The organism is Alteromonas sp. 38 (assembly GCF_902506055.1).
In the GTDB taxonomy this organism is placed as follows: domain Bacteria; phylum Pseudomonadota; class Gammaproteobacteria; order Enterobacterales; family Alteromonadaceae; genus Alteromonas; species Alteromonas lipotrueae.
In genome coordinates this window covers 57,672-115,342 of sequence record NZ_LR733300.1, presented here as the reverse complement: position 1 = coordinate 115,342, position 57,671 = coordinate 57,672, and the positions used below count along the sequence as shown (strand labels likewise).

The 57,671-nt window shown below is 45.6% G+C and carries 48 protein-coding genes and 1 riboswitch (2 of these 49 cut by a window edge); of the genes, 26 read left to right on the top strand and 22 right to left on the bottom strand.

Features of this window, described 5'->3' with window-relative positions; all coding sequences use genetic code 11:
• The 3 genes from spoT to gmk all read right to left on the bottom strand — a co-directional run.
• A protein-coding gene (spoT, locus tag FLAVO9R_RS00505; RefSeq protein ID WP_159527959.1) for a bifunctional GTP diphosphokinase/guanosine-3',5'-bis pyrophosphate 3'-pyrophosphohydrolase crosses the window boundary here: on the bottom strand, positions 1-156 show its start. The gene continues 1,953 nt to the left of window position 1, outside the view; only the first 156 of its 2,109 coding nucleotides appear in the window; the start codon lies at positions 154-156; its stop codon lies off the left edge, out of view.
• Between the two features lie 142 nt (positions 157-298).
• Positions 299-571 carry a DNA-directed RNA polymerase subunit omega gene (gene rpoZ, locus FLAVO9R_RS00500; RefSeq protein WP_159527958.1) on the bottom strand — a complete coding sequence of 91 codons (273 nt, stop codon included), beginning with the start codon at positions 569-571 and terminating at the stop codon, positions 299-301.
• A gap of 111 nt (positions 572-682) precedes the next feature.
• Entirely contained in the window at positions 683-1,324 is a 642-nt protein-coding gene (gmk, locus tag FLAVO9R_RS00495; protein WP_159527957.1) for a guanylate kinase, read from the bottom strand.
• Between the two features lie 195 nt (positions 1,325-1,519).
• On the opposite strand from gmk, the gene FLAVO9R_RS00490 reads away from it, so the two are divergent.
• Positions 1,520-2,191, top strand: a complete 672-nt coding sequence (locus FLAVO9R_RS00490) for an alpha/beta hydrolase (protein ID WP_159527956.1) — start codon at positions 1,520-1,522, stop codon at positions 2,189-2,191.
• 63 nt (positions 2,192-2,254) lie between these two features.
• Here FLAVO9R_RS00490 and FLAVO9R_RS00485 read toward each other — a convergent pair whose 3' ends face one another.
• On the bottom strand, positions 2,255-3,313 hold the full coding sequence (locus tag FLAVO9R_RS00485) for a GGDEF domain-containing protein (protein WP_159527955.1): 1,059 nt from the start codon (positions 3,311-3,313) through the stop codon (positions 2,255-2,257).
• Between the two features lie 197 nt (positions 3,314-3,510).
• Here FLAVO9R_RS00485 and hemC point away from each other — a divergent pair, with 197 nt between their 5' ends.
• Genes hemC through FLAVO9R_RS00465 form a run of 4 tightly spaced genes read left to right on the top strand, consistent with a single transcriptional unit; the run spans position 3,511 to position 7,576 of the window.
• Positions 3,511-4,446, top strand: coding sequence for a hydroxymethylbilane synthase (gene hemC / locus FLAVO9R_RS00480; RefSeq protein ID WP_159534319.1), 936 nt, complete (start codon positions 3,511-3,513; stop codon positions 4,444-4,446).
• A gap of 35 nt (positions 4,447-4,481) precedes the next feature.
• On the top strand, positions 4,482-5,213 hold the full coding sequence (locus tag FLAVO9R_RS00475; protein ID WP_159527954.1) for a uroporphyrinogen-III synthase: 732 nt from the start codon (positions 4,482-4,484) through the stop codon (positions 5,211-5,213).
• Complete coding sequence (locus FLAVO9R_RS00470) at positions 5,214-6,407, top strand: uroporphyrinogen-III C-methyltransferase (RefSeq protein ID WP_159527953.1); 1,194 nt, start codon at positions 5,214-5,216, stop codon at positions 6,405-6,407. It abuts the gene before it with no gap.
• Positions 6,404-7,576, top strand: coding sequence for a heme biosynthesis HemY N-terminal domain-containing protein (locus FLAVO9R_RS00465; protein ID WP_159527952.1), 1,173 nt, complete (start codon positions 6,404-6,406; stop codon positions 7,574-7,576). Before FLAVO9R_RS00470 ends, FLAVO9R_RS00465 begins: the two co-directional genes overlap by 4 nt.
• A gap of 96 nt (positions 7,577-7,672) precedes the next feature.
• Here FLAVO9R_RS00465 and hydA read toward each other — a convergent pair whose 3' ends face one another.
• The 5 genes from hydA to FLAVO9R_RS00440 form a co-directional block, all read right to left on the bottom strand.
• Entirely contained in the window at positions 7,673-9,124 is a 1,452-nt protein-coding gene (gene hydA, locus FLAVO9R_RS00460) for a dihydropyrimidinase (protein ID WP_159527951.1), read from the bottom strand.
• Between the two features lie 24 nt (positions 9,125-9,148).
• Positions 9,149-10,624 carry an NCS1 family nucleobase:cation symporter-1 gene (locus FLAVO9R_RS00455; protein ID WP_159527950.1) on the bottom strand — a complete coding sequence of 492 codons (1,476 nt, stop codon included), beginning with the start codon at positions 10,622-10,624 and terminating at the stop codon, positions 9,149-9,151.
• The gene (locus FLAVO9R_RS00450; RefSeq protein ID WP_159527949.1) at positions 10,621-11,895 is read right to left on the bottom strand and encodes a Zn-dependent hydrolase; all 1,275 of its coding nucleotides are present in this window, start codon (positions 11,893-11,895) and stop codon (positions 10,621-10,623) included. The genes FLAVO9R_RS00455 and FLAVO9R_RS00450 overlap by 4 nt, the downstream gene beginning before the upstream one ends.
• Positions 11,896-12,305: 410 nt before the next feature.
• On the bottom strand, positions 12,306-13,805 hold the full coding sequence (locus FLAVO9R_RS00445; RefSeq protein ID WP_159527948.1) for a CoA-acylating methylmalonate-semialdehyde dehydrogenase: 1,500 nt from the start codon (positions 13,803-13,805) through the stop codon (positions 12,306-12,308).
• A gap of 44 nt (positions 13,806-13,849) precedes the next feature.
• Positions 13,850-15,178: an aspartate aminotransferase family protein gene (locus FLAVO9R_RS00440; protein ID WP_013786080.1), complete on the bottom strand. Its 1,329-nt coding sequence runs from the start codon at positions 15,176-15,178 to the stop codon at positions 13,850-13,852.
• Between the two features lie 102 nt (positions 15,179-15,280).
• On the opposite strand from FLAVO9R_RS00440, the gene FLAVO9R_RS00435 reads away from it, so the two are divergent.
• From FLAVO9R_RS00435 to FLAVO9R_RS00355, 17 genes are all read left to right on the top strand, one after another.
• On the top strand, positions 15,281-16,210 hold the full coding sequence (locus tag FLAVO9R_RS00435; protein ID WP_159527947.1) for a LysR family transcriptional regulator: 930 nt from the start codon (positions 15,281-15,283) through the stop codon (positions 16,208-16,210).
• A gap of 135 nt (positions 16,211-16,345) precedes the next feature.
• Entirely contained in the window at positions 16,346-16,975 is a 630-nt protein-coding gene (locus tag FLAVO9R_RS00430; protein ID WP_126872678.1) for a TetR family transcriptional regulator C-terminal domain-containing protein, read from the top strand.
• A 329-nt stretch (positions 16,976-17,304) separates the two neighbouring features.
• Positions 17,305-18,462 (top strand): 7,8-didemethyl-8-hydroxy-5-deazariboflavin synthase CofG, encoded by a 1,158-nt coding sequence (cofG, locus tag FLAVO9R_RS00425; RefSeq protein WP_159527946.1) that lies wholly within the window; start codon positions 17,305-17,307, stop codon positions 18,460-18,462.
• The gene (gene cofH, locus FLAVO9R_RS00420; RefSeq protein ID WP_159527945.1) at positions 18,455-19,804 is read left to right on the top strand and encodes a 5-amino-6-(D-ribitylamino)uracil--L-tyrosine 4-hydroxyphenyl transferase CofH; all 1,350 of its coding nucleotides are present in this window, start codon (positions 18,455-18,457) and stop codon (positions 19,802-19,804) included. Before cofG ends, cofH begins: the two co-directional genes overlap by 8 nt.
• Positions 19,801-20,757, top strand: a complete 957-nt coding sequence (gene cofD, locus FLAVO9R_RS00415) for a 2-phospho-L-lactate transferase (RefSeq protein ID WP_159527944.1) — start codon at positions 19,801-19,803, stop codon at positions 20,755-20,757. Before cofH ends, cofD begins: the two co-directional genes overlap by 4 nt.
• A complete protein-coding gene (cofC, locus tag FLAVO9R_RS00410; protein ID WP_159527943.1) occupies positions 20,750-21,361 on the top strand; it encodes a 2-phospho-L-lactate guanylyltransferase in 612 nt (203 codons plus the stop codon). Before cofD ends, cofC begins: the two co-directional genes overlap by 8 nt.
• Before the next feature lie 10 nt (positions 21,362-21,371).
• The gene (gene cofE / locus FLAVO9R_RS00405) at positions 21,372-22,154 is read left to right on the top strand and encodes a coenzyme F420-0:L-glutamate ligase (protein WP_159527942.1); all 783 of its coding nucleotides are present in this window, start codon (positions 21,372-21,374) and stop codon (positions 22,152-22,154) included.
• Positions 22,151-22,831: an NADPH-dependent F420 reductase gene (gene npdG / locus FLAVO9R_RS00400; RefSeq protein ID WP_126872683.1), complete on the top strand. Its 681-nt coding sequence runs from the start codon at positions 22,151-22,153 to the stop codon at positions 22,829-22,831. Before cofE ends, npdG begins: the two co-directional genes overlap by 4 nt.
• A gap of 115 nt (positions 22,832-22,946) precedes the next feature.
• Entirely contained in the window at positions 22,947-23,948 is a 1,002-nt protein-coding gene (locus tag FLAVO9R_RS00395) for a TIGR03842 family LLM class F420-dependent oxidoreductase (RefSeq protein ID WP_013786089.1), read from the top strand.
• 400 nt (positions 23,949-24,348) lie between these two features.
• Entirely contained in the window at positions 24,349-26,664 is a 2,316-nt protein-coding gene (locus tag FLAVO9R_RS00390) for a TonB-dependent receptor (protein ID WP_159527941.1), read from the top strand.
• A gap of 364 nt (positions 26,665-27,028) precedes the next feature.
• Positions 27,029-27,142, top strand: a riboswitch (TPP riboswitch).
• A gap of 157 nt (positions 27,143-27,299) precedes the next feature.
• The gene (thiC, locus tag FLAVO9R_RS00385) at positions 27,300-29,237 is read left to right on the top strand and encodes a phosphomethylpyrimidine synthase ThiC (RefSeq protein WP_159527940.1); all 1,938 of its coding nucleotides are present in this window, start codon (positions 27,300-27,302) and stop codon (positions 29,235-29,237) included.
• Positions 29,234-30,859, top strand: a complete 1,626-nt coding sequence (thiE, locus tag FLAVO9R_RS00380; protein ID WP_159527939.1) for a thiamine phosphate synthase — start codon at positions 29,234-29,236, stop codon at positions 30,857-30,859. The genes thiC and thiE overlap by 4 nt, the downstream gene beginning before the upstream one ends.
• Entirely contained in the window at positions 30,852-31,613 is a 762-nt protein-coding gene (locus FLAVO9R_RS00375) for a HesA/MoeB/ThiF family protein (RefSeq protein ID WP_159527938.1), read from the top strand. Before thiE ends, FLAVO9R_RS00375 begins: the two co-directional genes overlap by 8 nt.
• Positions 31,604-31,813, top strand: a complete 210-nt coding sequence (gene thiS, locus FLAVO9R_RS00370) for a sulfur carrier protein ThiS (protein WP_159527937.1) — start codon at positions 31,604-31,606, stop codon at positions 31,811-31,813. Before FLAVO9R_RS00375 ends, thiS begins: the two co-directional genes overlap by 10 nt.
• Complete coding sequence (locus FLAVO9R_RS00365; RefSeq protein WP_159527936.1) at positions 31,814-32,581, top strand: thiazole synthase; 768 nt, start codon at positions 31,814-31,816, stop codon at positions 32,579-32,581.
• Between the two features lie 7 nt (positions 32,582-32,588).
• Positions 32,589-33,713, top strand: a complete 1,125-nt coding sequence (thiH, locus tag FLAVO9R_RS00360) for a 2-iminoacetate synthase ThiH (RefSeq protein WP_159527935.1) — start codon at positions 32,589-32,591, stop codon at positions 33,711-33,713.
• A 376-nt stretch (positions 33,714-34,089) separates the two neighbouring features.
• Complete coding sequence (locus tag FLAVO9R_RS00355) at positions 34,090-35,316, top strand: threonine/serine ThrE exporter family protein (RefSeq protein ID WP_159527934.1); 1,227 nt, start codon at positions 34,090-34,092, stop codon at positions 35,314-35,316.
• Between the two features lie 104 nt (positions 35,317-35,420).
• Here FLAVO9R_RS00355 and FLAVO9R_RS00350 read toward each other — a convergent pair whose 3' ends face one another.
• Both FLAVO9R_RS00350 and FLAVO9R_RS00345 read right to left on the bottom strand, forming a co-directional pair.
• The gene (locus FLAVO9R_RS00350) at positions 35,421-36,395 is read right to left on the bottom strand and encodes a DUF697 domain-containing protein (RefSeq protein WP_159527933.1); all 975 of its coding nucleotides are present in this window, start codon (positions 36,393-36,395) and stop codon (positions 35,421-35,423) included.
• Positions 36,388-37,782 (bottom strand): YcjX family protein, encoded by a 1,395-nt coding sequence (locus FLAVO9R_RS00345; RefSeq protein WP_159527932.1) that lies wholly within the window; start codon positions 37,780-37,782, stop codon positions 36,388-36,390. Before FLAVO9R_RS00345 ends, FLAVO9R_RS00350 begins: the two co-directional genes overlap by 8 nt.
• Positions 37,783-38,009: 227 nt before the next feature.
• On the opposite strand from FLAVO9R_RS00345, the gene FLAVO9R_RS00340 reads away from it, so the two are divergent.
• A complete protein-coding gene (locus FLAVO9R_RS00340; RefSeq protein WP_159527931.1) occupies positions 38,010-38,354 on the top strand; it encodes a carboxymuconolactone decarboxylase family protein in 345 nt (114 codons plus the stop codon).
• Positions 38,355-38,442: 88 nt separating this feature from the next.
• Here the strand turns inward: FLAVO9R_RS00340 and FLAVO9R_RS00335 are convergent, their stop codons facing one another.
• Complete coding sequence (locus tag FLAVO9R_RS00335) at positions 38,443-39,204, bottom strand: MBL fold metallo-hydrolase (RefSeq protein WP_159527930.1); 762 nt, start codon at positions 39,202-39,204, stop codon at positions 38,443-38,445.
• 132 nt (positions 39,205-39,336) lie between these two features.
• Positions 39,337-40,242: a LysR family transcriptional regulator gene (locus tag FLAVO9R_RS00330; RefSeq protein ID WP_126872693.1), complete on the bottom strand. Its 906-nt coding sequence runs from the start codon at positions 40,240-40,242 to the stop codon at positions 39,337-39,339.
• A gap of 235 nt (positions 40,243-40,477) precedes the next feature.
• Between FLAVO9R_RS00330 and FLAVO9R_RS00325 the strand changes: the two genes are divergently transcribed.
• Positions 40,478-41,698, top strand: a complete 1,221-nt coding sequence (locus tag FLAVO9R_RS00325) for an acyl-CoA dehydrogenase family protein (protein WP_013786107.1) — start codon at positions 40,478-40,480, stop codon at positions 41,696-41,698.
• Between the two features lie 195 nt (positions 41,699-41,893).
• Here FLAVO9R_RS00325 and FLAVO9R_RS00320 read toward each other — a convergent pair whose 3' ends face one another.
• From FLAVO9R_RS00320 to FLAVO9R_RS00295, 6 genes are all read right to left on the bottom strand, one after another.
• A complete protein-coding gene (locus FLAVO9R_RS00320; protein WP_159534317.1) occupies positions 41,894-42,424 on the bottom strand; it encodes a hypothetical protein in 531 nt (176 codons plus the stop codon).
• 125 nt (positions 42,425-42,549) lie between these two features.
• Complete coding sequence (locus FLAVO9R_RS00315) at positions 42,550-43,671, bottom strand: ABC transporter permease (RefSeq protein WP_159527929.1); 1,122 nt, start codon at positions 43,669-43,671, stop codon at positions 42,550-42,552.
• A gap of 3 nt (positions 43,672-43,674) precedes the next feature.
• The gene (gene rbbA / locus FLAVO9R_RS00310) at positions 43,675-46,455 is read right to left on the bottom strand and encodes a ribosome-associated ATPase/putative transporter RbbA (RefSeq protein ID WP_159527928.1); all 2,781 of its coding nucleotides are present in this window, start codon (positions 46,453-46,455) and stop codon (positions 43,675-43,677) included.
• Positions 46,452-47,516: an HlyD family secretion protein gene (locus FLAVO9R_RS00305; RefSeq protein ID WP_159527927.1), complete on the bottom strand. Its 1,065-nt coding sequence runs from the start codon at positions 47,514-47,516 to the stop codon at positions 46,452-46,454. The genes rbbA and FLAVO9R_RS00305 overlap by 4 nt, the downstream gene beginning before the upstream one ends.
• 274 nt (positions 47,517-47,790) lie before the next feature.
• On the bottom strand, positions 47,791-48,672 hold the full coding sequence (gene mmsB / locus FLAVO9R_RS00300) for a 3-hydroxyisobutyrate dehydrogenase (protein ID WP_159527926.1): 882 nt from the start codon (positions 48,670-48,672) through the stop codon (positions 47,791-47,793).
• Positions 48,673-48,705: 33 nt separating this feature from the next.
• On the bottom strand, positions 48,706-50,205 hold the full coding sequence (locus tag FLAVO9R_RS00295; RefSeq protein WP_159527925.1) for a CoA-acylating methylmalonate-semialdehyde dehydrogenase: 1,500 nt from the start codon (positions 50,203-50,205) through the stop codon (positions 48,706-48,708).
• Between the two features lie 129 nt (positions 50,206-50,334).
• On the opposite strand from FLAVO9R_RS00295, the gene FLAVO9R_RS00290 reads away from it, so the two are divergent.
• Complete coding sequence (locus tag FLAVO9R_RS00290; RefSeq protein ID WP_159527924.1) at positions 50,335-51,216, top strand: LysR family transcriptional regulator; 882 nt, start codon at positions 50,335-50,337, stop codon at positions 51,214-51,216.
• Between the two features lie 96 nt (positions 51,217-51,312).
• On the opposite strand, the gene FLAVO9R_RS00285 is transcribed toward FLAVO9R_RS00290, so the two are convergent.
• The 3 genes from FLAVO9R_RS00285 to FLAVO9R_RS20400 form a co-directional block, all read right to left on the bottom strand.
• On the bottom strand, positions 51,313-53,406 hold the full coding sequence (locus FLAVO9R_RS00285; RefSeq protein ID WP_159527923.1) for a TonB-dependent siderophore receptor: 2,094 nt from the start codon (positions 53,404-53,406) through the stop codon (positions 51,313-51,315).
• Positions 53,407-53,624: 218 nt separating this feature from the next.
• Positions 53,625-56,210, bottom strand: coding sequence for a hybrid sensor histidine kinase/response regulator (locus tag FLAVO9R_RS00280; RefSeq protein ID WP_159527922.1), 2,586 nt, complete (start codon positions 56,208-56,210; stop codon positions 53,625-53,627).
• Positions 56,211-56,311: 101 nt separating this feature from the next.
• Complete coding sequence (locus FLAVO9R_RS20400) at positions 56,312-56,530, bottom strand: hypothetical protein (RefSeq protein ID WP_201510819.1); 219 nt, start codon at positions 56,528-56,530, stop codon at positions 56,312-56,314.
• Positions 56,531-56,876: 346 nt separating this feature from the next.
• On the opposite strand from FLAVO9R_RS20400, the gene FLAVO9R_RS00275 reads away from it, so the two are divergent.
• Positions 56,877-57,671, top strand: partial view of an L-lactate permease gene (locus FLAVO9R_RS00275; protein ID WP_159527921.1) — the 5' portion only. The gene runs 852 nt beyond the window's last position; only the first 795 of its 1,647 coding nucleotides appear in the window; the start codon lies at positions 56,877-56,879; the stop codon falls past the right edge of the window.

The window sequence follows — 57,671 nt, the reverse complement described above, 5'->3', positions numbered from 1 at the left end:
AACAGCAACAGGGTGCGTAATATAGGGGTCGCCACTTGAGCGCATTTGTCCATCGTGGGCTTCTTGAGCCAACACAAATGCCTCTTGTACCAGCTGAACTCGGTCAGCAGGCAAGTACTTTATTACTTTCTGTTTTAAGCCTTCAAACAAATACACGGACTAGTGCGACTCCTGATTAACGTTACAACCTTAAGAATACGTAGAATTGAGCCTTTAGCCAATACCCAAAAAGCAAAGCGCCAGTGCTTTTTTCAAAGCACTGGCGCTTAAACATACAATAGTTACCTTTGCGGTGAAACTATTGATCAGAAAGAATATTAGCTACTGAAGAAAATTCAGCATGTTCTTGTTGTTCCTGATCGCGCAAATCATCTTGTTCAAGTGTACTAGCAGTTACTAAACCTTCTTCGATTTCACGAAGTGCCGTTACGGTAGGCTTGTCATTTTGCACATCAACCATTGGCTCTTTACCTTCGGTGGCAATTTGACGTGCACGACGGGCCGCTACTAAAACCAAATCAAAGCGGTTACCAATTTTATCTACGGCATCTTCAACTGTTACGCGGGCCATGTATTTCTCCGAAAATTAGGTTGATAAAGTAATTCAAAAAACGGCCGCGTAGTATACACTCTTGTACTGCGCGATCCTAGCGGTTTGTTTGAAATTAAAACAATATAAATATTAAGCAGATCCGAGCAATTCGTCTAATAAAGGCTGATAACGCATTTGCTGTTTTATTGTTCTTAAACGCTGTGAAATCACAATCGCTTCTAAATCGTTAAGCGCTGTAGCGAAGTCGTCATTTATTATTACGTGGCTGAACTCATTAAAATGCGACATTTCAGCCACCGCTTCTTTCATGCGGCCGGCAATCACTTCATCGCTGTCTTGCCCACGGCTGTTTAAACGTTGCTCTAGCACCTCGATTGAAGGCGGTAATATAAAAATGCCACAGGTGTCAGGCATACGCTTTTGTACCTGACGTGCACCTTGCCAATCGATATCTAGAAACACATCGATACCTCGGTGCAAAGTTTGCTCAATCGTCACCCGTGATGTGCCGTAGTAATTACCGAATACTTCAGCCCACTCAAAAAAAACGCCTTGCTCTATGAGCGCTTCAAATTGCTCACGGCTTACAAAGTGGTAATGCTGCCCATCAACTTCACCCGGCCTAGGTTTACGAGTAGTATGGGACACTGACACTTCCATTGCATTATTGCTATTAGACGCGTACTTTTCCATTAACGCCTTTATAAGGCTGGATTTTCCTGCGCCGGAAGGCGCTGCAAGTATAAATAAGTTACCGAGTAATGATGCCATGAAAGTATTAAATATTTTTTAAAATATGGTGATTTCGTGGAGCAATGATAGCATATTGAACCATTAAGCCGTAGTAGCAATCGTTTAAACATACTCTCGATGCCTGCGCCAACACTTCAAACAGTGTGATGAGTTTACAGCGCGTTTAATACCCGTGCTGTTTTAGGAAAATACAAGAAGTAGGAACACACAAACATGGCGCAAGAACTTTTGCCGTACGTTGAACAGAACCCCAGCTCTACGCCAAATGCGTGCGTAATTTGGCTTCATGGTTTAGGCGATTCTGGTCATGGCTTCGCGCCTATTGTACCTGAGCTAAAGCTACCTGATAGCATGTCAGTGAAATTTGTTTTCCCCCACGCGCCAGAGCGTCCCGTTACCATTAACGGTGGCATGCGTATGCGAGCGTGGTACGACATCAAATCACTCGATTTCAATAGCCGCGCTGATTTAGATGGTGTACTTGAGTCGGCAAGTCAAGTGGAAGCCCTGATCCAAGAACAAGTAGATAATGGCATTCCTACAAACCGCATTGTGTTAGCAGGATTCTCGCAAGGTGGCGTAATAGCACTTCATGTGGCGCCTCGTTTCAAACACAAACTAGCTGGTGTGTTAGCATTATCGACGTATATGTGTGAGCCAAAATTATTGGCACAAGACGCTACCGATACGAATCGTGACATACCCATAATGATGGCCCATGGCGAGCAGGATGAAGTAGTACCAATTTTTATGGGCAATGCGGCATATAAGACGTTAACCGAGAATGGTTTTAATGCCACTTGGCAAACCTATACCATGCAACACAATGTATGCATGCAAGAGCTAAGTGATATATCTACTTGGCTACAAAAATTGCTTGCTTAGTGTGCTTGTACGCTTGTCATACAGCACGCTTAGAGGCTGCTTGATTAACTATACAAATTAACGCTACATCACACGGTTTCTTCCAGCACCTTTCGCTTCGTAAAGGTGCTCGTCAGCCAACTTTACCGTGTCATTGATATTCGCGTCAGTCAGCGCTGTCGCCACCCCAAAACTGGCGGTGATCGAATGGAAAATATCGCCTTCTATAAACGGGGAGTTTTCAATTTCCACTCGAATTTTTTCAGCCAGCTTTACTGCCATACTCAAGGTTGTTTTGGGGTAAATAATTAAAAATTCCTCGCCCCCTGTACGTGACACAACATCGGTCGCCCTAATGGCGTTTTTCATTAGTGTAGCAACCTGAACTAATACTCTGTCGCCTACGTCATGCCCGTAGTTATCGTTTATTTTTTTAAAGTAATCGATATCCACCACAACAATACTTAACGGGAAATAATCTGCGGGGTTTTTCATTGCACGCTCAAAATAGACTGACTCTAGAAAACGCCGGTTTGGTACCTTCGTTAACGGGTCAGAATTGGCTTGGCGCAATCTTTCTAAGTTATCTGTCATCATCTCTTTTCTGCTTTTGTGCCAGAAGTATTCAGAAATAAACGCAACCGCAATAAAACTGCAAAGGGATATAAGGAACCTTGATACATCTTCACCACGATAGTTCGCAGGAATGGACTCTTGGTAGTAAACGATAAAGGCGACCACGCCTACTGTACCCGTGACGTAAAAAATGGCCGCTCTAAAACGCACGATAATAATTTGTATCAAAATGATCGGGTACACGAAGTGCAGCCCAGTATTATTGTAGCCACCGGTAATGGTGAGCACCGCCACCATAACCGCAACAATAAACCCCGCTATATAGTAAAAAATATTGCTGTTTTTAAAGATATGCGACAACGCTGCATTAGCGAAAACTGAAAACGAAAAAAAACCTAACCAAAACGCGAGATAGTGATCATCCCGCGCTAAATTTTTAGCGGCAAGCACGGCCATAATAATACCGCCAATATATGAGATGAAATACAAGGTCAAACGGCGGCGTTTCACTTCAGCGCCATTTAAATGTGTCTTTTCGAGAAATTTGTGTAACGAAGAAGTATCCATGAAAGCGGGAGCTTATACCTATTGCTAGCGTGCAATAAGCATAGTCACACTATGTACAATTTCCCAACCGTAAACCTGTGCGCAAGTTAAAGATTTAAGTACAATGTACTTATAAGTCGAACGAAAGCCTTTAGCAATAGTCGATTGATTGCTTTAGGTTCTATGCCTTAAACAAGGCTCTAGACAGGATATTAATGATGCAAGCAGCCCCTAAAAGAACGATTCGTATTGCCACACGAAAAAGCGCACTGGCGCTATGGCAAGCAGAGTACGTGAAAGCGAAACTGTTAGAACACCATGATTCAATAGTGGTTGAACTGGTTCCAATGAGCACTCAAGGCGATAGAATCCTTGATACTCCTTTAGCAAAAATTGGTGGTAAAGGCTTGTTTATAAAAGAACTTGAAATAGCCATGCTAGAAGGCAGAGCCGATATTGCCGTGCACTCAATGAAGGATGTGCCGGTTGAATTTCCCGAAGATTTTGGCCTTCACGCCATTTGCGAACGTGAAAACCCGTTCGATGCCTTTGTCTCAAACCACTTTGATAATTTAGATGCATTGCCAGAAGGTGCTGTGGTGGGTACTTCTAGTCTTCGCCGCCAATGCCAAATTCGTAAACATCGTTCGGACCTGAAAATTAAAGATTTACGCGGCAATGTGAATACCCGCCTAGCCAAACTAGATGCTGGCGAATACGATGCCATCATTCTTGCCTCTGCTGGCCTTATACGTTTAGGCATGGAAGAGCGCATTAAAACGGGTTTACCAGCTTCGGTGTCCCTTCCGGCTGTTGGGCAAGGTGCTGTGGGTATTGAGTGTCGTAATGACGATGCCGAGCTTATTGCGTTACTTCAAGCGCTGAACCACGGTGAAACCCAAATACGGGTGAGCGCAGAGCGTGCTATGAATGAACGTTTAGAAGGCGGTTGCCAAGTACCTATCGGAAGTTTTGCTACCCTTGATGGAGACAGCATAACCTTAACAGGCATGGTGGGACAGCCAGATGGCTCAACCCTCTTATTTGCTTCTGCCACAGGCCCTACAAAAAATGCGAAGCGCATTGGCGTAGAAGTCGCCGACGCGCTGCTTGAACAGGGCGCAGGAGAAATTCTTAGCGCATTGTATGACTGATGTATGTTATCGCTAACATATGCGGTTGCTGATTTATGCTATTAATTACTCGCCCGCGTCCTAAATTACAGGCTAGTGCAGATGCTTTTGGGCAGGCGGGGATTGATGCCGTAGGGGTTGCTACGTCAGATATTCAAAGCATTCCTGATAAGGCAATCGAGTTACAACAGTTTCTGTTGGGCTCGGCCAGCATCAGTAACATTATCGTTACCAGCATTTATGCCGTGCCAGCAGCACTCGATGCACTCACTCACGCCTCATTTCTATCGGTGCCTCCTACGCTAATAGCGGTAGGTGATTCGACCGCTAGCGCACTACGCAGCGCGAATTTACCTTATAAAATTGTTACGCCTTCGCTACATACATCCGAAGGTATACTGGTCATGCAGCAACTTAATGAGGCAAACTGTACACAAGTCGTTATTATTAAAGGAGAAGGTGGTAGAGATACGCTTTCTCACGTTTTAGGCGAGAGAGGTATATCGGTTACTGAGTTTTGCGTCTATAAAAGAGAACCACTTACAAACCCAATTTACACAAAGAGCTGGAAAATTGGCGATGTTAGCGGCATTATCGCTACAAGCGAAAATATGGCAAAACAGCTTATTTCTAGCCATAGTATGCAATTATTAGCGTTGCCCTGGTTAACGGTAAGTGAACGAGTTGCAACGAGTTTACGTAATCTTGGGATAGCACGCGTTTCGGTGTGCAACCGCGCCACCGATCAGGCATTAATTGCCTGGGTAAAGGAAAATTGGGAGTATTAAATGTCTGACAAGAATGAGAAGGACCCTCAAAACGGGGAATTGGTAAGCGTGGAATCATCTAGTACGACATCAGCGAACACGGCATCAGGTAGAGATACCCTATCACCTGAAGATTCATCTAACGGCACGCCACAAAAAGCGAAAAAATCGTCGGGAACCAAGCTTCTGTGGTTTGTGGTTATTATTATTTTCCTTTTAGTACTCGGCATTATTGGTGCTGGTTATTGGTACTACACCCAACAACAAGGTAGCAGCGATTCCCTGGTTAAAGCCCAACTGGCGAACACGTCACAACTCAACGATATGCTTTCCGATCGTGAGCAGACAGCAGACGCATTGCGTATGCTAAATAGGCAAAACGATGAATTAAAAGATACGCTTGATGCTTTGCAGCAACAAAACAGTGCATTAGTGCAACAAGCAGAAGCAACCCAACAGCAACTTAACAGCATGGAAGGTCAACGTCCTGCCGATTGGCTTATTGCTGAAGCGGATTATTTGGTTCGCATGGCGGGTAGAAAGCTGTGGTTAGAAAATGATGTACGCACAGCCACCTTACTGTTGGTGAACGCCGACAAGCGATTGAAATCGCTAGCCGACCCTTCTGTATTACCGGTTCGCGCTAAACTTGCCGAAGACATTCAAACGCTTCAACAAATGAACCCTGTATCTCAAAGTTCGGTCGCCCTAGCCCTTACTGGCATGTTGGCGCAAATTGATAAACTACCGTTAGATACTTTTGAAAAACCAGTAGACGCAAATGCTGACAGTAATGAACTGTCTGAATCGGCGGACGACTGGAAAGAGAACCTTGCAAAAGTATGGCACTCCATTGTTGATGGTTTTTTAACCGTGAAAAGTTTAGAAGGCCCTGTTGAGCCTGTCATGTCTCTACAAGCTCAATTTTTAGTGAAAGAGCAGCTTCGCTTACAATTAATGCATGCTCAATCAGCTGCGCTTAAAGCAGACTCAGGCCTGTATGAGCAATCTTTGGTTTACGCTAAAACCATGCTTGAAGAGCATTACGATGTAGAAAAGAGCCAAGTGACGGGTTTCATCTCAGCACTTGATAATCTTATTAGTACTGACATTTCACAACCCATCCCTAGTCAGTTGGCATCACAAAAGCCGCTTGAGCAATTATTAGAATCCCGTGTAAAACAAGCATTCAGTCAGGGAGCTAGCGCATTATGAGATGGTTAGTCATTGCCCTTGCGGTGCTGGCCGCATTTATTGTTGCGCTTATTGTTGGCCCCATGATTTTGGGCGACAAAGGCTACGTGCTGATTTCATTAGGTAATACCGCGATAGAAACCAGCCTAATTGGTTTTTGCATTATCATTATTTGCGCCATTATCAGCTGGTATATTATCTCTAAGTTGGTGTTATGGACATTAAGCTTGGTAACGGGGTCTCACCGCTGGTTTGGTGCATTAGGTGAGCGTAAACGCAAGCGTGCCTTTTACCATGGTTTACAGTCATTAGCAGCTGGCGACCTAAAAAGTGCTCACAAGGCACTTAGCCAAACCACTAATGGTGATTTTGAAGGGGTAAATTACTTGGCTGCCGCACAAGTAGCACAAAGCCAAAACGACCCGCAAAAAGCCCGTTATTTTCTACTACAAGCAGCAGAGTATGACAGTGCCAATGTAGCTGCCACTATCGTGATGGCGCGTATTGATGTTTCTGAAGGTAAGCATACCGACGCACTTGAAAAGCTAGATAGCTTAGATGAAGAAAAAGCCAACAACCCACAAGTGATACAACTTAAAGCGTCGATAATGGCAGAGCAAGGCCAATGGCAAACCTTGCAAGAAAAGCTAAGTGGTTGGCGCAAGGCGTTACCGAAAGAAGATTACACCTTATGGTCGCAGCGAATTGCCAAGGGCAAGCTAGCTGAAATTGCCAGTAAAAATGGGGCTGCTGAGCTTAAAACCCACTGGGAAGGGTTACCGCGTAAAATTAAGCAAGACGACGCTTATCGCGCGGCCTATATTCAACAATTGCTTGAACAAGGCATGCATGCTGAAGCGCAAACTTTGTTAGTAGAATGGCAAAAGAAAGGACCACACCCAGTATTGTTCCCGTATTTTACCCAGTTGAATATACCTAACGCAGCGCCATCGTTGCGGTTGCTGGAAAGCTGGATTAAACAAGACAGTGAAAATGTAGCGTTATATTCAACCTTGGGAAGAGTCGCATATAACGCAGGTGACGATATTCTGGCCGAGAAAGTGTTGTTAAAAGCAGTGAAGATGGAATCGAACAAAGATGATCTGTTATTGCTATCAGCCATTAGTGAGCGCAGACACGATAGCACCACGGCATTGCAATATTACAAGGAAGGCCAGCAGTTAGTGTAGTTTTACGCTGTTAGCTTTTAGACCGAAAGAGAGAGTAAAAAGAAAAGGTAAAAAGAAAGGCCAGTCATTTCATTTATGAGAACTGGCCTTTTTGTTTTATGCGGTGGTGCGGTCTACCGCTTTAGGCTCCGCTAATGCTTTTCGCTTTTGAAGCGATTGATAAAAGTTCGCATACGTGGGGCGCATAACGTATTTACCATCGCCCGCCTTCGCTAACAACTCACCGTTTTGCCACGCGATATTACCATTACAAATGGTCATCACAGGTACACCGGTAATTTCCATCCCTTCAAAAATATTGGTTTCAATATTCGACATGTGGGTTTCGGCTGAAATCACCTTTGAGCCTTTCGGATCCCATATCACTAAATCGGCATCGGAACCTTCACGTACCGCACCTTTAGCGGGGTACATATTGAAGATTTTGGCTGCGTTGGTAGACGTTACCGCTACAAATTCGTTAGGGGTTATTTTGCCGCCATTCACGCCTTTTTCCCACAATACCGCCAAGCGCTCTTCTACCCCAGCGGTGCCGTTTGGAATTTGCGTGAAGTTGTCTTTACCCATTGCTTTTTGTTCGTTACAAAAAGCGCAATGATCGGTAGCGGTAGTTTGTAGGGTACCCGACTGTAGGGCTTTCCATAATACGTCTTGATGCTTTTTAGGCCTAAACGGTGGGCTCATAACGTGGGCCGCTGCGCGCTCCCAGCTGACATCTTGATACACGCTATCATCAACCGTTAAATGCCCAGCCAACACTTCACCATAAACGTGGTGCCCGCGCTGCTGTGCATAACGAATAGCATCAACCGACTCTTCCACCGAGCAATGCACTAAATACAAAGGTGCGCCTAGGGTTTCAGCAATACTAATGGCACGGTAAGCCGCTTCACCTTCAACCATGGGCGGGCGAGATAACGGATGCGCTTCAGGCCCAGTAATACCTTTTTCCATCAATTGTTGTTGTAAGTGATACACCAGTTCACCGTTTTCAGCATGCACGGTAGCAATAGCGCCTAATTCCATACAACGGGTAAAGCTTGATACTAAAATATCATCGGTGGCCATGATGGCATTTTTGTACGCCATGAAATGTTTAAAGCTATTAATGCCGTATTCGGTAGCCAGAGTTTCCATGTCTTTATGCACACTGTCATCCCACCAGGTTATCGCCACGTGGAAGGTGTAGTTAGACATGGATTTTTCAGACCAGTCTCGCCACTGTTGATAGGCTTCCATCAAGGGCTGGCCTGGGCTTGGGATAACGAAATCGATAATAGTCGTGGTGCCACCAGCTAGAGCGGCAGCTGTGCCAGAGGCAAAGTCATCGGCGGCTACCGTGCCCATAAATGGCAGTTGCATGTGTGTGTGCGGGTCGATGCCGCCGGGCATGATTAGCTTTTCAGAGACATCGACTATCTCTACATCTGATTCATTTACAGCAAGATCTTCGCCTATTTTAGTAATTTTGCCGTCTTCGCAAAGTACATCGGCTTTGTAAGTCATTTCGTGGGTAACTACGGTACCACCGCGTAATAATATGGCCATTTTCGTGTCCTGTTTCGCGTAAATTTAAGAGGCTTTTGCTAGCTCACCAACATTTGTGTTCACGGTGTTAACTAGCTTGCCCGCCGCAAAGTAATAAATGATGGCGCCAGAAATAGAACCGGTAAACCATCCATAGTTATAAAACCATGTGAATACATCTGCAGTAATGGCTAACAATGTGATGCCAACTGGAATTAAGAAAGCGACAAAACCAGCCCAATTCACTTTCGGGTAAGCGGCACTGCTGGTGTACAGCGCGGCTACATCTAGCTCTTGTTTTCTAATCAGGAAATAATCAACAATCATTATGCCCGCAATAGGGCCCAGTAAGCTTGAATAACCCAGCAACCAATTTGAGTACAGGCTTTCTACACTAACGTCAGACTCTATAATGCCGGCCTTCTTTAAAAGCTCCCAACTCATCAATAACACACCGACTAAGCCAGTTAATAAAACGCCGCGGGTATGGTTAATATATTTTGGTGCTATGTTTTGAAAATCGTTGGTGGGAGATACTACGTTAGCGGCCGTGTTAGTAGATAAGGTAGCCACAATAATAAGTAGCATGGCGATTGCCACAAAAAACGGGCTATCAATATGACCAATAAGCGTTACCGGGTCGGATACGGTTTCACCAACTAAGGTCACTGACGCAGAGGTCAGTAATACCCCTAAGGCAGCAAACATAAACATGGTGAGGGGTAAGCCTATGATTTGCCCAGTCACTTGGGCTTTTTGGCTTTTAGCATAACGACTGAAATCAGGAATATTTAACGACAGTGTTGCCCAAAAACCTACCATGGCAGTGAGTCCGGCGAAGAAATAGCTGAAAAAGCCTGCATCTTCAGGGCGACTTGCGGGTGTGGCTAAAACCTCAGTAACCGATACTTTATCACTCGCCCACCAAATAAGCCCTGCACCTACAATAAGGAGCAACGGGGCAGCTAGGGTTTCTAACCATTTAATCGACTCTGACCCTTTAATTACGATAAAGACATTTAACGCACCAAAAGCAAAAAAGCCTATTACTTCTCCTAAGCCGCCAAGCTGAGCCCAGCCGTCTGATACCGATGATAAAAACAGATGTATGGCAAGGCCGCCAAACATGGTTTGAATTCCAAACCAGCCGCAGGCTACAAAACCCCGTATTAGGCAGGGAATGTTAGAGCCCACCACACCAAACGATGAACGAAGTACCACCGGAAAGGGAATACCAAACTTAGTCCCTGGAAAGGCATTTAACGTAAGAGGAATAAGCACCACTATGTTTGCTAACAAAATAGTGAACAAGGCTTCCATTACCGACAAACCAAAGTAGCTGGTAAGCACGCCGCCAAGGGTGTAGGTAGGAACGCACACCGCCATACCTACCCATAGTGCCGCTATGTTTCCTGTACCCCACGTACGCTCAGAAAGATTAGTAGGTGCAAGGTCTTCGTTAAAATAGTCGCTCTCGGTCACCGATTTACTAAGGGTGACCTCACTGATTTCTGAACTCATACGCTTGCTCCCTCGTCTTCAGTAACAGGGGCACCAGCGGCTTCAGCAATACGCTTGCTGGCGGTTAACATGGTATGAAGCAACACATTTGCGCCATCTTCACATTGCTCAGGGCTAGAGTATTCAATTTCGTTGTGGCTAATACCATTTTCACAAGGCGTGAAAATCATGCCCGCAGGAACCAGGTCGGCCATATAACACGCATCGTGACCTGCGCCCGCGTAGATATCCATGTGTGAATACCCTAAGTTTTCAGTGGCGGCTTTCACATCGTCGGAAGCGTTGAATTCGACCGGCGCAAAGTACCAGAAGTTATCCACGGTAATCTCTAAATTACGCTCTTTGGCTACCGAGTTGCAGTAGGCCACGAACTCTTCATGCATGGTAGCCAACACGTCGGGGTTAGGATTACGTAAATCGGCGCTGAATTTCACGTTTCCAGGAATAGTATTACGTGAATTTGGATAAACCTGCATAAAACCTACGGTGCCCAAGCCGTTGTCATAACGGTTAGCTAGCGATTCGATTTCCGCTACAATTTTGCCTGTGGCAACCATGGCATCTTTGCGTAAGTGCATTGGCGTGGTGCCAGAATGAGACTCCTGGCCTTGTATTTCTACGTTGTACCAACGAATACCTTGGCCTAAACGTACTACACCAATGCGCTTTTCTTCATCTTCTAATATTGGGCCTTGCTCAATATGGGCTTCAAAAAAGGCGCCTATGTTACGGCTACCTAACTCTTCTTCACCCAAGTAGCCTATGCGAGCTAATTCGTCGCCTAAACGTAAACCGTTCACGTCGGTTTTATCTAGTTCTTGTTGTAAATCAAAACGGCCTACATATACGCCAGAACCTTGCATGGCAGGCTGAAAGCGTGAGCCTTCTTCGTTGGTCCACACACTAACTTCAATGGGGGTTGGGGTAGTAATATTATTTTCATGTAGGGTGCGAAGTACTTCAACACCTGACAATACACCGAATACGCCGTCGAACTTACCGCCGGTAGGCTGGGTATCTAAGTGGCTTCCGGTAGCCACGGAAGGTAGTTCGTTATTAATACCTGGGCGTTTAGCAAAAATATTACCGAACTTATCTACTTTAATTTCACAACCGGTGGCTTCACACCATGCGCAAAACAAGTCTCTAGCTTGCTTGTCTAGATCTGTGCCGGCCAAGCGGTTACATCCGCCTTTTTCAGTGCCGCCAATCTCGCCCATTTCCATCAGGCTGTCCCATAATCTTTGACCGTTAATTCTAAGCTTATCCATTGTTTTGTCCTCGCAGGTGGAAGGTTATTCCTATTAACACTTTGCCCCAAGTTAGCTCAGCGAACGTACTATAAGAGTGCAACCTTGATAAATTTATTTACCAAACGGTAAATATAATTTCTCTCTGATTTTGTACTGATTGTTCACTCATTATTATGTATCGCTACTATTGCTGAGACGCCTAAAGCAAAGGGCGTGATTATTCTTTTGTCTAATGCGCTGTTCTTTTTTTATGCGCATAGTTAATGCCGATAACACGATAAAAATTGACCGAATGGTAAATTCTTATATTTTGGACTTTCAACATTTATGCCAGAGGCCGTTGCACCGGTTTTTAATGGCCAACGAAGTTCGCTGATTTGCGAACTTCATTGGCTTACACGTTAACTTTTTAAACGCTAGCTTTATGATTAATTGCTTGGGAAAGAAAATTGACTGCCTTCACGCAAATTAGTTGAAGGCCAGCGTTGTGTAATGGCTTTTCTACGCGTGTAGAAACGCACAGAGTCCGGCCCGTAGGCATGTAAATCGCCAAACAATGAGCGCTTCCAACCACCAAAGCTGTGGTAAGACACAGGCACGGGTAACGGTACGTTCACACCCACCATGCCCACTTGAACCTGATCGATAAAGAAACGCGCGGCTTCACCATCACGGGTGAATATACAGGTACCATTGCCGTATTCGTGCTCGTTAATTAGCTCAAGTGCGGTTTGCATATCAGGTACACGTAGCATCACAAGTACAGGGCCAAAAATCTCTTTTTGGTAAATTTCCATGTGAGGTTTTACCTTGTCGAACAAGGTAGCTCCTAAGAAATAGCCTTCTTCAAAACCTTCTACACTAAGCTTTCTACCATCGCTGACTAAATCCGCTTCTTGGCTAATACCGGAGTCGATGAATCCACTTACAGTATCGAAATGTTGAGCACTGATTAACGGCCCCATGTCATTGCTGTTGTCGTTACCCGCCCCCACTTTTAAGGTTTCGATTTGTGCTGATAGCCTATCACGCAGGGTATCGCCCATTTCATCACCTACTGCCAGCACTACCGATAACGCCATACAGCGTTCGCCGCATGAGCCAAACGCAGCGCCCATTAGCGCATTAACAACGTTATCTACATCCGCATCTGGCATAACAATGGCGTGGTTTTTCGCGCCACCTAAGGCTTGGCAACGCTTACCGTTAGCACTGGCTTTTTGATAAATAGCTTCGGCAACAGGTGTTGAACCTACAAAACTTACCGCTTGAATCGTTGGGTCTTCAAGCAGTTGATCTACAGCAGCTTTGTCGCCGTTTACAACGTTTAGCACACCCGGCGGCAAGCCTGCTTCAGCCGCAAGCGCTGCAATGTATAAAGCGCTAGATGGGTCTTTTTCAGATGGCTTTAACACAAAGGTGTTGCCACACATGATAGCGCTGGGCCACATCCATAAAGGCACCATGGCCGGAAAGTTAAATGGCGTAATACCTGTCACTACACCTAGGGGCTGGAATTCACTCCACGCGTCAATGCCTGGGCCCACGTCTTTGCTGTGCTCACCTTTCAGCAATTGAGGCATGCCACAAGCAAACTCAACGTTTTCAATACCGCGCTGCAACTCACCTTTCGCATCGTGTAGCACTTTGCCGTGCTCTTCACTAATCAGTTCACAAATTTTGTCGCTGTGCTGCTCTAGCAATACTTTTAAGCGAAACATAACCTGTGCACGCTTTGCTGGTGGCGTGGCACGCCATGCTGGATAAGCCGCTTTTGCTGAATCTATCGCCTTTTGTACTAATGCCGATGAAGCCATTTCTACTTGGCCGCACACCGCGCCAGTAGAAGGATTGTGAATATCAATCAAATTTCCATCTTGCGGCGCTACGTGTTCGCCATGAATGAAGTGTCCTACCAATGAAGTCATATCTGTATCTCTTTTTTGCGTAAGTGGACCAAGACGGTAAAGGCTTACTTGCCCATTAAGGTGTCTTGCATCGCGTTAATTAAGGTGTCGATTTCCGCTTTTTCGGTGGTAAACGGAAGGCCTAACTGAATAGTGTCGCCGCCGTAGCGTACGTAAAACCCTTTCTTCCACATGGCGTCAGCGATTTCATACGGGCGCCTTGCCGGTTCGCCTGGGTAGCTTTCAATGCTAAACCCTGCAGCAAATCCGAAGTTTCGAATATCACTCACGAATGGCATGCCTTTTAAGCTATGCACGGCCTCTTCAAAATACGGACTAAGTTCGGCAACCCGGCTAACAAGCTTTTCTTGTTCTAGAATATCAAGAGCAGCCATGGCTGCAGCGCAAGCAACAGGGTGGCCTGAATAGGTGTAACCGTGTGGTAATTCAATGTTGTAGTCGGCACCGCCTGCGTTAATCACAGTGTCGTAGATAAATTCGCGAGCCAATACCGCGCCCATAGGAACTGCGCCATTGGTGATCTGCTTGGCCACGTTAATCATATCGGGTACTACATCAAACGCATCGGCGCCAAATAAGCTACCTGTGCGGCCAAAGCCGGTAATCACTTCATCGAAAATAAGTAAAATATCGTGCTGGTTACACAGTTCGCGTAAGCGGCGTAAGTAGGCTTTTGGTGGAACGATAACCCCAGCAGAACCACTCATTGGCTCAACAATTACTGCCGCAATGTTCGACGCATCGTGTAATGCCACCATTTCGATAAGCTCATCAGCAAGCTCTTCACCATAGTTCGGTGCGCCTTTGCAGAATTGATTATTCGGCAGCAAGGTATGTGAAAGGTGATCAGACTCCATCGCTGGCCCCCACATTTTTCGGTTTGCACCAATGCCGCCAAAGCTAATGCCGCCCCAACTTGCACCGTGATAGCCTTTCGCGCGACCAATAATACGGGTTTTGGTAGGCTGACCTTGCTGGCGCCAATAGGCACGAGCAATCTTGGTTGATGTATCAGCCGCTTCAGAACCAGAATTGGTGAAAAAGACTTTATTGATGTCGGCCGGCGCCATGTTGGCTAGTCTGTCAGCGAGTTCAAATGCCAAATTGTGGCCGTACTGAAAGGCGGGCGCGTAATCTAGCGTTGTTAGCTGTTTCGCGACTGCTTCGGCAATTTCAGGGCGGTTATGCCCTGCGCCGCATGTCCATAACCCAGATAATCCATCAAAGATTTTGCGACCATTGTCATCAATGAGGTAATTGCCTTGTGCACCGGTAATCATTTTAGGCGATGCTTTAAACTGGCGATTTGCAGTGTAAGGCATCCACAACGCATCCATTTGCGATTGTGATAGCTTGGAGGCCCACTGGGTCATAATTGTTTTCCTATGATATTTGTTCACTTGGTCTACTTTACCCAGCCTCATAAGTTCGATAAATTATAAATATTCAAATCTTACTTTCATAAACATGAAACTATGCGCGCAATTCTTGGAAACCTATCAGACACAGACATTCGCTTATTGAGAGTATTCATAGTGGTGGCGCAGGCTGGCGGCCTTTCTGCTGCCGAGCTAGAACTCAATATTGGGCGTTCTACCATTAGCCGACATTTAAAAGATTTAGAAACTCGGTTGGGTATGGTGCTTTGTCATCGAGGCCGCGGGGGCTTTTCGCTTACCGAAGAAGGAAAGCGAATTTATGAATCGACTCAACGCTTACTGCTGTCCCTACAAGACTTTAGAAATGAAGTTAACGACATGCACCGACATTTGCAGGGCAATGTGGTAGTAGCCATGTTCGATAAAACCGTGTCGAACGATGCGTGCAAGGTGAATGAAGCCATTTACACTTATCAGCAACAGGCGCCTAATGTGAATGTAGAAATTCATGTGGTGCCGGTTAATACCATTGAGCAAGGCATATTGGATGGGCGCTATCATATTGGCATTATTCCTACCCATCGTTCCTCTTCAAGCCTAAATTACCTACCCTTGTTTGGTGAGCAAATGCATCTGTACTGCGGAAGAAAACACCCTTTCTACATTGAGCTTGGCAACATTCCTCGAGAAGAAATATGTGAAGCTAAGTATGCGGGACTAAGCTTTCACAGCCCAAATATGGATAAAAGTATGTCCCTAGGGCTCAACAAAATGGCGGTAGCGAACGATCAGGAGGGCATTGCCACACTGATTTCTTCGGGCTGTTATTTAGGCTTCTTGCCTGATCATTATGCGGAATCTTTCGTAAAAAAAGGCCAGATGCGCGCTATCGAACCTAATAATTTCGCCTATCATTGTGAATTCGCGGCCATCTATCGTAAGTCACCTAAGCCCACCCGTTTGGTTGAGTTATTTTTAGAAGCCCTTGCTAAGGAACATGGGAAGGAAGAACCAATTGCTATTTAGCATAGCGATTACACTGACTTTATGACATTCAAGCGTTGTGCTTTCAATGCTTAGGTAAGCAGTAAAGAGAACGAACAATAAGAACAAGTGGCAAATTTATACTACGTCACATGGAAGCGGTAACAGGAAATAAAAATGACAAAACCTACAAAGACGCAGGCCAATCGTGCAAAAACAGAGGCCGGAATTCTACGCGCCGCAGAAGAGGTATTTGCACAAAAAGGGTTTGCTGGCTCTTCAATGGATGCAGTGGCGCAACAAGCCGGTATCTCTAAACAGCTCATTTTGTATTACTTTCCAGGCAAAGATAAGTTGTACCAAGCCGTACTAGAAAACATGATTGATTTATGGCTTGAGAAAATGCAGTTCAACGACGACCCAGAGGCTTCACCAGCCAGCACCATTCGTCAGTACATTCAGCAGAAAATCGAGTTATCTCGTGATTATCCCAATGGGTCAAAAGTATTCGCCCATGAAATCATTAACGGCGCACCGGTACTGAAAACCTATTTGATAGAAAATTTAAAGCCTGCGTTTGAACGAGACGTAAAAATTATTGAGCGCTGGATAGCCGCTGGCCATATTCGCCCCGTCGATCCTAAGCATCTGTTTTTTACCATATGGGCTGCCACGCAAACCTATGCCGACTTCTCAACGCAAATTCAATTACTGTTAGGCAAGCCGTCTTTAGAACAAGATGATTTTAACGAGGCCACTGAATTTTTATGCAATTTCGTTTTAAGTGCCCTAGATGCACAACACTAGTGCATAAAAATTAATTTATCCCTATTTTTCTGGCGCGCTTCATCGAAAAGGCGCGCCTTTCACTTTCTACTCCCCTTATTTTACCACCAGCAATAAATCAAATTAAACCATTGTTATATATAATCTTTAACAAAATTAAGCCGAGCAATAAAACCTACCCAACACCCTACTAGCGCACCCAACTTGCTCTATTTTGAGACACACTTCGCACCAAAAAAACCTGTAAATATTTTCTTTACCATTTGGTAAAAACCATGATAAAGATTAAAAAAGCAACAGCCTAAATTGAATATTTAGTGCATTAACCTTACTTGCAGGAGACGCCCATTATGCTATCGCGCCAACACGCCATTGCCCTTGAACATGCTACAGGTGCACAGCTAGATGCACTTTGCGAACAAGCAGCAGGCGTTCGCGATACGCACTGGCCTAATACCCTCACGTACTCACGAAAGATATTTATTCCACTTACAAACATGTGTAGGGATACCTGTGGTTATTGCACGTTTGTAAAACATCCAGATTCGGGGCAAGCCAATATCTTAAACCCAAGTCAGGTGTTAGCTTCCGTGCTAAAAGGTCAGGCGCAAGGGTGTAAAGAAGCCTTGTTTAGCTTGGGTGAAAAACCCGAAAAGCGTTATCGCTACGCGAAAGATTGGTTGGCAACATTGGGTCATACCAGCATGGTGGATTACCTTACCGAAGTATGTGAAATGGTGCTGGATAAAAGCTTGATGATCCCCCATGTGAATGCGGGAACGTTAACCTTTAACGAGCTAAAACAGTTGAAAAACGTAAGCGGCAGCATGGGTATGATGCTCGAATGCACCAGCGACCGTTTGATGAAAAAGGGCCAAGCTCATTATGCCTGTCCAGACAAAATACCGGGTATTAGGCTAAAGACTTTGGAAGACGCAGGAAAGCTAGATATTCCCTTCACCACCGGCATTCTTATTGGCATTGGTGAAACGTGGGAAGAACGTGTTGATAGCTTAATAGCGATAAACACCCTGTTCCAAAAATACGGCCATATTCAAGAAGTCATTATTCAGAATTTTCGCGCGAAAGCCGGTACAGCCATGGCAAATGCGCCAGAGCCTACCCTAGATGATATGTGCCGCACATTGGCCATGGCACGGTTAATTTTGGACCCGGCTATTTCACTGCAAGCGCCGCCTAACCTCGCCCAAGAATACCCTTATTACATAGCCGCAGGCATTAACGATTGGGGCGGTATTTCACCGTTAACGAAAGATTTTATTAACCCTGAACGTAGCTGGCCGCAAATTACAGAATTAGCCACTGCATGCGAGCAACAAGGCTATGCATTGCAAGAGCGTTTAACGGTATATCCAAAGTACCTACAAGCTGGCGAACGTTACGTTACCAAAGCGTTGCATCAAGCTATGCCAGCTTGGCGCAGCGACGGCCTTGCCGTAGAGCAATGTATTGATAACACCACTTTTCAAGGAGTTGCTCATGGGTAACATACTGCAAAATATCACCTCGGTTTCACCTTGCGAACTAACCCCAGCGAGCGACTTCGCCTTACCGTACAGCGATACGCCTATTCAAAATAAGCTAAGCCAACTTCGCCCTGCTATTGCGCATATTTTACAACGGGCTTTAGAAGGCAAAATGCTTAATCACGAAGAAGCAGAAGCCTTGTTTTACTGCCAAGGAACGGAAACAGATGCCTTGTTGCATACCGCTGACATTGTGCGTGAACTGCGCACCGGCAATGATGCATCTTTTGTGATAACTCGTAATATTAACTTTACCAACGTGTGCCATATGGGCTGTCAGTTTTGTAATTTTGGGGTGAATAAAAACGCTGGCGATGCAGAGTTTTTAGCCCCTCATCAAGTGGCAGCAAGAGCCAAAGAGGCCCACGCTCGTGGCGCAACAGAAATTTGTGTTCAAGGTGGTTTGCACCCTGACTTACCTGCCAGTTTTTACGGTGATTTACTTGATACGGTGTCATCTACCGTACCCGATATTCATATTCATGCCTATTCGCCCTTTGAGATTTGGTACGGCGCTATGAAAGGCCGCAAAAGCTATACAGAATTATTAACCGACTTAAAACAGCGTGGCTTGGCTTCTATGCCAGGTACGGCTGCTGAAATTCTAGACACCGAAGTAAGACGCAAGCTAACTAAAAATAAACTCAGCACCGAAAACTGGCTTAAAATCATCGAAACTGCGCATAACGTTGGCTTATCAACCACATCCACCATTATGTATGGTCATATAGACGGGCCATCGCACTGGGCCGCTCATCTTATTTTATTACGTGACATGCAAGCGCGTACTGGCGGCTTTACCGAATTTGTTCCCTTAGGTTTTATTCATAATGACAGCCCCCTTTATAAAAATAACCCTAGCGAAGTAAGAACCGGCCCTACTGCCGATGAGCATTTCAAAATGCACGCCATTGCTCGGTTAGTGTTACAAGGCTATATCGATAACATTCAAGCCTCTTGGGTAAAAATGGGCCCAGATATGGCGTCAAAAGTGCTACGCGCAGGCGCTAACGACTTAGGCGGTACGCTAATGAATGAGAGCATTTCTCGTGCAGCAGGCGCTAGCCATGGCCAGGAAATTGTCCCTAGGGATATGGTGAACTTTATTCAGCGTGCGGGGCTAAACGCCCATCAGCGCAATACCTTGTACCACGTAGTTACCCCCTACGGCCGAGACAAAAAGCCAGCTCACCAAGAGGCGCTTGTGGGTTCAGAAGTTGCCAATCCAGTATCTAAAACTGCCAAGCCAGCCATTAGTCCATTTAACGCAGCATCTCACATTCCGGTGAAGGTAAGCGCATGAAGAACATAGTGTTATTCGCAGGCGGCGTAGGCGGTGCAAAAGCCGCAAAGGGCCTGTATCAATCAGACTACAAAAATAACCTAACCATTATTGGCAATGTGGGTGATGACGACGAGTTTCATAATTTATGGGTGTCGCCTGACCTAGACACGCTCACCTACACGTTGGCGAATGAAGTGAATCCGGTAACGGGCTGGGGGCTTAAAAACGACAGCTGCCGCATATTGTCGCGACTTGCTCAGTTTGGATCTAGCACGTGGATGCATTTGGGCGACATGGATATTGCCACCCATATTTTCAGAAGTGCTAAGCGGGCTGAAGGCACTAGCATGACGGCAATTACGCGCCAAATCACTACCCGATTAGGTATTACCGTACCTTTGCTACCTGCTACAGACGACAACCTGCAAACCCGACTCAAGACCGAAAACGGCTGGGTAGACTTTCAAACTTACTTTGTACATCAACGCTGCGAAGCTGATGTAACTGATATAGCGTACAAAGGTGCAGAATTCGCCTCTGCCACACCGGAAGTATTAGCCGCCATAGAAGCTGCAGACATCATTGTTTTTGCCCCTAGCAACCCGTTGCTCAGTATTGCACCTATGCTTGCTATACCACAAATTCGCGATGCACTAGCAGCAAGTGAAGCCACGAAAATTGCGGTATCGCCGCTTATAGCTGGGAAAGCAATTAAGGGCCCAGCGGAAAAACTATTACAGCAAATGAGCTATACGCCTGGCAACAAAGGCATTGCAGAATTTTATCAAAGCTTATGCGATGTATTAGTTATTGATAATCAAGATGATGGCGACATAGACACCATCGAAAGCTTCGGCTTACACGCACATTGCACTTCAACCCTAATGAAATCAGACCAAGACAAAGTCACCCTGATGGAAGAGGTAATTTCGGCGGCCACCGCTTATCAACTGGAGGTGCCTTGTGCATAAACTATGCGTTGTTATTCCAATGAAAGACCCCGCGTTTAGTAAGCAGCGATTGTCACCGCATTTACCTGCTAGTGTGCGTAAAGCCCTAGCAATCAAACTGTTTAAGAAAACCGTTATGTCGTTAAACGGCTCATTTCCACAGTGGCAGAAACTGGTAGTAACGCCGTCACTTTATATCGCCGATTTAGCCACCAGCTTGGGTTGTAAGGTCATATTCGAGCAAAAAGGCAGTAATTTAAATACTGCGCTTGCCCAAGCCACTGAGTGGAGTATGTCTCACGGCTTTACCCACCAGCTTATTTTGCCTGCTGATATCGCTCGGTTGGATGCAACCGAACTAACGTCAATTACCTCACTAGCCTATGGCGATACTTCTGTGGTTATAGGCAATGCCTATGATGGCGGCACGAATGCACTATGCACTACTCCGCCTAACGCTATTGATTTTGCTTTCGGTAAATCATCGTCTTATAAACATCATCAGGCGGCCATGGAAAAAGGCCTAAAGTGCGTGACGGTTCAGCCTAAATACTTGAGTCAAGACATCGACCATCCAGACGACCTTCGGCACGTGGATGACGTTGTCGACTCTTTGATTGCTTGAGGTAGAAAGTATGCAAGCACTTACCATCAATACTATTGAAGGCTTACCGGATATCCGCGAAGGCGACAATCTTGTGGGCTTGATAATTGAGAAGCTTACCGCACAGCGACAGGTTTTATGTGAAGGCGATGTATTGGTTATTGCCCAGAAAATCATATCGAAGGCCGAAGGCGCGGTTTGCCATGTTGACGATATTACCCCAACGCAAGAGGCCATAGACGTGGCTGAAAAGGTGAATAAAGACCCTCGCAAAGTTACGGTTATTTTATCTGAATCTACCCGCTTGGTAAAAGTGCATAAACACCCTGGCGCTAACGAAGGCATTATTCTTACCGAACATCGTTTAGGTCATATTAGTGCTAACGCAGCGGTTGATGAGTCGAACACCGATAACCCAGGCGAGTTAATTTTACTCCCCAAAGATCCCGACGCTAGTGCGCGAGAAATTGCTGAAAGTCTATGCAAATACTATGGCGCACCAGCCCACAGTATTGGCGTGGTGATAAGTGATACCTTTGGCCGCCCTTGGCGATTAGGCCAAACCAATGTGGCCATTGGCGTAGCGAATGTGCCCGCATTAAACCCACTTTATGGTGAATGTGATGCTTGGGGTCGCCCCCTAAAGGTTACAGCGCCTGCCCTTGCCGATGAACTTGCCGCAGCCTCTGGCTTGCTGATGAGCAAACAAGGTAAGTGCCCCGTTATTTTATTCAAAGGGCTTGAATGGGAAAGTAACCCAGACAGTAAAGCCTCAGACCTGTTAAGACCAACCCAAGAGGATTTATTTGCATGAAGATTGCTATTTTAGGCGGCACTGGCCCGCAAGGTTCGGGGCTAGCGAAACGCTTCGCCCTAGCGGGAATAGACGTCGTTATTGGTTCACGAGATGGTGAACGGGCGGCAGAAAAAGCCCAAGCATTACAAGAATCTATTGCAGCGGCAAGTACAGCCACTACGGGTACCATCAGTGGCACAGATACTATTGCAGCCACATCGGCAGCGGATGAATTCGTTATTATTTCAGTTCCTTGGGCTGCGCATCACGCGACCTTAGATGCAATCCGTCCATTGCTTCGCGACAAAATCGTTATCGATATTGTTGTACCGCTGGCAGAGAACAACCCCAAAGCGGTTGCCATGCCGCCAGAAGGCTCTGCCACAGAATCTGCCCAAGCATTGTTAGGCGATGACTATGCCGTGGTAGGCGCGCTACATAATGTATCTGCTGTCACCCTCAATAACCTTGAGCAAAGCATTAACTGCGACATTTTGGTATGCGGTAATCAGCTTGAAGCCAAAAATAAAGTCATAGCATTGCTAGATAACTTAGGTGTTCAAAGTTACAACGCTGGCCTAGCAGAAAGTGCCCGCTGTATTGAAGCCATCACCCCCATTTTGATTCGCTTAAACATATCCAAAGCAGTGCCATTTAGCCATGCAGGTATTCGTATCTGCCCACCCGATCATTAAAACGGCTACGTAAAAACAAGGTAAGCAGCTAGTGATTAGCTGCCAAATAAATTAAGCAAAGAAAATTAAGTAAAGACACGCATTAAACAAAATAGAAAAAGCAGAGGAAGAACACATGGAATTTGGTATTACGTTTAAAGGTTTTGTTAGCCCAGATCGTGCCCGTAAATTAGTAAAAATGGCCGAAGAAGCCGGTTTCGATTATTGCTGGTTTTACGATTCACACATTCTTTGGCGCGAGTCATTCGTAGCAATGGCTATGTGTATGGAGCACACCACCAAAATGCGCTTTGGCCCGTGTGTGACTAACCCTAACGTACGTGACTGGTCGGTAGCGGCAAGCTTGTATGCCAGCTTGGCGTTGCAAAGTAATGGTCGTTTCGACATTGGTTTAGGCCGTGGCGATTCTTCCATGCGCGTAATGGGTAAAAAGCCTGCTAACCTGGCCCGCTTAACCGAATTTACTCACAAAGTGAAAGCTATGGTGCGCGGTGAAGAGGTGATGTACGGCGAATGCGAAAAGCCGGTTAAATTCCCTTGGGCTACAGGCTATGAACTGCCAGTTTGGGTGGGCGCTTATGGCCCGAAAGCCCTAGCTGTAGCTGGCGAGCATGGCGATGGTGTTATTCTTCAAATCGGCGACCCAGATTTAGTGCAATGGTTTGGCCAACAGTGCCAAGATGCAGGCAACAAAGTAGAACGCGACATGAGCGACTTCAAAGTTCAAGCTGCTGCACCTGCTTACTTTGGTGACATGGAAACCTGTATTGAAAAAACCAAATGGTTCCCTGCCATGGTAGGTAATCACGTGGCTGATATTGTAGAAAAATACGGTACAGATTCAGGCTTAGTACCAAAAAGCTTAACCGATTATATAGAACAACGTCGTGGCTACGATTATTCAAAACATGGTCAAAGCGATAACCCTTACCTAGACTTTATTACCGACGACATCGTAAAAAGCTTCTGTGTATTAGGTGAAGCTGAAGATCACATTACTAAAATTCAGGCGCTTAAAAATGCCGGAACCACGCAATTTAATATCTATTTAGACAACGGTGATGAAGAAAATATTATCACCCGTTACGGCAAAGAAGTTATCCCTGCCTTCCGCTAAATTTGATGACTAGCCAAGGGCGAGTTTCACGTAAATTATTGTCATTTAATTTGCGCGAAACTCTGTCCTACGCTATCGCGTTTCCTTATACCCATATCAATAAACCCTTTACCCTAAATCAGTTTCAACTTCCCAAAAATCAAGTTTTACCTATATATATTATATACTTAACCACTAACCAGCCAATTTCACCAACATCATCACATTGTTAATATATTGTAAACTTAGGAAAGTAAGTGCCACTTAGTTTCATAAACATGAAACATGACTTCGACACATGAATATTTACCCCTTGGTAAAACCCCTTTAGTTTCGTTAGAACAAAAGTTAATCAAATAAAAAACAAAAAAATACTTCTATGTAGTTTGTAGATGTAACAACAACAAGAAGGGAACACATCATGAAATCGAAACAAACGCTGTGCGCTTTAGCAATAGGATTAGCACTTCAATCTTCATACACTGCAGCAGCAGATTCGGTGGTACTTGAAAAAATTACGGTTACTTCGCAAAAGCGTGAGCAATACATAAACGACGTAAGTATTGCGGTAACGGCATTTAGTGGCGAGCAGATGGAGTCACTAGGTTTTGAAAGCAGCACTGATCTTATTGCATTTACGCCGGGTGTATCCCTAGCCGGTGATATTGGTGGTCAACGTGCCATCTTTAACATTCGTGGTGTTGTACAAAACGATTACGCCGACATTGCTGAAGCACCTGTGGCGGTATACGTAGACGGCGGGTACTTAGCCAGTACACAAGCGCAAACATTCGGTTTATTCGATATAGCCCGTGTTGAAATATTAAAAGGCCCACAGGGCACCCTTTTTGGCCGTAACGCCACTGGCGGCATGGTAAATACCATTACAGCGAAACCTACTGAAGAAGTGGAAGGTTACGCTGAACTTACTTTCGCTAGCTTCGAACAAAAACGCTTTGAAGGGGCGGTATCTGGCGCATTAAGCGATAAAGTATCGGGCCGTATCTCTGTGATGGCGAACCATATGGGCAACATCCTTGAGAACGTGTACGAAGATGAAGCGGCCCCCGACACCCGCGCCGGAAGTATTGGCGGCGGCGAAGACGGTTATAACGACGATACCAAAGCATTTCGTGCACAGTTAAACTTCGACTTAAGCGCTAATTCTAACCTTTTGGTTAGTGCAAATTGGGCAGATACCACCAAAAGTGAAGGCCCTTATCAAGTAGTTAATACCACAGAAGTTAAAGACGCTGCTGGTAATGTTATTGATGTTATTTACGCCGCTGACGATCCACTAGGCTGTGACACTATTCAAGCTGGCGCGTGTGTAGACGGAAACTTTAACGGCGATCCGTTGCGCCCAGTTCAAGGCGGCGATTTTAACGGTAATATCGACCCTGATGGTAGCGGTGAAAAAGTAAATAAAGACTTCGCCTTTGAAGATCAAAACAAAATTAAGTCACGCGGCCTAGCAGCAACCTATGAATATGATTTTGACGACTTCACCTTTACCTCGGTGACCGACTGGAAAAACTTTACCCGTGTTATCGGCCTAGATTCAGATCAAACCGCCTCACCAGAACTGATTTTCCAATCAGATGGCGACATTACTCAGTTCAGTGAAGAGCTGCGCGTAAGCGGCAATACCATGAATAGCAAATGGGTAGCGGGCTTTTATTACTTAAGCATTGAAACCGACTACCTGCAAGGCCTAGCCGCAAGCCCAACGGGCGGTTATTTAGCTGGTGAAGAGCAAAACACGTTAGCCACCATTGATACCGACTCCTACTCTGTATTCGGTCAAATTGACTACGATTTAACCGACGAACTCGTGCTGGTATCGGGTTTACGTTTAGTGCGTGAAAATAAGTCGATGGACGGCCAATTGCGTCAAAACGCCAACTTGGTCGACCGTGATATTGAAGTAGATTACGGCATTGATCCATTGGTAGATGTAGCCATGGATAATGATGAGACCATGTGGTCTGCAAAGCTACAGTTAGATTATAAACCAAACGCAGATACGCTTTTATATGCTGGTATTAACCGAGGCGTAAAAGCAGGTAACTTCAATGCGCCTTTAGGCGGTAGTTTTAGCACCTACGACGCCGAAGTACTTCTTGCCTATGAAGCGGGCGCAAAGCTAACCCTTATGGACGGTAAAGCCCAGTTAAACAGTAGTATTTTCTACTATGATTACTCTGATTATCAGTCGTTTTCGTGGGTAAATAATGCTGGCGTAGTGTTCAACGAAGATGCGCAATTTACTGGTGCTGAAGTTGAGCTACTATTAAACCCTATTGATGCACTAGACATCATGTTCGGCGTGTCTTACACCGATGCTGTGGTAGAAGATTTAGAAGTAGCTTCAGGCGTATTTGTAGACACCACGCCCCCTTACACACCTGAGTGGCAATCATCAGGTTTAGTACGCTACACATGGGATATAGACAGCGGCAGTGTTGCAGCGCTTATTAGTGGCTCGTACCAGTCAGAGTCTTTCCATAATGCCCGTAACTTTACTGCGCATACCATTGAAAGTCACTTTAAAGCCGATGCACGCATTACCTGGACTGACAAAGAAGATTTATGGAGTGTAGCCGCTTACGTAGATAACCTTACTGATTCAGACCACGAATTAATTGGTTTCGACGTATCAGGCTTCTACGGTACTTCGCAAATCTCTTACGCAAAACCACGCACTTACGGCATAACGGTAAGACGTAATTTCTAATTAGTAAAAGGCTAGCTGCGGTTAAAGATACAGCACCGCTCAACAAACATCCTGTAAGTAAAAACCCCGTTTAGGGGTTTTTTTATCTTTGCTTCACATGAATTTAATTTAATCACACTTAGCCACTCCCGCAGCATGGATGCTGTAGAGAGGCCCCAGGGATGGGTTCACGCCGTGCTTCCCTCACTTCTCTCGCCGAAATTCCCCTTGAGTAAGCAAAGCGTGTTCTCCTTAAAAACCTTCTACAGCTTGGATGCTGTAGAGAGGCCCCATGGATGGGTTCACGCCGTGTTTCTAAGGTGAGTTCGCTTTCGTGCCCCCTCAGGGCTTGTAATTTTATTTTCTTTCGCTTTATACTGATTACAGTTACTTGTCGGAGTGCTCAACTGAATTAACCCAGTGAGCTGAGACCGCGAAAGCGGGATCCGTTGAACCTGATCAGGCTAATACCTGCGAAGGGAACAAGAAAGTACAAAGTGGTAAGTTGTAAATGGTAAAAGTTAAGCCTTGTTGTATGGCATGACTTTATCCTTCGGGATTTTGCCTGCAATACCGGTCATGCTTCTGCGCACTTTGTATTCTCTCCTCCACTCCTGACAAGCATTTTATAACCTAAACTAACAGGCGAAAATGCTATGTCGACTCGACGCGAACAGCGCCAACAGGCGCAAGACTTTATTAATCAATTGGCCGGTGAGGCCTACCCTAATTCTACTCGTCACTACGAAAAAGGCAGCCGCGACGATATTAACGTTGCCATGCGACTAATTCACCAGCACGACAGCTTAATTGGCGGCACCGAAGAAAACCCTATATTTGAAAGTAACCCACCCATTGGGGTTTACGATACTTCCGGTCCTTACGGCGACCCAGACGTTACCATTAACGTGCAAAAAGGGTTGGCGCCGCTACGAGAAAGCTGGATTAAAGCCCGCGAAAACACGTACCAGCTTGAAGGGGTATCGTCGCACTTCGCGAAGCAACGTGAGCAAGATATTGTCACTGAAGATTTTCGTTTCACGCGCACGCTGAAACCACGCAAAGCTCTAGATGGCAAAAATGTGACCCAGCTGCATTACGCTCGCCAAGGTATAATAACGCCCGAAATGGAATATATTGCCATTCGCGAAAACATGGGCCGCGACGCACTAAAAGACAGCCCGCTAAGCAATCAACACAAAGGCGAGCACTTCGGGGCCAACCTGCCTTCAAACATTACTCCTGAGTTTGTTCGCCAAGAAGTGGCAGCTGGTCGCGCGATTATTCCCGCGAACATAAACCACCCTGAACTAGAACCTATGATCATTGGCCGCAATTTTTTAGTCAAAATTAACGCCAATATTGGTAATTCAGCAGTCACCTCATCTATTGAAGAGGAAGTAGAAAAGCTAGTGTGGTCTACACGCTGGGGCGCCGATACGCTTATGGATTTATCCACCGGCCGCAACATTCACGAAACCCGCGAATGGCTGCTTCGCAACAGCCCTATTCCGTTAGGCACCGTTCCCATTTATCAGGCGCTTGAGAAAGTAAACGGCGTAGCCGAAGACCTTACGTGGGAGCTATTTAAAGACACCCTTATTGAGCAAGCCGAACAAGGGGTAGATTACTTCACCATTCACGCAGGCGTATTGCTTGAATACGTACCGCTTACCGCAAACCGGGTAACGGGTATTGTGTCCCGCGGTGGCTCGATTATGGCCAAGTGGTGCTTAAGCCATCACAAGCAAAGCTTTTTGTATGAACGATTCCGCGATATTTGTGAAATTTGCGCCGCCTACGATGTATCGCTTTCTTTAGGTGATGGATTACGCCCAGGCAGTGTGGCTGATGCAAATGATGAAGCCCAGTTCTCTGAACTTCGCACCTTAGGTGAGCTGACTAAAATAGCCTGGGAATACGATGTTCAGGTTATGATTGAGGGCCCAGGGCATGTGCCAATGCACATGATCAAAGCCAATATGGAAGAGCAGTTAACCCATTGCCATGAAGCGCCTTTTTACACATTAGGCCCCCTTACTACCGATATTGCGCCAGGTTACGACCACTTCACATCTGGAATAGGTGCCGCCATGATAGGTTGGTACGGGTGCGCCATGCTTTGTTACGTTACTCCTAAAGAACATTTGGGTTTACCCAACAAAGAAGATGTTAAGCAGGGGCTAATTACCTACAAAATTGCGGCACATGCGGCCGACTTAGCCAAAGGCCACCCTGGTGCGCAAATTCGCGATAACGCCATGTCGAAAGCCCGTTTTGAGTTTCGTTGGGAAGACCAGTTCAACCTCGCATTAGACCCCCATACCGCCCGCGCTTATCACGATGAAACCCTGCCCAAGGCCTCGGGTAAAGTGGCACATTTTTGTTCTATGTGTGGCCCCAAATTTTGCTCTATGAAAATTTCTCAAGAAGTGCGAGATGTAGCCAAAGCTAATCAGGAAGCTGCGCAACAAGACAGTGCTCTTCAAGAAAAAGCACTGCAAGAAAAAGGCATGCAAGACATGGCTACCGCCTTTAATAACTCTGGAGCTGCGCTATATCACGGTGCCGATACCAAGGTGCAGCTGCCGTGATAGAAACAACAAGAGGCTTATTTAAAGCAACACAAGCCATGAGCGAGGAACCCGTTGTATGGGCAATTGGTGGCATAGATACAAGTGGAGGCGCGGGTATAACCCGCGACGCCATTACCCTTGCTGATATAAATGTGCATGCATGCGTATTAACCACCCAGGTCGCAAACCAATCTCATTCGATAATGCGAAGTGCATCCGCGTTAAGTATCGATACACTCAATGAACAATGGCAAGCACTCGAAAGCGACCTTCCAGCTAGGGCAATAAAGATTGGCGCTATTGCAAACTCTGCTCAAGCCCTATTTTTGTGTGAGCATGTAGTAAAAATAAAACAGTATAAAACCTCTAACTGTTTTGTCGTTTGGGATCCTGTATTGGTAAGTTCGTCAGGAGGCGTTTTAGGTGAACTCAGCCAACATAGTATTGATACGCTTATTGCGACTGTGGATGTTGTTACCCCTAACGTGAAAGAGTTAGCACAGTTAACCGGCTGGCCTGTGCACTGTGAAAAGTCTCTATTAGCCGCGGCACAAGCGCTTATTGCCCGTGGGGCTCAAGCTGTTTACGTTAAAGGCGGCCACGCCCACTGGCAAAGTACAGCAATTGATACTTTCGTGTCAGCGCAGGCGATTCGAATTTTCCAACAACCCCGAGACAACATGGGTAACCTTAGAGGCACAGGTTGCATGTTTTCCAGTGCATTAGCCGGTTTTGTGGCAAGTGATTATGATATTCAAGATGCGCTAACCCTTGCTAATGCATACCTGCATAAAGTGCGTAACGCGTCGGTATTTTCAAGCAGTTCTGTCTGTTCTGCCGACCAAATTCATTGCGCAGGTTTAGTTGGCTTTCCTTTAACGCCGGTACACTATCCTTCTGTCCGCTATGGTGAAAATGACCCTATTTCGCACAAAACCCCGATGCAATTCCCTAAATTAACCAACACGTCACTAGGGATATACCCAGTGGTTAGCGATGTATCGCAATTGGAGGTACTGGTAAAAGCAGGCGCCGTGATTATTCAATTGAGAACAAAATTTGGCACTGAAGATTTCAAGTCGATACAAATAGCGAAGGCTGTAGAGATAGTAAAGAACACATCTTGTCAGTTGTTTATTAACGATGACTGGGAATTAGCCATCAAGCATGGTGCCTACGGCGTACATTTGGGGCAAGAAGATCTCGAAACGGCGAATTTACAGGCTATCTCGCGTGCGGGACTTAGATTGGGTATATCCACCCACGGTTACTGTGAACTTCAGCGCATTAAATGGCTAAACCCCTCTTACATTGCACTTGGTCATATCTTTCCCACCACCACGAAAGACATGCCGTCCAAACCGCAAGGGCTCGATCGCCTTTCACGTTACGTTCGGCTTTGTGCAGATATCCCTACCGTGGCCATTGGGGGTATTAATTCGTCACGAATTATCACGGTAGCCAGTACTGGCGTGTCGGGTATTGCCGTTGTGCGTGCCGTTACACAAGCAGCGGACCCCGCTGCGGCATTTCACGACTTGTTAAGGCGGATGAATGATGCCGAAGATAATGGCGAAGACATGGTAGACAGAATTACCGAGCCTGGCGCATTAGTTCAACACGGCCTTAGCTATGAATAGTGCACACCTTTCTGCCGATGACATCAGCCGTTACAGTCGCCAGTTGCTGCTTGATGACATTGACGAAGAAGGGCAAGCTCGCCTGAAACAAGCATACGCTGTTGTTATCGGGCTTGGAGGGCTAGGTACCTTAGTTGCGCGTTACTTGGTGGGTGCAGGTATTGGCAAAGTGTTGCTGGTAGATAACGACACTGTTGATAAGAGTAACATCCATCGGCAAGTGCTGTTTAACCAAGAACATATTGGCCAATACAAAACAAAAGCCAGCTATGCCCAGTTGCGCCTAGTAAACCCCCACACCCAGATTGAACTAGCCGAAATTCACGCAAATAGCAGTAACTTACCGTTGCTGATAACCGGTGCCCAGTGCGTGCTGGATTGCAGTGACAACATCACTACCCGAAAAGCCATTAATGCCGCTTGCGTTAACCAGCGCAAAGCACTTTTTATTGCTGCCGCCAGCCAGTACAGCTGGCAAGCGATAAACCTGCAATTGAGTGAAAAAAACAGTGGCTGCTACGCATGCCTACTTGCGCACACAAGGGTACAAGAAGACTGCATCAGTCAAGGTATTTTAGGCCCTGTGGTAGGCATGGCAGCATGCTTTCAAGCCACACAAGCATTGCTGTACATGGCGAACCCGAAGGCAAACATTACGTGGGGGCAATACAATATTATGAATGTGGCCACCGCGCAGTTTCAGTCTTTTTCACTTCCAGCCTTTGTTCACTGCGAGGTATGCCAATGCCCTTAATAAGTATTTCGATAAATGGTGCACAGGTGAACTGCGCACCAAACACCTCGGTGTTAGCTTTTCTAACAACTCAAGGCATAAATCAAGACGGCACGGCCGTGGCTAAAAACGGCGATATTCTGGCCAAGCCGCTTTGGGATGAAGTCCACTTACAAAACAACGATAAGCTTGATGTTTTCACGCTTGTAGCAGGAGGGTAAATGCTTACCTTAGCAAATCAGACATTTTCATCTCGCCTATTAATGGGTACAGGTAAATTCAGCTCGCCAAGCATCATGAAACGCAGCGTGAAAAGTGCCAAAAGCACTATGGTAACGTTAGCCATGAAGCGACTTTCTGCGCATATTGAGCATGATAATTCCTTAGCACTGTTAAGAGAATTAGACGTTACACTATTACCGAACACCTCTGGCGCCAAAAACGCACAGGAAGCCATTTTTGCTGCTGAGTTAGTCTATGAAGTGCTCGGTTCTCCATGGATAAAGTTAGAAATACACCCTGACCAACAGCACCTTTTACCAGACCCTATCGAAACCCTACGTGCCGCCGAAGTATTAGTGAAAAAAGGCTTCAATGTATTGCCGTATTGCCATGCCGACCCTGTGCTTTGTCGGCGGTTGGAAGAAGTGGGATGCGCAGCGGTTATGCCATTAGGCGCCCCTATTGGCACCAATCAAGGGTTACAAACCGCGCCTTTTTTGCGCATTATTATTGAACAAGCGAATGTGCCCGTTATTGTTGATGCGGGTATTGGCAAACCTAGCGAAGCCATGGCGGCCATGGAAATGGGTGCCGATGCCGTGTTGGTGAATACTGCCATTGCTACCGCCATTCATCCTGTTGCCATGGCGAGCGCCTTTTCTAAAGCCGTTGAAATAGGGCGTAAAGCCTACGAAGCGGGCATGCCCGACACACAGCAAGATGCCAAACCTTCCAGCCCCTTAACGCAATTTTTGGTGCAGGAGTAATTTGGTCATGCGTATTGCAAGCACACTCATGTCGCAAGATTTATCGAATATAGCGCTTTCTATTCAAAGTAAAACCAACAAGCACGTAGAGCAAGCGTTAGGTAAAACCAACCGCAATTTAGATGATTTTATGGCGCTAATATCGCCTGCTGCCACGCCTTATGTAGAGGAGATGGCCGCGCAGTCACAAATGCTAACCCGCGCCCGATTCGGCAATACCATGGGGTTATTTGTACCGCTATATCTTGCCAACTTGTGTGCGAACGAATGTACTTACTGCGGCTTCACCATGAGTAACAAAATAAAGCGTACGGTGCTGAATTTGAGCCAAATAGAAACCGAGATAGACGCTATTACCGATATGGGGTTTTCACAAGTATTGCTGGTAACAGGCGAGCACGAGCAAAAGGTAGGCATGTCTTATTTTAGTGAAGTGCTACCGGCAATCAGGGCTAAAGTGAGCAACGTAATGATGGAAGTGCAACCGTTGCCACAAAAAGACTATGAAACCTTAAAGACCCTAGGGGTGGATGCGGTACTGGTTTACCAAGAAACCTATCATCCTCAAGCGTACGCGCGATACCATACCCGAGGCAAAAAGCAGGATTTCTTATGGCGTTTACAGACCAGCGATCGTATTGGCGCAGCAGGTATCGATAAAATAGGCATTGGTGCCTTATTAGGGTTAGGTGATTGGCGTACCGATAGTGTAATGACAGCCCTGCACGGGCAGCTTGTTCAGCAGCATTACTGGCGAAGTCGGGTGGCTATTTCTTTCCCGCGATTACGACAGTGCGAAGGCAACACCAACGATTCCGCTAATTTATTAACCCAACAATTTCCTAACGAAACGCAGTTACTGCAATTGATTTGTGCTCACCGCTTGTTTAACCCACAAGCTGAACTATCACTCTCAACCCGTGAATCGGCGCGTTTTCGCGATGGTGTGTTACCACTTGGTATAACGTCTATGTCAGCAGGGTCACAAACGCAACCAGGCGGTTATAGTGCGCCTTCAGAAGCGCTTAACCAGTTTGATATAGATGACACCCGCGCCGTAAATTTGGTAGCCGCCGCCATTGAAGCAAAAGGATTAGAGCCGGTATGGAAAGATTGGATGGCTTTTAGTTAGCCATTCAATAAATATCTTTTTTTAGTCACACACTTTCGCCTGTTTCAGTGTACCTCAAGGTTGCACTGTTCAGGGTAACAGCATGCAGTGCGATGCCAAGCGAGGCACTCCCAGAGCTGCTCCTCACAGTAAGCGCCCTTCTGGTGGTCGACCTCCTGGTGACGCATCTTAGTAGAAAAAGTGCATTAGATTTTCTAACGTGAAAATTTAATAAATGTTTTTTGCGTTATGGCCATTTTGGCTCTACAATCCGCGCAAATTTTAGCCAAACCATTTGTACCACTAAATACCTGTTTGGCTTTCTTCGCAGCCGTTGTTAACGGCGAATGCAATCTTAGCTTTTTTAAAACATAGCCGCCTAAAGTAGGACAAGTCGTTGGACACTGTAGAATTTATTCAAATTCGGAGATTTATTGTAAAGCTTGGCAAAATGCTGCATAAATACGGCACGCCTGCTTTCCGACTAGAAGCTTACTTATTAGAAGTTGCCAGCTACTTAGGCGTGCACGCTTCATTTATCTCCACGCCCACTTCATTAACTTTTGTTATTTGGAGTGACAGACATGAAGACGAATACAACCATGCCTCACGCCTACTTCCAGGCGACTTAGACATGAACGCGTTATCGCTTACCGACGAGCTTGCAGGCTCATTACTAAACGGTGAGCTTACCCTAGCAGCAGCCGATAAACGCCTTGATGAAATTGATGCTATGGGTAGCCCGTATGGTAAGTGGCTAACTGGCGGCGCGTTCGGTATGGCTACCAGCGCATTTGCTATGCTAATGGGTGCGAGTTGGGCTGAAATCGGTTGGTCGGGTTTGTTAGGCTTGCTTGCCTACGTGTGGACATTATGGTCGCAGCGCTCTAAGCGGATTAACTTAATGCTTGAACCCGCCACCGCTTTTATTGCTGCTCTACTCGCGTGTGCTATTGGTACTTACATCGACCCAGGTATTAACATTCCTCTTATTGTACTTTCCTCGGTGATAGTATTTGTTCCCGGGCTTGCACTTACCATGGGGTTGGCCGAGCTTTCGTCCCGCAATATGGTATCGGGCACGGCCCGCACCATGGACGCTGTAATGCAGTTGTTTAAGCTTTATTTCGGTGCTTTTTTAGGAGTATCAGCAGGCTTTAGTTTATTTGGCGAGAACGTATATCAACCGGCCGAATCTTTGCCCTATTGGGCAACGTGGTTATCGGTATTTCTATTATGTTTAGCGCTAGTGGCAATTTTTCGCACCCGGGTGAAACATATTCCATGGGCGATGGCGGCGGCCTTTATTGCCTACAGTGCCACGGCGTGGAGTGCTGATTACATGAGCCCAGGGTTAGGCGCATTCGTGGGTGCCTTCGCCCTAGGACTTTTTGCCAATGCTTTCACCCGCATTGCAAATCAGCCTGCTACCATTGTGGCTATGCATGGGCTAATTGTATTGGTGCCGGGATCTAAAACTTATATTGGGTTGAACTCGTTTATTTCGGGGCAAGACTTTGTACAAGCCGATCACTTAGGCCAAGAAGTGTTCTTGATCTTTATGTCGCTAGTAGCAGGGCTTATTTTTGCCAACGTTGTGATGCCAACTAAAAAAGCCCTTTAGCTTATGGTAGCTGAGCACGACTGATCGAATTTTCGCTTCGTGTCCATACTCTTAAAATGATCATATAAAAATAACAGCGTTATAAATAACGCTGTTATTTACTTTTATTTCAATAGCTTCATTAACGCCTTTCCTAAACGCACATTTAGCGCTCCCGCAGCGACGGCTTCAGCGGAGTTTTCCATAAATTTTGCACTTAACGAGCCACCAATTTGATTGGCGACTTCGTCAGTAGCCAAATCGAAAACGCCCTGCGCAGCAATATTTTGTGCTAATACGCCGAGTAGTTTCCAATTGCCTATGGTGCCTGGTCGAAGGCCATAAATTTTGGCCATGCGTCTTATGGTACGAAAGCTTATCCACATCACCGCAAAGGTTTGAATTAAGTTATTCGGGCTAATAAACGCCAGGCTTCCTGCGGTAATCGATTCTTTGTTTAGCACTTTCTGCGCTTTTTGCTGAACCGCGTTTAACACCGTATCGTGATACAGCCCAAGTCGCTCTTTGGCAGACATATCATTATGTAACTGGTTTTGGTAAATAGCGAAACAATGCGCAGCATAAGACGATGAGGTAAAAAGGCTACCATGGCGTTTGAGTACCTTATCAACGGTCTCAATGCTGTCTTCACCCGTTAACGATGCAATAGTTTGCCCATCATCAATGGCCTTATTAATTTGCTTATAACCTCGCCATTCTCGAAAGCTTAAATAACTGAAACAGGCTACAAACCCGCTAAGCATTGCTGCCAAAGCAGTGCTAGCAATAGGGTGCTCGGCCACGCTTGCGGTAAGCGTGGTGTAGGCATCGAAAACGAAGAAGCCAATAATGGAAAGTACACCTAGCCCCAAGGTTAATCCACCAGTAGAAATACGCGCTTTTGCGCTGTCCATTTGCCATTCGTTGGTTTCAGTTTTTGCGGGCATCGCTGTATCGGGTGGCGTAATATCTAGACGCTGCTGTACCACTTTGGGGCGATAGGCGGGCCCAGCTGCACTTGCTGGTTTCTCGGTATTTTTGTCCATCGAGCGTTGTTCATCCATCGAGTTTTGTTCGTTCATCGCGCTTGGCTTATTCATTGGAAACTCCTTCGGCCAACAAGAATTGGAGTAATCTGTCCAACCCTCTGCCGGATAGTATTCGCGCCATATAATCTTGGGGCACTTGGGTGTTCAATACAGGAAAGTGTGCATCTGCTTCCATGGCTTTAAGTGAAGCAGGTATAGGTTCAAATGCTGCTTCTACGTAACCATTTTCGGTATCTTGATAACGCAATGCGTTCGGCGAGCTACCTTCATCAGTCACTTGTATTGCCGATACTAAAAAATGCTCAAACTGAATGGGTTTATCAACAAAACGGGCTCTGGCACCTTCGGTAACCTGCTTGAGTAACGATAGCAAGTTTTCACGTTCAGACACCGGAATTAAATCAGCTTTTGTGGCCACAAAAGCCACTCTTCCAATAGCTTCTTTGCGCATAACATTGCGGGCAAACCACCCTGTTTGGCCGTACACAAAGGTGTCGGCCAAATGACTGAGTGTTTCTTTTAACTGATACAAATGCTGGCGGCTGTGATTTAACCCCTCGAATAAATCCACCAAAATAATTTGTTTGTCCGTTTCCCGGAACACAGACTGCTTTAACGGCGTTAACCAGTCTTTTTGAAACGCAGTAAAATGGCTTTCAAATGCTTTGTACCAAGGATGAGATACATCGCTGGTAATACTCGACGGTAACGGCGCAAACCCTAGCTGCTGCCAATCAAAATCACTTGAATCTAATAAAAAACTGCCAGGTTGTAGTAGGGATATACCATTTTTTTTCGCTATCACTAAATAGTGTCGATAGGCACTTACAAGTTCATTAATATTGTCTTGAGTAGGTGATTGCTCGAAGTCAAAGGCATTCACAACGACCTTCCACTCATTCGCAAAATGCTGTTGGGGGCCGCTGCTTAACTGTGCCCACGCAGAATCAGACCACTGGGCGTAGGTTTTACCTAGCATGGGAATATCAGTTATCCACTCCCCTGGGTAGTCGATAAACTCAAAAACAATATCGGTATGGGGTAGCACGTGGCGCTTAATACTGGTGGTTTGTGTTAACCGCACGATAAGCTTAAAACCATAAGCTTCTTCCGTAGCGGCAGGCCAGCGGCCCTCAGCCAGTGAAGCCATGTTCTCATCAAGAGGAAATGGCTTGTACCCGTCTATGGGTTCAATCCGCATGAACTCAACCTGTGAAGGCGGAAGGTATCGCAACAAAGGCATACAAGCATAACCCTCTTCGCTACGACTTTTCAGCATGGTCATTAAGCTGGTAAACAACATGGATTTGCCACTTCGGCTTAAGCCGGTAATGGTAAACCTATGGGTTTCTTTACTGAAGATATCAGACAGGGTTTCCCCTGATGCAGACGCGGCTGAGCGCACCTTATCAAGTAAAGAAGACAAACTGTTTTGCATGAGCCACCCGTTTCCTTTTAGTTGCACTTAAACATACGTGCTTCTACATAATGTGGTCATTAATTGATGTAAGACAAGCATATTGCACGTTTTGTTACAACTTCCACCATTTCGCCGTACTCTATATTGACCATAATATGATGCACTGATACATAAGATTGTGTGCATATGAATATTTACTTACTTTGTGCTTAGTCTTTACCGTTAATAGTAAAAAGGATGATCAAATGAGCAAGTCGTACCCTGATATAACTAAACGCATTTCGGATAACATGAAGTCGCTTCGTGCTGGCATACCCGACACCATGCAAGGGTTTTCAGCCATGGCGAAAGCCGCGACTCAAGACGGCGCGCTAGATAAAAAGACCAAAGAGCTGATTGCATTGGCCATTGGTATTTCAACACGGTGCGACGGCTGTATTGGCTTTCACGTAAAAGCACTGGTCGATTTAGGGGTAACGAAAGAAGAGTTAGAAGAAACCCTAGGAATGGCCATTTATATGGGTGGCGGCCCCTCGCTGATGTACGCTGCTGATGCCATGTTAGCCTACGAGCAATTTACCAAGGAGTAATATGCTTTAGCCGAATATCGCAAACTGAAGCATTTACGAAATGGGCTGGCACGACAATCCCTTTCGCACTTCACTGTCGTAAAATGCACTAGTGCTTAGCGGTTTTGCCAAACAGCTTTCGATTTATACGGTTTTTGGCTGAATGCCAGTGATTCTTGGGCAGGGTAGGCGCGTTCTCGATAACGTGATCAAAAGGAATATCAGCCAACTGTACCGGTGCAACATGGGCGCAAAAAATAGTTTCTATAGACGACTGCGCAATACGTTGTAGCGACTTTCGATATTGATTTGGGTGGCATAAGGGGTAAGGTGGTACTAACTCACCTTTTACTTTTACCAATAAATCGGCCACGTACGCTTGCCGCGTAGGTTCGTGCATAATGGTAAGATCGTGGTCAGTGTGCCCCGGAGAATAAAGTACCTTCCACTCGTTAAAAAAGGGCAGATTTTGCTCGTCTTCCAGCAAGATATCAGCCCGCAATACAGGGTTATACCAAATAGACTCACGCTGCTTACCTATGCGGTTTGCTACCCACCACGTCAGGCCCAAATCAATGGCGTGGGCTGCTCTGCCCATTAAGCCAGCATACCAGCTTTTTGCTTTTGGGTGCGCGGCAATAGACGCCCCGGTTAACGCCTTAATTCTTGCAGCGCCACCAGCATGATCAGGGTGCATGTGCGTTACCACAATCAATTTTAGGTCGCTTAAAGGCCGATGTAAGGTCTCAGTAATAAACTGGCTCACCGTTTCTACATCGGCGCGACTACACCCATCTAATAGCAGTAAGCCATGCTCGTGCTCTGCTAGATAGATGTGTTGAATGTAGCCCGAAAGGGTATGGATCTTCATTTAGATTCTCATGGCGTTGAGTTGAACGCTGTCGTTAATACTACGTGGATTGTGGGTGTGACTTATTTTTGTAGCAAAACACGCCAACAATTCGTACTGAAATACTAACAAACATTACACATAACAACCAGATCAAGCAAACAACTGTAATACCAGAGCCTTAAGCCACATTAACCCTGGCTCGCCTTCTTGATGCTGATGCCAGTACAGATGTGTTTCCAATGCGGGTAAGTTGAAGGGCAGTGCCGCGATACTTAAGTTTTCGTCAGCAAGGGCGCTGGCAATAGAGCCTGGTAAGGTTAACAGCGCGTTGGTGTTCGCGGTAACCTCTGCCGCAGCCCGATAATTTTGACAACGCCATAGCGAAGGGCGGCTGACTCCAAGTTGCTGTAGGGCAATCTCCTCTACCGAGGCCCCTTTTATTCGATTCGACACCGTAATATGCCGCGCATTTAAATAAGCCGCTGCACTTAGGCTATCACGCAAAGCATGCTGTGTATTCATTAGTACGGCGTAGTTATCACGGGTTAGCAAACAATGTTCAACTGGCGGTGAAATGGGCCGGCCAATGTCTACCACTAAATGTAAATTGCGATTACTTAGGTCGGCTACCATGGTGTCGCGATTTAATCGCGCACTCACAATTTCGACATTAGGGGCGTGAACTTCAAGCTTGGCTAGTAGTGCCGGTAAAACACTAAGCTCTAGCGACTCTTGCATAGCAATAACGAAGCGCTGATGGCTGTGAGCAGGATTAAATTCGGTAAATTCACTTAGTGCGCGGCGAATATTAGCTAACGCTTCTAGAATTTGAGGTGCTAACCGTTCGCAGGCGGCCGTAGGCAGCATATGGTTTTTTTCACGAGCAAATAGTGGGTCGCCAAGAATTTCGCGAAACCGTCGCATGGCGTGGCTAACCGCTGATGGCGTGATATGCAGCGACTCTGCGGCATGGGTCATGTTACGCTGCTGCCACAAGGCTTCAAACACTTTCAGTAAGTTTAAGTCGAGCTTTTCAAATTGCCGTTTATCTTGCATTAAGGCTTTCCCTTTAATACCTAAACCGCCCCACAACAAACTACGCTGAAAAACAGTGCTAAAGCCACCTATTGAAACCGGCTCTCAACATCACAACGCAGTGAATAGCATTCACAATACTATCGGACTAGATTTCATTTCATTCATTCTAGTAACTAAACTACGCTATAGCTATCAAATTTATTACCCACTGCTTTTAAGCTACTAGCCATTTGTTAAGCACCCGAGGATAGTCATGGATTTTTCGCATAACGATAAAACAAACGCCCTACTCGAAAAACTTGATGCATTTATTGCTGAACATATCGAGCCCATTGAAAATGAAGTTTATGATTTTCATCATAAAGAGAACCACCACGGTGATTGGAAAAAGTGGAAGCTACACCCTGGCACCGAGGCACTAAAACAAAAAGCCCGCGAGGCAGGATTGGCTAATTTATTTTTGCCCGATGCTGAGCTTGGTAAAGGACTAACCACGCTAGAATATGCGCCTATGGCTGAGCGTATGGGCAGATTTCTTTTCGCCCCTGAAATATTCAACTGTAACGCGCCAGATACGGGAAACATGGAAGTGCTTTATCACTTTGGTAACGATGCCCAAAAAGCCAAGTGGCTTACCCCATTGCTAGCAGGTGAAATACGTTCCGTGTTTGGCATGACAGAGCCTGATGTTGCCTCCTCTGACGCCACCAACATGGCAGCAACTATTATTGAAGATGGCGATGATGTAGTGATCAACGGCAAAAAGTGGTGGTCTACCGGTTTGGGGCATCCCAACGCTGCTTTCACTATATTCATGGGTTTATCTAACCCTGAAAACGACAAGCACAGCCGCCATAGTATGGTGATTGTGCCACTTGATACACCGGGAATTACTATAACCCGTATGCTCGATGCCTACGGCGATTACGATGCTCCTTACGGTCATGGTGAAATGCATTTTGATAATGTACGGGTAAGCAAAGAAAACCTGGTAATGGGTTTAGGCAAAGGCTTTGCTATAGCTCAAGGGCGCTTAGGGCCTGGCCGTATTCACCATTGTATGCGCGCTATCGGCATGGCTGAAAAATCACTTGAACTTGCCCTTAAGCGTGGGCACGAACGTGTCGCGTTTGGTAAGCCTATTATCCGCTTAGGCGGTAATTTAGAGCGAGTTGCTGAAGCTCGAATGGCCATAGAGCAAGCAAGGCTATTAACCCTTCATGCGGCATGGAAGATAGATAACCTTGGGGTGAAGCACGCCATGACAGAAATATCTGCCATTAAAGTGGTGGTGCCAAACATGCTGCAATCGGTCGTAGACATGGCACTGCAAATTCATGGTGGTGCTGGCATGTGTAGCGACTTCCCATTAGCACGCTTTGCCGCAGGCGCTCGTGCACTACGATTAGCCGATGGCCCTGATGAAGTGCATAAAGGCATGGTATCGCGCATAGAACTTAGAAAGTATCAATAGAACAGCCTTGAGCTAATAGACAGCCTTGAGCGAACAGAAAGCCCTGAGCGGGTAGACAGCCCTGAGCGAACAGAAAGCCTTGAGCGTTTATAAATAACCTTGAGCATTAAACAAAAAAGAGGCCTACTTTTCTAAGTAGGCCTCTTTTTCTTATTCACTCTTCAGTATTAGGTGTTCAAAAGAATGCTATTTACGCTACTCGCTGTCTTCATTCAAACGACTATGAATGAACTCAAGTTTGGCAAAACTTTTGTTTAACTCAGGGTTCGTCATGACTAACGCCGCCACGTGCTCATAGCTTTCTTCGCGGGTTTGCTTGGTTAAAAATCGAATCATGTCATCGCTAGGTAACCTATTTAAATCAATCCCTGTGCCAGTAGACATGGCTTGAATATACATTGCTCGCGCAGTTTTAACATACCGGGGCTCACAGGTTTTTCTGGCAATTTTACTGCCTATAGGCCGATGGTAAGAACAGAGCACGTCAAACTTCGCCACTTCATTTATTTCGTGATACATATCCAAGAAATCAAATTTAGCTTTATCGAATTCACGCTGTAATTGCGGCTTTGTTTTTTGTCCAAGCACTTCAAACTGCTCATACTGTCGAGTTTTATCATGCTGCGCAAACACTGCACTACTAAACAGTAAGGTAACGACTGTGAACAAACCTGTTAGGTACTTCACGGGGGCGCTAGATACAGCGGGAATGGTGTATGCCTTCATCATGTATTCCTTTATTGATGCGTTAAACTTAACTTAGCATATGTGCAATTTATAGGCAAAAACAATGATTACTGTGCCTTCTACTACCGCTTGGGCTCGCGCCTTTCTTGGCAATACCTTCTTTTTTAGGCCATGCTACCCACGGTGCTTTTGAATCTGCGTAGGGCAATATAATACAGTACGCCCCCAATGAGCGTTAAGGCGATAAGTTGGGGGTACACCACACTCAGTCCCGCCCCTCGGTATAGCACCCCTTGCGACGCCATAACAAAGTGCGTGTTTGGCGCAAGCAACATAATGTACTGAATCATTTCAGGCATACTTTCTCTTGGTGTTACACCACCAGACAGCAACTGAAGCGGTAATAATACTAGAATAAGCAAAAGCCCAAACTGAGGCATAGAGCGGGCAATGGTTGCCATGAATATGCCTAAACTACTCACCGCAAACAGGTGAATGGCCACCGCCAGCATAAATAACCACACGTCGCCATTAATGGGAATACCCAGCACGTATTGAATCACTAAATACACAGACATAAGTGTAGCAAGCCATACCACCAGCAAGGTGGCAGCAATTTTCGATAACATAATTTCACTGCTTGATACCGGCATTGCCAATAAGTGCTCTACTGTACCCCGCTCTTTTTCTCGAATGAGCGCCGCGCCCGATAAAATAATGGCAATCATGGTCACCGCATTAATTAGCTCCATAACCGAGCCAAACCAAAAACTTTCCAGTGCAGGGTTAAACCTTGCGCGCATCACTAAACCCACAGGATAACGGGTTTCGTATTTGTAGCCAGCAACAAAAGCAGACACCTCCTCACCAATAATTTCTGTAATATAACCATTACCCGTAAAGGCTTGGCTAATGCGCGTGGCATCTACGTTAACTTGCACATCAGGCACTAAGCCTTTCATTACGTCTTTTTCAAAAGACGGTGGTATCGTCACCACAAAGGTGTATTTTCCCGTGTCTAAACTGGGGTTAACCTCTTGCTCGGTAATAATCTCTGGGGTTAAAAAATACGGTGGCACAAAGCCGTCTATTACCCGATGAGAAAGCTGCGAACGGTCGTGATCCACAAACGCGATAGGCGCATTATGCAGCGACTCAGGCACAGCGGTAGCCGCTGTGTAAATGTTTAAGGTGAAAACATAAAATATGAGCACCAACATTACAGGGTCGCGCCACAAGCTCCACAGTTCTTTTACGCTAAGATGCAATACATTCTTCAGCTTCATGACTTAGCGTTCCTGTTTCTTAAGTAGTACGACTGACAACCACAACGTAATTGGAATACCAATAGCAATGACATAAACCGCAAAATCTAATGTGCCGAAACCCAATCCTTTGCTAAATATTCCCCTACTAGCCAACAAGAAATAGCTTACAGGATGTATCTCACCAATTATCTTCCCGGCTCCTTCTAAAGCGGAAACGGGCGTGATCATACCGGCAAATTGCACTGCTGGTACCATAGTACCTATGGTAGTCAGCAAAATTGCGGCAATTTGGCTATTGGTAAATACAGACGCCAATAAGCCAAAGCTGGTAGAAAATGTCACAAACAGTAAAGCGATAATGGAAAACGCGAAGACATCGCCTTTAAGCGGTACATTAAAAAAGTACACCGCCATGAGCACTAACAAGACAAAGCTGGCAAATGAAGTCGCTATATAAGGCAGCTGCTTACCCAGTAAAAATTCGAGTTTTGTCACTGGGGTAACGTACAAATTAATAATTGAGCCTAGCTCCTTTTCTCTCACTACCGCCAATGAAGTAAGTAACGCTGGAATCATTAACAGCAACATAGGAATAACGGCAGGAACAATAGCCACCAAACTTTTAATATCGGGGTTATATAAATAGCGAGACTGCACACTGATAAGTGATGTAGACGCAGTGGTACTGGTTTGAGCGGCTTGTTCTAGCAACCAGGTAACGTGAATTCCTTCCACATACCCTTCAATCGTTTCCGCCCGTGAAGGCATCGAACCATCTATCCAAGCGCCAATTTCTACGTCTTCACCTTTATGTAACTTTTGTCCAAAGTCGGGCGGAATTTCAATCGCGAGCGACAACTCACCACTTTTCATTCGCCGGTCCATATCTTCGTAACTGGTAATGTCGGGTTGAGTTAAGAAATACCGCGAACCAGCGAGGCTATTAGTGTATTGCTCGCTAATCGCCGACTTGTCACGGTCGAACACCGCATACTGTAAGTCTTCTACATCCATGGTTATGCCGTAACCAATAACCACCATCAGCACCATTGAGCCTAAAAACGCCATGGTCAGGCGAATAGGGTCGCGGATTAGTTCCAGCGTTTCTCGAGTGGCGTAACTCAAAAGACGCTGAAGCGACATTTTATAGCGGATTGCTTGCTTTGCAGCCATTGGGGCATGCGCTGGTTTTGACTGAATCTCCTGCTTAGTCTCTTCTTCGGAAGTTTCACCATTCGCTGTGCGTTTTGTATCTTTATTAGCCTGAGCAGCTTCTAAGTAAGCAATAAAAGCATCTTCTAACGTTGTCGCCTTTTTATGCGCAATAATGGTAGCGGGGGAATCAGTGACCAACACTTTTCCCGCATGCATAAGTGAAATACGATCGCACCTAGCCGCTTCATTCATAAAGTGCGTGGAAATAAAAATAGTGACGCCGTCTGCTCTGGCTAAGGTGATAAGCAAGCGCCAAAAGTTGTCTCTGGCCACGGGGTCGACCCCAGATGTGGGCTCATCCAGTATGAGCACTTCAGGTTTATGTACCATCGCGACCGCCAGCGACAATCGTTGCCGTAGCCCCAACGGCAGAGATGCAGGTAGGGCGTCTTTGTGCTGGCTCAATGAAAAGCGTGCTAGCATCTCTGCTACACGCTGCTCACGCTGCGCGTCTGGCACCATAAATAAGCGTGCATGTAACACTAAATTTTGTTCTACCGAAAGCTCGTTATAGAGAGAAAACCCTTGTGACATATAACCCACGCGATAGCGCGTGGCGATATCATTAGGATCGAGCACACTGCCCAACATCCATGCTTCACCAGAGGTTTGTGGTAGAAGGCCCGTCAGCATTTTCATGGTGGTAGATTTACCGCAGCCGTTCGATCCCAGAAAACCGAATATCTCCCCTTTTTTGATAGAAAAGCTCACGTTATCTACTGCGGTAAAATCACCAAATTTCATGGTGAGGCGCTTGGCTTCTATTGCAATAGGAGCATTCGCATTATCATCAATAGGGGTAATCACCACCGGTAAATGTGAACGCCTTATCTTTTCAGGCAACAAAGCAATAAAGGCCGATTCTAGGTTAGTGGCGTTTGTTTTCGCCAATAGTTCGTCTGGCGTCCCTGTAGCCAGCACCTTTCCATCGTTCATGGCAATTAAATGCTCAAATTGTTGCGCTTCATCCATGTAAGCCGTGGCAACCAGAACGGTTAAGTCGGACTGCTCTTTATAAGAGCCACCTTTGCGAATATCGGCAATTAGTCGCCAAAACTGACTACGAGCTAGGGGGTCTACGCCGGTAGTAGGCTCGTCTAAAATTAACAGTTTAGGATCATGAATAAGGGCGCAGCACAAACCCAACTTCTGTTTCATCCCACCAGATAGCTTGCCCGCAGGACGAGACAGGAAAGGATATAACCCCGTACGCTTAGTGAGGTTATCGATGCGTTTACGGCGCTCGGCACGCCCATGGCCAAATAGCTTAGCAAAAAATTGTAAGTTTTCTTCCACCGACAACGTGGGGTACAAATTCTTCCCCAACCCCTGAGGCATGTACGCAATGTCAGCGCAGATAGCTTCACGATGAGAGCGTTCGCTAATATCACCGTTAAGCACATTTAGCTTACCTTGCTGCAATACTCGCTCACCAGCAATAAGCGATAACAAGGTAGACTTTCCGACGCCATCAGGACCAATGAAACCCACGGTGGCACCCCGAGGAATTCGAAGTGATATATCTGCGATTGCGGTAGTTGATTTGTAATGAACCGTCAGACCTTCACAGGTAATGACGTCACTCATAGCGCAACCAACTCAGGCATATCACTAGGCCATGCAGCACTGTCATCTAGCTTTACCCATACCACGCCAGGCAACCCTGTTTTCACTTTCTCGATATACTTTTGCAGCAGATCTTTAGGGATTTGTGCTTTTACCCTAAACATCAATTTTTCTCTTTCACTTTCGGTTTCTACCGAACGAGGCGTAAATTGTGCAACATCTGCTACATAAGAAATATTGGCGGGAATTGATACGTCAGGTGCAGCATCTAAAACAATTCGCGCATCTGAACCAATGGACAATCGGCCAACTTGCGTTGCAGGCAAATAAAAGGTCATATAAACGTTGGTCAAATCGACTAGACTAAGCACTCTTCCTCCGGCAGCAACCACTTCGCCTGGCTGAACAACCCGATATTGAATACGCCCGTTGCGTGGTGCTTTTAATAGCATATCGTCGATTTCAGATTCTATTTGCGCGATGGTGGCATCGCTCGCCGTAACCGCAGCTTTAGCGGACAAATACTGAGACTTTGAAGCTTCAATGGTCGCATCTGCTGCCGCTAATCTGGCCGATGCAGCATTAACCGCAGCCTTGGCACTTTCTACGGTAGTAAGGTTATCTTCAGCCAATTGCTTAGACACTGCGCCGGTTTTTGATAATTCGTTGGTTCGACGGGCATGGGCTTGTGCGGCTTTTAACTCTGCTTCTGTTTGTATTAGCGCCGCCTGCAGCGCAACTTTTTCGCTTTCACGTTGCGCAATAGCCATATCTGCTGCGGCAACTGCACTTTGCGCCTGAACTCGCTGGGCATTAGCTTGGCGAAGTTGGCCGCGAATAGTCGTGGTATCTAGTTTAGCAACCAACATTCCCGCTTCTACTTGCTCGCCTTCATCCACAAAAATTTCTTCGACTCGACCAGCCACTTTCGCAGAAATGCCAATTTCGATGGCTTCAATACGACCATTACTTGAGGCCACGCCCTCTGGTTCGGTGCTACCGAAGAAAGCTCGAAAGCCAAGCACGACTAATACAATCAACAGAAAAACTAAAACAAAAGGCGTCTTTTTTACTGTTTTCACGGCGTGTATCCTTTGTGAATAAATTCGTTGCAAGAATGAGGGAAGCGCTGCTGTACGGGGAAACGCACAAACATCCATGATGAATTATTGTACGTTTTTGGCTAACTACATCTTTGTTCTACATCAACAAACAGTCACGTTAGATATTTATTTTCATGAATGGAAGAAGAAAGAAGAATAAGGCTACGTAAAAAAGATTGGCAAAATAGATGAAAATCACCTTTCACCTATTTTGCATTATTCGTGGAGATGTTTTTAGGTATTGGGCCGGTTGTTACAGTGTGTTGATGATTGAAGAAAAATCAAGCGCACCATTTTCCTGGGCTTTTTCACAATACTCACGATATAACTGCGATGCTTTTTCCCCCATAGGGACATTCGCCCCAACAGCAGCAGCGCCCTGCATTGCCAAGGTTAAATCTTTCAGCATAAGCGCTGCGGCAAAACCACCCGCAAAATCATTATCGGCGGGGCTAACGGGACCCACCCCTTTTACGGGGCAGTAACTGGTCATCGACCATGTTTGCCCTGATGCATTCGAGGCAATATCGAAAAATACCTGCGGGTCTAAATCTAGCTTTTCTGCCAGCTGAAACGCTTCACAGGTAGCAATCATGCTGGCACCTAGCAGCATATTATTGCAAATTTTAGCAGACTGCCCTGCCCCACATTCTCCCGCATGAATAAATTTCTTACCCATGGCTGAAAGTACTTTTTCTGCCTGTTGGAACGCAGCGTCTTCCCCCCCCACCATAAAGGTAAGGGTGCCGTCGCCTGCAGCCTTGGTGCCGCCAGATACTGGCGCGTCTACCATAAGCAAGCCCTGCACTTTTGCCATGCCGCCCACTTCCTTGGCAGTTTCCACATCAATGGTTGAACAATCTAATAGCAAGGTGCCCGGCCTTGCATTTGGTAGCACGGTTTCTTCGTATATGCCCTTAACGTGTTTGCCAGCAGGTAACATGGTTACCACAGCATCACAGCGCTCTACTGCTTGCTTGGCTGACTCGGCTAATTCGCATCCGTTCTCTTTTGCCATGGCCATAGCATCACTACTTAAATCAAACGCCAAAACGCTAAACCCGTTTTTTACTAGGTTTTTAGCCATGCCCGAGCCCATATTACCCAGGCCAATAAACGCTATATTTTTAGTCATTATTCATTCCCCTTTAATGTGGTTGGTAACGGCTTATTCCATAGTAGGAATAACAAACGCATTGTCGTTGGTATCTGAACCATCTGGCCATCGCTGGGTAACGGTTTTCACTTTGGTCCAAAATTTTACCCCTTCCATACCGTGCTGGTTCGTATCGCCAAAGGCTGAACGCTTCCAGCCACCGAAGGTGTGGTAAGCCACAGGTACTGGAATGGGCACATTAATGCCTACCATACCCACATTCACACGTTGCGCAAACTCTCTGGCGGCATGGCCGTTTCGGGTGTAAATAGCCACACCATTGCCGTATTGGTGATCGCTTGCTAGCGATACTGCGTGGTTAAAGTCGGTGGCGCGAACAATTTGAAGCACAGGCCCGAAGATTTCTTCCTGATAAGAACGCATATCGGCAGTTACATTGTCGAACAATGTGGGTCCAATAAAATAGCCGTTAGTTTGCTGAGGTATTTGCGACGTGCGACCATCGTAAATAAGGTTAGCGCCTTCTGAAATGGCTAGTTCAATGTATTCCTCAACCCGTGATTTATGGGCAGAGGTTACCACAGGGCCGTAGTGGGCCGACTCATCTTCAGAGTGACTTACTTTTATGGCTTTAATGGCAGGGATAAGCTTGTCGATAAGCTTTTCTGCGGTGCCCTCACCTACGGGCACTACCACAGGCAATGCCATGCATCGCTCGCCCGCAGACCCATACGCAGCGCCCACTAAATCAGCCACCACCTGATCTAAATCAGCGTCTGGCATCACTATGCCGTGGTTCTTAGCGCCGCCCATGGCTTGAATACGTTTGCCGGCTCGTGCACCACGCTCATAAACATAATTGGCAATGTCAGATGAACCCACAAAGCTGGCTGCCTTTACGTCTTGGTGATCAAGCAAGGCATCTACCGCCACTTTGTCACCATGCACTACGTTCAATACACCTTTAGGTAACCCTGCTTGCAACATGAGTTTGGCTAGCTCAACAGGCACCGATGGGTCGCGCTCTGAAGGTTTTAATATAAAGGCATTTCCACAGGCAATGGCCACCCCGAACATCCACATAGGTATCATGGCTGGAAAGTTAAACGGCGTGATCCCCGCCACTACGCCTAAAGGCTGGCGCATGGAATACACATCAATACCCGGCCCTGCGCTATCGGTGTATTCTCCTTTTTGTGCATGAGGAATGCCGCAAGCAAACTCAATAACCTCTAGCCCCCGTTGAATGTCACCTTGGGCGTCGGATAGCACTTTACCGTGTTCGCTCGAAAGCAACTGGGCAAGCCTGTCTTTGTCTTGCTCAACAAGGCGTTTAAATTCAAACATAACCCGTGCACGGCGCTGAGGGTTTGTGGCTGCCCATTCACGCTGGGCTTTTTGGGCTACTTCAACAGCATGATTTACCGTTTCCACGGTAGCCAGCGTAACGTGCGCTTGAACCTTTCCTGTGTTAGGGGCGAACACATCGGCGTGACGCTCGCCTTCAGCAGTGTAATCTTTGCCTTCAATAAAATGCGTTACGGTTCTCATGACCTACCTCGACAACTTAAAAATAAAAAACATATTATTTACAATTTTGAAACCTTGCGTTAAAAACCGCAAGTCAATATAGTTACAGCACAGTGCTGCATTTTTGCAGCAAATTAAAAAGGTAATCATGTGAACTGGGATGACTTAAGACTGTTTCTTGGCCTTGCTAGAAATGGAAAAATTAGCATTGCTGCCAGAAACTTACACCTTGATGCCACCACGCTCATTAGGCGTGTAAAAAGGCTGGAGACTGCCCTTAATTGCAATTTGTTCGAGCTAAGCAATAAAGGCTATTTACTTACCGATCACGGTAAGCGCTTAGTCAATTACATAGAACATGCAGAGAGGCACATTTTAGAAGCAAAAAATGACTTAACCGATGAGCGCCAAGAGCTTTCCGGCACGGTAAGGGTTAGTGCTTCTGAAGGGTTTGGTTCTTGGGTGTTAGCTCCAGCATTGGCAGAGTTTAAGCAGCGCTACCCCGCTATTTGCGTGGAGTTAGTGGCAAACAGCGGCTTTTTAAATATCAATAAACGGGAAGCCGATATTGCCATTTTGCTTGAAAAGCCCACGAAAGGCTTGCTGTACACTAAAAGGCTTACCGACTACCGCTTAAATTTATACATGCATGAAGACCTAGTAGCAGCGCATGGTGCTCCAACGTCTATCGAGCAACTAAGCCCTTTTAACCTAGTAAGTTACGTGCCCGATTTAATTTATGCGCCACAGCTTAATTTCATTGAAGAATCGCTGCTTTCACCGCTTCACGCCCTTAAAAGCACCAGTATTAATGCGCAATTTCAAATGCTACGAAACAAAGCAGGTGTAGGTATTCTGCCTCATTTTATTGCCAAGAATGCCCATGAACTACAACCGATACTGCAAGATAAAATAAACATTACCCGCACCTTTTGGCTAGCAACTCATCGCGATGTAAGGCACTTAGCCAGAGTGAATGTATTTTTAGATTGGTTGAACGACACCGTGCAAAAATACGCTGACATCTTTTGATGTAGTCACAAGTTTGCCATGTTATTGCTCTCGCTAAGTTACACCCACATAAAAAAAGCGCCCGAAGGCGCTTTTTAGTGTTCTTTCTATTACATTTTAGAATGCGTAAGTTAGGCTCACAGAACCATTCACTGGTGCACCATAAAAGCCTATGGTGTGTAGGCTGGTAATGTATTTTTCGTCAAAAATATTGTTGATGTTTGCACGCAAGGTAAGGTCGTTAGTTACCGCGTAGGTTGCATAGGCATTTGCTAAAAAGTAGCTGCCTTGCTCTACGTTATAATCGGTGTTGCTGATTTCAGATTGCCATCTTCCGCCTAAGCCAACTGTTAACGCTGGTACTGCAGGTAGTTCATAACCTAACTGGAAAGTCACTACATCACGTGGAGCCCATAGGTTCGCATCATTGCCCGCTTCATCTTCCACATCAATTGCGGTATACGATGCTTGAACACGCAATGCATCAGTAATTTGACCAACAACTTCCACCTCAAACCCTTCAGACTCTACCGTAACACCTTCATAGTAGTACTGCTGGTTTTCTGGGTTAATACCCGCAAAAGCAGCAAGATTTTCTTGGTCTGCGGTGAAGTATGCGAAGGTCGTTAATAGTGCGTCGTCTAACCACTGCGCTTTCACACCGGCTTCAAAGTTTTTGCCCTTGGTTGGCGCAACAAATTGCCCCGATAAGTCGTATTGCTCTTGCGGTTGGTATACATCTGAATAACTTACATAAGTATTGATGTTTTCAGTTACCGCATAAGTAGCACCTATGTAAGGGCTGGCTTCACTTTCATTATTGTCGATAGTGGTGCCCGCATTGTTACCACTGCGCTCAAAATCAATTGCGTTGAAGCCCGCAATAACAAACAATTCATTGGTGACGCTTATTTTGGTAGAGCCAAAATAGCGGGTAAGATCTTGTTCAATATCAGAATACAGCACCGCGTCAAACCAGTCTGGTTCGGCAATGGCATCAAATGCATATGGGAACGCTGGCGTTGCGCCATAGGCAGGCGTATTAGCATAGTCGAAACCGTATTGATACATGGTGTCGGAACTAGAGGCATGACTTACACCAACGTTCACTTCATGTTGACGGCCGAAGAGCTCGAAAGTACCAAAGGTACGCGCTTCTACTAAGTTTGAATCTATGTCTGAATCATAACGACCGGGCCAGCCTACTAAACCTAAGCCCGTGTCTTTATCGATAGTACCGTAAGCATAAAACAACTTATCTTGTTCTTCGTAGCCGCGATAGTTGTAGCTTACTTTCACTTGCCAGTCGTTATCGAAAATATAGTCGAATTCAACGAAGGCATTGGTGTTTTCTGTGTCCCACATTGCCCATTCTTGCGCTGTGGTATCACTCACATCCCACTCAGCTTGTGTACCGTCTGTGTAATTAAATACTAACCCACCCCAATTGTTTCCATCGGTGTTGGCATCTTGGTAAGAGTAGCCCAACGTAATGGTGGCGTTATCGGTAAGTTGCCCATCTACTACGCCATATAAAAAGGTGCGATCGTTCTCTAAGCCATCTAAGTAAGATTCTTTATCTTCTATAGCACCTACAAAACGTGCAGCCCAACGGCCATCTTCGGTTAGCAAAGTAGAGTAATCCGCCTGCAAGCGTTTAAAATCAAACGACCCTGCACTCACTGTCACTTCACCGCCTTCTTCATTGGTGGGGCGTTTACGTACATAGTTTAATGTACCCGATGAATTACCTACACCGGTTAGCAGGCCATTGGCACCACGAATAACTTCAATTTTTTCATAACCGTAGGCTTCAAGCGCACCGGTGACAATTCCCCAGTCGTTAGGTAATCCTACGCCATCAATTTGCGTGTTTTTAATTTCAAAACCACGGGCTGTGTAGTTTGTACGGTTAGTTTCCCACTCTTCTACGTTAATACCCGGTGCAAGTTTAAGTGCATCGTTAACATTGTAGGCACCAAACGACTGCATTAGCGCTTCAGAGATAAGGCTAATTGACTGAGGTGTTTCGCTTAGCTCCATTGTTAAGCCAGTCGCACCGCGACTTACGCGGTTTTGACGTACACCAACAATGTGAATTTTCTCAACCTGCGACTCTTCTACAATTGCAGTATCTGTTTGAGTTTCTTGAGCGTTAATTGAGAAAGCGAGCGCTACAGGGGTAAGCGCAAAGAGTGTGGTCAGTTTCATTGTGTTCTCTACAGTGATTTTGGTTTAGTTTTTAGTCGCAGAGGATTATACGGAAGTAGAGAAGGATCACAAATGATAATTATTAGCATTTACAATAATGCTAATAATTACCTGTTAATAAAAATTGATCTGATTTTTGCTTTCTTCAGAATATAAATAGGGCAAGTTGGTTGGCCAAAGAATTTAGCGCCTTCAGCCATCACTGAAAAGAAAAAATACTAACTATCGGGAAGTCTCGATTTTACTTGGGTAATAAGATCCTGTTTCACCACAGGTTTAACAATATGACCTTGCATACCTGCATCGATACAACGCTTTCTGTCGGCTTCCATGGCGTTAGCTGTCATGGCTAAAATAGGGATATTATCCCAGGTAGAATTTGCGCGAATGTGCTCAGCTGCTTCTACACCACCCATAATAGGCATTTGCATATCCATTAATATTAAGTGAGGTTTGAACCCACTCAGAAGAAGATCTAAACACTCTTGCCCATTCTCGGCAAATTTAACAACGGCACCCGCGCTTTTGAGCATAGCGCCAGCAACTTGTTGATTAATTGGGTTGTCTTCCACTACCAAGATTAAGGTTTTAGCCAAGAGTTTTTTGTTATCTTCAACCTCGGGCTTTTCAGCTAATTCATCGATAGATTGGTTGCACGAAATAACCGTATCGTACAATGTAGATGGTGTGAATGGCTTATATAAAAGGCCGTCGTATAGCACCAAGCTATTTTTATCAAGACTCTCTCTGTTGTGCGAGACCACAACCAAATGGGTAATTTCTTTTTGTTCTTGTTGCCAACTTGCCAGTGCTTCTTTACTGATAACAGTTAAGATTGCTTCATCAATGATAATGACCCTAGGTAGGCTATTCGACGCTTTATGAGTAGTTAAGTCTTCAACACTTTTTGCCACATAGGACGGCCACCCAAGTACAGAACATTGGCGCTGAATGCCGGTTTCTACATTTACATTTTGCGTAAGCACTATGGCCTGATAAGACATAACATCTTGCTCACTTAAGCTGTCTTCTTGCTCTACCGATGCTTTTTTAAGCAACACATTAAAATGGAATTTACTGCCTTTACCCTGCTGGCTTACTACACCAATCTTACCGTGCATCATTTCCACTAACTGCTTGGCAATGCTTAGCCCTAGGCCTGTACCACCGAACTTAGAGTTGGTGTCGCGGCTAGCCTGAGTAAACGCCCCAAATACTTGGTTGGCTTGCTTTTCAGTCATGCCAATACCCGTATCTTGAACCTCAAAGCCTAGCTGAATGGTATCTTCGTTTTCGTTTAGTAGCTCAACGCTTAAATTCACTTCCCCACGAGAGGTAAACTTAATGGCGTTACTAATTAAGTTGCTGATAATTTGATTGAGCCTAACGGCATCGCCCACAACATGTTTAGGACATTTAGGATCAACATCAATCCACAGCTCGATATGTTTACCGTAAGCGGCACGCCCCATCATCTTACCCACTTGATTAAGTAAACTATCCAACCGGAATGGGGCTTCAACCATATCGAGCTTACCGGCTTCAATTTTCGAAAAATCGAGCACGTCATCAATAATTCGGCTTAATAAAGAAAAGCTAGTGATAGCTTGCTCTATATTATCGTTGATTTTTTTGTAGTTACGCTCACCCAACGTAATTTGCAGTAGGCCGTACACACCGTTCATAGGCGTTCTAATTTCATGTGACATTCTGGCGAGAAAAATGGCTTTAGATTTTTCGGCATTAGTAGCCTTATTTTTTGCCTTTATGGCAAGCTCTTTTTCCAAGTTCAATTGATTAAGCAGTCGTATTAATAGGTACGCCAGGCCTAATAAAAACAAAGCCGCCACCGCAAAGCCCAAAGCAATAAAATGCTTGGTTCGCTCCAAATACGCTATTGCCTCAGTTGGCCTTTCCATAACTAACCAGTAGTAAGCATCTTCAATATCTGTGTTGTCAGTATTCCTTTTACCAATAGGAATAATGCCGTGTTTAAATCGACTGGTAAAACTCCTATCTGGCATGTCATCTTCGCCGCCATTAAAGCGTTTTTCAAAGCCAGGAAATTGCATACTTACTTGGTTCTTGGGCCTGTCGAGCAGCCAACCCCACGCGGCGTTATTCGGAGAAGCTAAAAAGAATCCATCTGGATTAATTAACCAATGCGCACTCTCGGTTTGCAGCTCTTTTAAGCGAGAGAATACATCACGTAAATCAAAGTTCAGTACGATTAAACCTAAAACCTCGCCATCAACGCGATATTTAGCAACACTTCTAATAGTAGGCCGATAAGGGAGTTCTATTACCCCCCGCTCTTTATTTAAATCTAAGGGCGATATGTAATAGTCTTTTGATGACTCAACAGCTTCAATAAAATAATACCGATCGGCTTTGTTTTGCAGGTCTTGGGTGTCTCGCCAGATAAGGCTTCCGGATGGTTTTTCAGCACGTAGTTGTTCATTACCATCAAGCGCAATATAGCGAATTTGCTGTAAACTTGGGTACGCATCGAAAAGCGCTGACCAATGTGCAGTAAGGTAGCCCTTAGCATTCTGTTCAACTAGCGCATCGGTAATTAAGGTACTTTTGCTTTCTTGAATAGCAATGGAACGCGCATCCAATATAACGTGGTTGATTTGGCTCTGAAAATTTTGATGCAGTACATCGAATTGTTGGTCGATAGCGTCGTTACTAAAACGCTTTGTTTCAATCCACAAAATATTGGCTAATACTGCCAAGATGCCAATAAATAATACGCAGAATATAGAAATGAAGAGTGCTGATTTAGAAACTTTATTGACCACAATGCATCCTTTCGGGTTACTGCAACGGCTACATAATTATACGAAAGTATAACACCTAAGTCGTACCTTACCGCGAATAAGCTAGCGTTGGCTATTCAGGGCTATTTTAACGTTGAGACTAAAGCACTTAACGGCCCTAAATCAGACTCAAAATACTTCCATTGCTGCATTCCGCTTTGATAAATAGGCTGACGAACTTGCTCAGCTCTTGCGGTTCTTACTGAGCGTTTGGTGTTGTAGATATCTAAGCAACGCGCTTCAAAAAGTAGCCCGCAAAAATCAAGTATCCTTTGTACTTGCTTGTTAAACTCAGTGACCACATCTTTTAAATTTTATCTGGTAGCACTGTGTTCCAGTACTCCAGCGGCTCAACATAATTATTGTAGTACTTTTCAATATCTTCAAGGTTATAACTAAATTCCTGCCCTTTTACAAACAACGGCTTAAAGATACTAAATCCACATGACATGGGGTTGCGGCGTGCATCTATGTTGTAGCGCTTGGGCTAATCAAAGTCCCCGCCCGTTTAACCTGTGCGCCACTCCAGCAACATAGAGCCTGCTTGAGGTAAAGTTGCACTGTAACTCATATACACTAATAATTTGACTCGTTAACAAGCAACTAGCAGAGTATAGAGATGCTTACATTAAGCGAAACCTTGTCACTATGATGAATTTAGCGTTCTCTTACCTACCTCTTATTTTGCTAATTACCTTAATGGTAAAAAAGAACCCTATGCCATCTAGCAAAGCCCTACCTTTAAGCGCTTTGGTAGCTTATATTGTGGTGCTGTTGATATTCAAACAAGACGCGAGGTTAGTGAATGCCAATGTAATAAGTGGCGCATTACTGGCACTTACCCCGCTTTCTATTATCGCCGGCGCGATATTCCTTTTTAAATGCATGGAAATTACCGGCGCTTTAGCTATTTTACGTAAATCGCTAGACGGCGTAAGCGAAAACCCCGTAGCCCAGCTAATGATTGTAGGCTGGGCGTTTATGTTTCTAATTGAAGGCGCCAGTGGTTTTGGAACACCGGCCGCTATTGCCGCCCCCATACTTTACAGCCTTGGTTTTCCCGCCTTACGAGTGGCACTGTTCTGTTTAGTGCTAAATACCATTCCCGTTACTTTTGGAGCCATGGGCACACCTGTATGGTTTGGGTTATCGCTGTTGCAGCTTCCCCAAGAAAGCGTGCGGGAAATAGCACAGCAAGCAGCCCTTATTAACACCATAGCCGCACCTGTTATTGTGATATTGGCATTGCGATTAGTAGTAAGCGATGCCGCCGACATTAAAAAGAACCTGCTTTTTATTCTACTTTCCACCTGCGCATGCACCCTGCCCTATTTGGGGCTAAGCTATTTTGGTGTGGAATTCCCTTCGTTGCTGGGCGGGCTAATTGGCTTAATCATTACCCTGCTGCTAGCGAAATATAAAATAGGAATTGAGGCAGTAAAT

Bases quoted from the DNA above. Each gene is read 5' to 3' on its own strand.
- FLAVO9R_RS00375 (WP_159527938.1), top strand. From the start codon at position 30,852: ATGAATAGTGCACACCTTTCTGCCGATGACATCAGCCGTTACAGTCGC.
- hydA (WP_159527951.1), bottom strand. From the start codon at position 9,124: ATGGCCATATTATTACGCGGTGGTACCGTAGTTACCCACGAAATGACT.
- thiC (WP_159527940.1), top strand. From the start codon at position 27,300: ATGTCGACTCGACGCGAACAGCGCCAACAGGCGCAAGACTTTATTAAT.
- FLAVO9R_RS00315 (WP_159527929.1), bottom strand. From the start codon at position 43,671: ATGAAGCTGAAGAATGTATTGCATCTTAGCGTAAAAGAACTGTGGAGC.
- npdG (WP_126872683.1), top strand. From the start codon at position 22,151: ATGAAGATTGCTATTTTAGGCGGCACTGGCCCGCAAGGTTCGGGGCTA.
- cofH (WP_159527945.1), top strand. From the start codon at position 18,455: ATGGGTAACATACTGCAAAATATCACCTCGGTTTCACCTTGCGAACTA.
- FLAVO9R_RS00330 (WP_126872693.1), bottom strand. From the start codon at position 40,242: ATGCAAGATAAACGGCAATTTGAAAAGCTCGACTTAAACTTACTGAAA.
- cofG (WP_159527946.1), top strand. From the start codon at position 17,305: ATGCTATCGCGCCAACACGCCATTGCCCTTGAACATGCTACAGGTGCA.
- FLAVO9R_RS00440 (WP_013786080.1), bottom strand. From the start codon at position 15,178: ATGACCCAGTGGGCCTCCAAGCTATCACAATCGCAAATGGATGCGTTG.
- FLAVO9R_RS00470 (WP_159527953.1), top strand. From the start codon at position 5,214: ATGTCTGACAAGAATGAGAAGGACCCTCAAAACGGGGAATTGGTAAGC.
- FLAVO9R_RS00320 (WP_159534317.1), bottom strand. From the start codon at position 42,424: ATGAAGGCATACACCATTCCCGCTGTATCTAGCGCCCCCGTGAAGTAC.
- FLAVO9R_RS00345 (WP_159527932.1), bottom strand. From the start codon at position 37,782: ATGCAAAACAGTTTGTCTTCTTTACTTGATAAGGTGCGCTCAGCCGCG.
- FLAVO9R_RS00390 (WP_159527941.1), top strand. From the start codon at position 24,349: ATGAAATCGAAACAAACGCTGTGCGCTTTAGCAATAGGATTAGCACTT.
- FLAVO9R_RS00285 (WP_159527923.1), bottom strand. From the start codon at position 53,406: ATGAAACTGACCACACTCTTTGCGCTTACCCCTGTAGCGCTCGCTTTC.
- FLAVO9R_RS00465 (WP_159527952.1), top strand. From the start codon at position 6,404: ATGAGATGGTTAGTCATTGCCCTTGCGGTGCTGGCCGCATTTATTGTT.
- FLAVO9R_RS00450 (WP_159527949.1), bottom strand. From the start codon at position 11,895: ATGGATAAGCTTAGAATTAACGGTCAAAGATTATGGGACAGCCTGATG.
- rbbA (WP_159527928.1), bottom strand. From the start codon at position 46,455: ATGAGTGACGTCATTACCTGTGAAGGTCTGACGGTTCATTACAAATCA.
- FLAVO9R_RS00325 (WP_013786107.1), top strand. From the start codon at position 40,478: ATGGATTTTTCGCATAACGATAAAACAAACGCCCTACTCGAAAAACTT.
- cofE (WP_159527942.1), top strand. From the start codon at position 21,372: ATGCAAGCACTTACCATCAATACTATTGAAGGCTTACCGGATATCCGC.
- FLAVO9R_RS00340 (WP_159527931.1), top strand. From the start codon at position 38,010: ATGAGCAAGTCGTACCCTGATATAACTAAACGCATTTCGGATAACATG.
- gmk (WP_159527957.1), bottom strand. From the start codon at position 1,324: ATGGCATCATTACTCGGTAACTTATTTATACTTGCAGCGCCTTCCGGC.
- FLAVO9R_RS00485 (WP_159527955.1), bottom strand. From the start codon at position 3,313: ATGGATACTTCTTCGTTACACAAATTTCTCGAAAAGACACATTTAAAT.
- FLAVO9R_RS00350 (WP_159527933.1), bottom strand. From the start codon at position 36,395: ATGAATAAGCCAAGCGCGATGAACGAACAAAACTCGATGGATGAACAA.
- FLAVO9R_RS00475 (WP_159527954.1), top strand. From the start codon at position 4,482: ATGCTATTAATTACTCGCCCGCGTCCTAAATTACAGGCTAGTGCAGAT.
- thiS (WP_159527937.1), top strand. From the start codon at position 31,604: ATGCCCTTAATAAGTATTTCGATAAATGGTGCACAGGTGAACTGCGCA.
- mmsB (WP_159527926.1), bottom strand. From the start codon at position 48,672: ATGACTAAAAATATAGCGTTTATTGGCCTGGGTAATATGGGCTCGGGC.
- FLAVO9R_RS00295 (WP_159527925.1), bottom strand. From the start codon at position 50,205: ATGAGAACCGTAACGCATTTTATTGAAGGCAAAGATTACACTGCTGAA.
- hemC (WP_159534319.1), top strand. From the start codon at position 3,511: ATGCAAGCAGCCCCTAAAAGAACGATTCGTATTGCCACACGAAAAAGC.
- cofD (WP_159527944.1), top strand. From the start codon at position 19,801: ATGAAGAACATAGTGTTATTCGCAGGCGGCGTAGGCGGTGCAAAAGCC.
- FLAVO9R_RS00335 (WP_159527930.1), bottom strand. From the start codon at position 39,204: ATGAAGATCCATACCCTTTCGGGCTACATTCAACACATCTATCTAGCA.
- FLAVO9R_RS00430 (WP_126872678.1), top strand. From the start codon at position 16,346: ATGACAAAACCTACAAAGACGCAGGCCAATCGTGCAAAAACAGAGGCC.
- thiH (WP_159527935.1), top strand. From the start codon at position 32,589: ATGCGTATTGCAAGCACACTCATGTCGCAAGATTTATCGAATATAGCG.
- FLAVO9R_RS00490 (WP_159527956.1), top strand. From the start codon at position 1,520: ATGGCGCAAGAACTTTTGCCGTACGTTGAACAGAACCCCAGCTCTACG.
- FLAVO9R_RS00395 (WP_013786089.1), top strand. From the start codon at position 22,947: ATGGAATTTGGTATTACGTTTAAAGGTTTTGTTAGCCCAGATCGTGCC.
- rpoZ (WP_159527958.1), bottom strand. From the start codon at position 571: ATGGCCCGCGTAACAGTTGAAGATGCCGTAGATAAAATTGGTAACCGC.
- FLAVO9R_RS00365 (WP_159527936.1), top strand. From the start codon at position 31,814: ATGCTTACCTTAGCAAATCAGACATTTTCATCTCGCCTATTAATGGGT.
- FLAVO9R_RS00445 (WP_159527948.1), bottom strand. From the start codon at position 13,805: ATGACTTCATTGGTAGGACACTTCATTCATGGCGAACACGTAGCGCCG.
- FLAVO9R_RS00455 (WP_159527950.1), bottom strand. From the start codon at position 10,624: ATGAGTTCAGAAATCAGTGAGGTCACCCTTAGTAAATCGGTGACCGAG.
- FLAVO9R_RS00435 (WP_159527947.1), top strand. From the start codon at position 15,281: ATGCGCGCAATTCTTGGAAACCTATCAGACACAGACATTCGCTTATTG.